This window comes from Tunturiibacter gelidiferens (assembly GCF_013410115.1).
GTDB lineage: Bacteria > Acidobacteriota > Terriglobia > Terriglobales > Acidobacteriaceae > Edaphobacter > Edaphobacter gelidiferens.
Genome location: NZ_JACCCV010000002.1, coordinates 1,958,547 through 2,016,217, shown reverse-complemented (window position 1 = coordinate 2,016,217; position 57,671 = coordinate 1,958,547). Strand labels below are relative to the sequence as shown.

The window sequence follows — 57,671 nt, the reverse complement described above, 5'->3', positions numbered from 1 at the left end:
CAAACGTCAATCCCGGCTTCCGGGGAAACATCTATACTCACGGCAGCACAGCCACCCGCGTCGGCCAATTCTTCTCACCCGCAGCTTTCACCCCCCCCGCATACGGCACCATAGGCAACCTCGGTCGAGACACCCTTACCGGTCCCGGGTACGCCGACTGGGATCTTTCTCTGCTCAAGTCGACCGTACTGACCGAGAAAACCCGTCTCCAGTTTCGCGCCGAATTCTTCAACGTGCTCAACCACACCAACCTGCAGACGCCCAACGAGGTTGTTTACACAAGCGGGCCCACACAGGGCACAGTCGCCAACCAGACCACAGCCGTCGTTCAGAGCCCTACAGCCGGAGTTGTGACCGCAGCCTCCACTAGTCGTCAGATCCAACTCGCGCTCAAGGTCATCTTCTAACACAACAACGATAGATCTCTCGCATACTCTCCGAATGTAGGGGAGGCAGGACGGCAATCCTGAACCGTTACCGCGTGGTCCGCAGCAGCGGAACTCCCGTGAAGCGTCTATAGATATACTTCTCAGGGGAAATAAAACTAGTTATTTCCATCCTCTAGAAATGTAAAAGTTTCTACCGGAATCCAATTCACTCAGGCCGGAGCTCCTCGAAATGTTCATGCGCAACCGCCCGCTCTTCACATGCCACGCCATCGCAGTCAGCGCTCTCTTTCTGACGAGTCTTTCCAGCTCTGCACAATTCGTTGGCAGCGATCCACAAGCTGTCGACAAGCGCGTCAACGATCTCCTTGCCAACATGACGCTCGACGAAAAGATCGATCTCATCGGTGGCGATACACCTTTTAGAACCCACTCCATTCCGCGGTTGAACATTCCCTACTTCCAAATGGCGGACGGTCCTGTGGGTGCGCACATTCCCGCGCCCACCATTGCGTATGCCGCAGGCATTGGTCTCGCGGCTTCGTGGGATAGGGCGCTCGCTCTAAGCATCGGGCAGCAACTGGGGCGCGATTCTCGCTCTCGCGGCGCGGCTTTTCTCCTTGGCCCAGGGGTAAACATTTATCGCGCGCCCATGAATGGTCGTAACTTCGAATACTTCGGCGAGGATCCTTTCCTGGCAAGTGCGATTGCCGTCGGCTATATACAAGGCGTCCAGCAAGAGGGAGTTTCGGCGACTGTCAAGCACTACCTGGGTAACAACTCCGAGTATCTTCGCCACGATTCAGACTCGGTCATCGATGAACGGACACTTCGCGAGATCTACATGCCCGTCTTTGAGGCCGCCGTGAAGACTGCCAGAGTAGGCGCGATCATGGACTCCTACAACATCACCAATGGTGAGCACATGACGCAAAACGGGCGTCTTAACATCACCGTCGCAAAGGATCAATGGCACTTTCCAGGCGTCATTATGTCGGATTGGGTCGCAACCTACGATACCGCTGCAGCCGTAAAAGGCGGCCTTGATCTTGAGATGCCCTTTGGCGTCTACCTCTCCAAAGAAAAGATACTTCCACTACTGAAGAATGGCACCATCACTCAGGCCGAGATCGATGAGAAGGTGCGCCGAATCCTCCGCGTGGCAGTCGACTTCGGCTGGCTCGACAGACCACAGTTGGACACCACTATCCCTCGTTACAACCTCGACGGCCGCGCAGCATCTCTGCATGCCGCGCTGGAAGGGGCAGTCCTGCTTAAGAATGACAACAACGCGCTTCCTCTTAACAAAACTCAACTTAAGACGATCGCAGTTCTCGGACCCACGGCAACCCAGACCGTGACTACTGGTGGCGGCAGCGGCGAGGTAGTCAGCTTTGCCAATACCAACCTCCTGGTAGGCGTCAGCAATTTCGTTGGCCCGCAGACAAAAGTTCTCTACGCTCGCGGCCTCCGTAGCGTCAACCAGATGTCACGTTTGACACGTTTCACAACCGATTCACAAGCCACGACTCCGGGAGTTACACACACAACCTTCGCAAAGGCGAACCTCGAAGGAGATATCACTGGCACCGTCAACGAGACGGCGATGCTGACTGCTGGATCCACCCGCCGCGAGCCTGAAGAGCAGGAACTCAATGCGCTTACCTCCCACAAGAGCGCATCTCCCTACGTGCGCACCACTACCAGCAGCCGTTGGACCGGTTATTACACTCCAGCCGACGCAGGCAAGTTCGCAATCTTCGTCCAGACCGATGGGAAGTATCGGCTTTTAGTGGACGACGCGGTCGTCTTCGACAGCTCCGTAGTCCCCAAATACATCCTCAACCAAACAACTTTGGACCTCACCCAGGCGCCGCATAAAGTGGTTTTGGAGCAACTCTCCCAGCAGCTCGGTTCTGTCTCCGGCATGCGAGTCGGCATTGCTCCTCTCAGTACGATCGTAGAGAAAGATGCACTCGAAATGGCTTCGCACGCCGATACGGTAATTCTTGCAGTGGGTTTCAATGCATCATCAGAGTCTGAAGGCGGAGACCGCACCTTCGAGCTTCCTGTCGGCCAGGAGCAGCTTATCCAGCAAATTGCCGCCCTCGGAAAGAAGACAATCGTGTTCATCACCTCCGGTGGCAGTGTCGATATTTCAAACTGGAAAGATAAGGTTCAGGGAATCTTCGAGACTTGGTATGCAGGGGAGGAGGGTGGCACCGCAGCGGCTCGCCTCCTTTTCGGCGAAGATAATCCGTCTGGTCATTTGCCTATCAGCTGGGAAAAGAAGATCACGGATAATCCCAGTTATCGCAACTATTATCCGGACGCCGGCACCAACAAAATCGTTTATCGAGAGGGTATCTTCGTGGGCTACCGTGGATACGAGCACAATCACGTAGAGCCGCAGTATCCGTTTGGATTCGGGCTCTCCTATACGACCTTCTCGTTCAGCAAGCTAAAGAGCACTCCGTCGGTCGACGGCCATATTACTGTAACGTGCGATGTCACAAATACAGGCGGTCGTTTAGGGGCAACTGTTGCCCAACTGTATGTTGGTCAGGCTTCAACCACGGTAGAGCGCCCCGCAAAAGAACTAAAAGGTTTTGAACGGATCGTTCTGCAACCGGGCGAGACAGGGCACATCTCGTTTAGCCTTAACTCTCGCAGCTTTAGTTACTTCGATGTCAAGTCTTCAAGCTGGCGGGCCGACGCTGGAGCATACGATTTAACACTGGGCGATTCCTCACAAGACAGTCAGCAGAAGATTACGGTCCAACTTGAAAAGTCTCTGACCTCGTCTGTTAGTGACTAGCCGACTATCAAGGACTTCAAGACGTTGGCTTGAACGCGGTCGGAAAGCAAGCCTGCAATCGTTCGTCGCGAGGGTGGCCGGTTGTGGTCTGCGCAGGGTCGGCAGCACCATGATTGCGCGAGATCGAATTGGATTTCGGGCGGGGAATCAGACCGAAGATCCAATTTCCCAGACATGAGATAGGCTTTTCCTCCCTCATGCCGGTGTAGTCCTAACAAGAGGCACAGAATGTGCGGCTGAATCTGCTTGAACGGTTAGGACCGGTTAAAGAGCAAGCCCCAATACATAAGTAAGAGATAAGAGTCTTTGATACTGAGGTAAAGCTCCGTCGCTTCCTACGGTGATTCTGGGAACGGACGACGGTGAGCTTTGCGAGGTATCTATAACATAATAAAATGTTTATTATCTAATTTGACGTTCCGGGACTCCATTTTGAGTCAGGACATGTCGTTGCACGGGCTTATCCTCCAGACTGACATATGAACTTGGAATAAGTCGCGGTAAACGACAGTCGCTGTTGGATTCCGTGATGCACCACCAACGTCGATGAAAAAGAACGCGATGCCAGCGACCGGGGGATGCGCGGAACGAAGTCCCTCTCTGAAGGTTTTTAGGATTTTGTGTGTTCTGCGCTGGCAAATGGCGGCACAGTGGTAGTAGAGTACCCTCCAACACTGCATGCCGTAAATCTTCTTGATCAGAGGTGTTTAGTCATAAACCGGTTAGGGCACGCCTACCTGTCGAAGGGAACAGCCGATAGATTGCGTATCTGTGAAATAACCCGAGTTCGCGGTAGAATTCCGGTTCTTAGTTTTCGACCCATATAGACTTCGTTCTTTATTGGGTTGTCACACCCGTTGTCGTCGGCGCTATAAGTCTTCGCGGTTCTTAGAAGGTGTCCAGCGATGAAGTCTCCTTTCCGTCTATCGCCCATTCCCACAGCAGTATGGCTATGTTTTAGTGTTTATTGCCTGATTCACCCTTGCGGCGCGAGTCAGGCAGCATCCCTATCGGCTTCATCGGACTCCCAGTCGCTCGCGACAAACACGCCAGCCCCTCAAAGGGATAATGTCATCATCCCCGGTCCTCTTCGATCTTTTCTCCGTATGGCTGGCATTAGTCAAAAGGCCTCCGAAGCCGATGTGTTGGCCCTACTAGCACGAAACATCTACCTTCGTGGCTATCAGCAGAGCACTCCGACCGAATTCCTTATCTTGATTGATCGATATGTTAGTCAGGCGAGAGAGCTTCAAGTTCTGGCAGGAGCGAGCAGCACCATCCGGGTTGCCGGTTGTGACGACGCTGGCACGCTGGTTCAGATCCTGGGTTACCGGCTGCGGGAAGGGTGTGGTCAGAAAAACTTTACCTTAGAGACGGCAAACCCCGAGAGAGCTTTTCTTACGATCGATTCAGGCTTTCCTCTGGTTGAACTCGAAGAAGCTCTCCAGAAGGGGATACCGTTTACGTATTCCTATCCGGCTTCTCGGGTTCCAGTGCTGTTCCACGAAAGCGACTGGATGGGGCTAAGCCAAAGTGCGAAGTCAAGGTCGGGTAGCCTGATAGACGCGCTGCTCAGCGACGCTTCCGTGGCTCGCCTTTATTGGGCCCTAGCTAAAATAGACGACGAAACCACCCTAGCATTGCGGAATTCGCCAGGTCTAAGGAAACTGCTCCCGTTTGGAAGCATCCTGGATTTTTATGGAAGCCAAGTATGTATTCGCTCTGGGCGAGTGATTGTACCCGGGGGAGAGAGTGCTGCCGGGGATTGGAAGGAACTGGTTGGCGCGAGTCCAGAGTCGTCCGGGGACTTCATCGCCGCCTTGCTTGCGAAAGACAGCGGCTGGCTGGCTGCCTACTATGACACCTTGTCGCGTGTCAGTCGGACGCAGCAAATGCACCTTACGGAAGCTCCGCGCCTCAAACAACTTTACGACGTATTTCGCAAAGGCGCCAACGGAAGCAATGCCGTTAGAGGAGTATTTCCGAGAGCACCCGATCTTTTGGTGCTGTTTACTCGCATTCAATGGGAGTCTAACGGCGATCCCCACGTGCCAGGAAATCTCGACGTTTGGAAAGAGATTCTTCTCCAAAAGTCTGACTCTAAAACCGTTCGCAGTTGGGTCAAACGAGCCCGGAACTGGGATCGTCCAGAACAGTTGCTCGAAACATTGACCGCACTTTCCTCGATAGACAGTAATAGCGGACCGCTTCAAATTTATCTCACGTTGAGTGAATTAGACCGCGTGCGCCAGCCAGGGAATCACTTATCCGCAGAGACAGTGCGTCAACTGGCTGATCGATTTTCAGAGCTGAACAATTGGTATTTGGTGTTCGCTGAGTTCCCAGAATTGAACGAAGCAGGCATCACAAGCTTCATGAAATCGACGGACGCAATCGACAAAATCTCCAACCAGACAATGCGTGGGAATGCCCTGGGAGCTTTTCAGGCGACTGTCGGGCTCTGGCAGATCCTCGCCCGACAAGGACAAATTCCAGAGCGCGAACTGAATACGTCATGGCAGAAAGTGATTGAACCATTCACCACGATCTCCTCCTCCACACAACTCTTCGACAGTGCCCAGAAATCTCTCCAGGAACTTCTGCTTGCGGCAGGCGCTAAGGCGGACTCCTCTCAAGAAGAACTCGTTGAGTTGCTTGCAGGCCCACGTCAGGTAACTCCAGACGGACTACGCGAGCATATCGCATTAGCCGCCAGAATCAATTCGGTTTTGGAAGACCAGCGGCTCGTTTCCCTTGACACGTTATTCGCCCTCAGTGATGGCCTTAAGGAGATGGCTCAGGGGAAAGGCAAGAGCGACGCACTGCTTCCACTTGCGGCAGAACTCCGCGAATTTGACCTGCCACGCCCTATCTTCACCAACAGTGAGAAGATCAGCTGGGCGCCTCCGAACTACACCGCACATCACGCGGAACTGCAGGTGCGTACGGATTTGACGAAGGTTATTAAAGAGCAAGGTTCGCACGTGCAGCTTGAAACAGCTCGTGGCCAGCTCACGCCTTTTCTGCGCGATACTCTGGTTGGTTTGAACTACGCGTACTATGAACCTCCCGGGGCTCAGATGCTTCACCATAATCCGCTCTTCGTTCGCTCGCACGACTTTCTTGGAGTTTCGATACAGAGCCCGGATCGACTCTGGAGCGCTCCCATGCTGTTGGGCGCAGGATCACCTGCTGGCGGCGGAGCATATCTGGTTGGATCTTTAGTCGATCTGTCTTATGCGTTAGCGACAACGGAGCAGGACTTTATCTCTCCGGAAAACATACAAGCACTAATCTGGAAAGATTTAGTGCCGGAACTTCTAGTTAGCGCCACCCTCCCGCGCTGGTGGAGCGTGACCCCGGTTGAACTTCATGCCGTCACCCTTTATCAGAAATCTGGAGAAGAGTTGTTGATGGCGTCTGTAGGAAATGCCCAGATCAGGGAGAGGATAATCGGCATCCTCTCTGATCGCTTGACGTCGCAACGATTGGAACGAGTTCAACAGTCACTGTTTCGTACCGAAGACGTGGCTGCGATGCTTCGGCGGATGACCCCGGCCGAGACCTCTTACCTTGCTGCCGAGTATGGTAGTAGATTTCCCGAAGAAAAGGGTTCCTGGGGACCGGCAAGTCAACAACTGCAGGAGCTACAACAACAGTTTCCAGTTGAAGTAAGCTGGGAGCATCTATCGAGAGACTTCGGTGTGCCCCATCCGACGCTGGCCCGAACCAACGCTTGTCAGTTGCTGAATGTAAAACCCTTCCCCTTCTTTGGCTCTTATTCCAGCCGCCTCTTTGGAGAGTCATGGGAGTCCAGTAACTTATATTGGGCTCGCCTCGCAGATGAGATGGGTTATTCACCTGTGGCGCTAAACAGCCTTGTTCCAGAACTGAGCCGACGTGCCATCAGTAAGATCTTTGCGACGGAGCCCGATGATTGGCCGGCAATTCTTCGTGCCATTCAAGAAACAGGAGAGGAGTTTCGACAGGGCAAAACTGCCGGTTTCCCTGGCAGCAATATCACTTCTACGATGTCTGGGCGGGCGGGAAACGATGCGAACACACATTAGGAAAAGTATGGCAAAGCGAAATTTTCTATTTCTCTGGTTACTTTCATTCCCCTTCTACGGTGGTGGCTCCGGCGCTGCCCAAGATGATTCTTCGCGCATTCGCGTGAGCGTCGTGCTTGTACAACTGAATATCGCCGTAACTGACGGGAAGGGGAACTACGTTAGTGGTCTTAATCCAGAAGACTTCTCGATTACCGAGGACAAAATTCCCGAAAAAACCGCCACCTTCGAGGAGGGGAACGAACCACCGAGGCGATTGATTGACGTTTCTCCGTCGGGCGGCCACCTTCCGCAGGAGACAGGCAAAGGTGCGGTGACGATCGTGCAGAAATCCGCTGCCGGGGATCCGGTGAAAACTCCAGACTTATGGGCGGCAGGGGCCAACGTTTTTATTCTCTTCGACACCAGCAACTACATGTACCGGGGATTTGTATTCGCGCAGGACTCTATCGCCGATTTCATCCGGTCTCTAGAAGGTGTTAGCAAGGTAGCACTTTATTCTTACAGTCGGGATCTTTCCCGCGTATCTGCGCTTACGTCCGACCGGACGCAAGCCTTGCGTGGCGTGCGCAATACAGTTGCCGGTGATGACGCTGCACTCTATAACTCCCTCTTGCTGACGGTAAAGGATGCCGCCCGTCTCACCGGTAAAAAAGCTATCGTCGTCTTTTCTAATGGTCCTGACAATGCAAGCCTGGTGCCCCCTGAGGATGTGGCGGAGTTGGCCCAATCCACCGGAACAATCATTTATATGATCAGTACTCAGCAAGCCGAAGATGAGCCGGTTTCTACCGCGGTCTTTGAGCGAATGAGCAAGGTCACAGGTGGTAAAGCCTATTTTTCGAAGAGTTGGAGAGATGAGAAACAGGCGTTTGCCTCCATTCGAGATGACCTGGCTCATCTGTACACTCTGAGCTACTATCCACAACCCAATCCAAATCGGGGGTGGCGCACCATAACGGTAAAGCTCGTTGGCAAAAACCTGCAGAAATATCATATTCGGACTCGAGATGGATATCGCCTTCTTCAGCAGACGCAGTCGGCCGATAATTTACCGTTGCCTGGTCCAGATCCTGTTTCGCAGTGATCCAGTGGGCGCCGAAACAGCAATCGCCACGTAAATTCCAGTTCTAGTGGTACCTCCGCACCCAAGGAGATAGTCCTGGTACGCGACGCGTAGCCATCGTCATCAAGACCTTCACTCGCAAATTGTTCCGCGGGGAAGTTAGTATTCGTATGTAGGTGAAGATGACAAATACCAATCAACGCCCGGTCGAACCAAACATCGTAAGCGACTTTTCTGACAGACTAAGCTACTCAGGCTACCTTTCTCTTGACGGCCTACTTGCGCAACAACGACCGCTATCTCAACCGCCACATCACGATGAAATGTTGTTTATCATCCAGCACCAGGTTTCGGAGCTATGGATTAAGCTGGTGATCCACGAGCTTACGGCTGCGATCGACCACATACGCCGTGACAGACTTCCACCCACCCTCAAAATTCTGTCGCGCGTAAAACTCATCCAGATGCAACTCTTCGAGCAGTGGTCTGTTCTCGAAACGCTCACGCCGTCGGAGTATATGGAGTTTCGATCGGTCCTTGGAAGCGCCTCGGGATTTCAGTCGTTCCAGTATCGCAAACTCGAATTTCTCCTTGGCAATAAAAACCTCGACAACCTCAAAGTCTTTGCGCACGATGCGGCGATCTACAACGATCTCAATCGCACCCTCGAATCTCCCAGCCTTTATGACGAGTTCCTGCGATATCTTGCTCGGCACGGTTATAGCATCCCCGACGAATGCCGCGACCGCGACTGGTCTACGCCTCACACCAGGAATGAAGCTCTCGTGGAAGTCTTTCGCGATATATATCGCGACCCAAAACAACATTGGGTGGCGTATGAGATGTGCGAGAAGCTGGTGGACGTGGAGGAATACTTCCAACTCTGGCGCTTCCGTCATCTCAAAACGGTCGAGCGCATCATCGGCTTCCGGCACGGCACCGGCGGTTCCTCGGGCGTTGCCTTTTTGCGACAAGCATTGGAGCTTACTTTTTTTCCTGAGCTTCTGGCTTCGCGAACGGAGGCACCAAGGGAATGAGTCTCGCAGATGCTCTCGCAGCGATAGGCCCAGGTGAGCTCACAGAAGATACTCTCCACCTTCACGTTTTTCCACTCTTCTCCAAAACGCTCGCGGCGCCGGGTATTTATCTGGCGAATCACTCGTTGGGCCGTCCACTCAATCAGACAGAAGAGGATCTTCGCGAAGGCTTTCACCTCTGGCAAACCAGCCTCGGAGCTGCTTGGGGCCCATGGCTTGAAGAAGAGCACGCGCACCGCGCCCGACTTGCGCAACTCATTGGCGCTTCCAGATCCGACTGCATCGTGCCAAAAACCTCAGCAGGACAAGGGCTACGCACTGTTCTCAATGCGCTTCCAGGTATTCCACGCGTCGTCTCGACGACTGGAGAGTTTGACTCGATCGATGTGATCCTAAAGCAATACGCAGCACTCGGCAGAATCGCCCTCCAGTTCGTCTCCTGCGAGGTGGCTGAGGGTGGTATCAATCTCTCACAACTGATGCAGAAGATCCATGATGGCGTCGATCTTGTCGTGATCTCTCAGGTGATGTTTATCACCGGGCAGGTCGTGCCTGATCTTGATCTTCTTGCGGAGCACTGCCATAAGGCGGGCGCTCGTCTCCTCGTGGATGCGTATCATGCTGTCGGAGTCTTCTCAATCGATGTCGCCAGGATGAAAGCTGATTTTATGATCGGAGGAAGTTACAAATACCTGCGTGGCGGTCCTGGAGCAGCCTTTCTTTATATATCTCCGGACGCCCTTTCCAGTGGCCTGAAGCCAATCGACATCGGGTGGTTCGCCAAAGACCAACCGTTTCTCTACAATCGACCTGACCCACCACGCTTCGCGCACGGTGGAGACGCATTCCTCGAATCCACTCCTCCAATTTTGACCTACTACCAGGCTCGAGCTGGTCAGCAGTTCGCTCTTCATTTGGGGGTGACCCGAATTCGGGCGTATTGCATCGACCGTCTCAGTCGCCTCAAACGATATCTAGCGGACGTTGGAATCGCAGCGGAGGGCGCGGACGATTCACACGGCGGATTCCTGACGATCGAAAACACTGCGGCAGTATCGCTTGCAGAAACGCTCGAACGGAGCGGTATTACCACCGATGCACGCGGCAATCGGCTTAGGCTTTCACCCGACTACCTCACGTCAGATAGTGCGTTGCGCGAAGTTGCAACCACCCTGGCATCTATTAGTGCCGCAGTCTAGACAACATTCAGAAACCTGGTCTCGACCCGTGCCCCCGGGTTCATTTTTTTTGCGCTGGATTTGGTGTTTTTTGCTGGGGATTTTGGCGAAAACCGGTGTTTGGACGTGGTGTTTTGATGGTGTGTTTGTGGTGGAATGCGTGGTGGGGGTGGTGTTTAAGCAGTCAGCTTTCAGGGGTCGAAAGATACGCCATCGATTTCGTATTTATTTTTCAGGTTCCGCCATTCGGCCGCGGAAGCTGCGCCAGAACGGACCCAGAAGGAAGAGACAGCGCAACGGTCATGGCCGTTGCAGCCAGAGCGGCTCGAAACATGATGACCTCGATTTTGGAGCTTGATAGAGATTACGCTGCACAAGGGGAAACCTATAAACTTCACCTTACCTCTGACGATGCACGGCATAGTCTCGGATCAACACGCTCAACCTGAATGCGAAGATCGAGGCCGGCGAGTTTAACGATGTTCTCTTTACGCCGGATCAGACAGGCGATTTCAAGGCGAACTGTGGCGTCTACTGCGGTGGGACACAGAGCGATGGCGATGACGGTGCATGTGATTCAATAGTGAGATGAGATCGGTTCGTTTCCTTTCCCTGAGTCTGCTCTCGATTTTGTCGATTGGTCTTTCGGGATGCCGCGTCAGCGCACCGTCAGCAACGGAGACCCATGTCGTCAACTGGACGAAGCACCACATCACGATTGGCGGTAAAAAAGACGTCAACCCAGTGGCCGCAAGCGCAGAGAATATTGAGGATGGCAAACAAAACTTTACCTCGTACTGCATGGTCTGCCACGGACTGGATGGCCAGAACACGGGTGTGCCTTTCGCCACGTCGATCGCTCCGCCCATCCCCTCGCTTTCCAGCGCCGAAGTCCAGGCCTATACGGATGGGCAACTCAAGTGGATTATCAAGAACGGTATCTCTCCTTCCGGTATGCCTGCCTCTGCCACGGAATTTTCCGACGACGATATTTGGCACATAGTGCTTTACATTCGGCACCTTCCGCCAGCCGGCAGTCTCGGTGAGCCTACCGTATACGGCGGTTCGGCGAAGTAGCGTCGAAGATTACGCATTGCGCCCTGGACAACGGACCTCATGCTCAACCAAGCCGCCCTGCACCACCCAAGCAAGATGAGTTCGACCGAGTATGGTTATAAGAAAATGGTCAAGCGTTACGTAGGCTGCCGTCTCGACCATAGCCCGTAACAAACACTAACCTCCACTGGGTTCGAGCACTAGGATCGAGCCGATTCGGCTCGCGCTGGGGGTGGGTTCATCTTTCAATGTGGCTCGCTTCTGGATCAGAGAACGAATTGCCACCTTCGAATGATGTGCAAATGAGGTACACGTATGAACTTCGAGAAGCGTTCCGATCTTGTCCTCGCCTTTGCTCGAGTCCTGTTCGTGAATGGTCAATCCACGCAACAGACGTTGGACGCGGCCGACCGGGTGGGCGACATAGTTGGGCAGCACGGCAAGATCTTCGCGCGATGGGGAGAACTGCAACTCCAGGCCAAGGCTGGGGACGTCGGGCTTCTCGCCGCCGTGGCGGCCGATCCTACCGGTGTAGACATGGATCGCGTGGTATCCACGATGCGGGCAATAGAAGATCTCAGCGCTGGCCGGCTCGCGCTCGACGATGCAACGGAGGCCATCAGGACGATTTCACAGGCCCCCCCGGCACCTACATGGCTATTCACGCTTGCCGCGGCGGCGGGTGCAGTTGCACTAGCGGTGATCTTCGGTGTCGAACATCTAACCGCGGCAGCTCTTATATTCGTGAGCGCTGGGGCCGGTGCCATCTTGCGTCGCAAATTAGCGCGCCACAAAACAAACGTTTTCCTGCAACCATTCTTCGCCTCGTTGCTCTCTGGCGTTATAGGCGCGCTGGCGGTTCGGTACCAGTTGAGCTCGACCCTGCGCCTTATCGCAGTTTGCCCATGCATGATCCTGGTGCCAGGGCCGCATGTGCTCAACGGCGCATTGGATCTGGTCAGGGGCCGCGTTGATTTGGGCGCCGCCCGCTTGATCTATGCGGGGCTCGTGGTCTTAGCGATCTCCACAGGACTCCTGCTTGGACTCGCCCTTATTGGCACGTCCTTTCCTATAGACCCACCCGCCCGGGAGGTACCTCTGTGGCTCGATACGATCGCGGCCGGCGTCGCTGTCTTCGCGTACAGCGTCTTCTTCTCCACACCGCTACGCATGCTGGCGTGGCCAGTCGTCGTTGGAATGCTTGCTCACGCTATCAGGTGGTGGTCCATTGTTGTATTTGGTTCCAACGCCGCAACCGGCGCCATGGCCGCATGTCTTGTCGTGGGGCTAATTCTCACTGCAGTTTCGCGCCGCTGGCAGATGCCGTTTGCAGCCATCGGCTTCGCTTCGGTGGTATCGATGATACCGGGCGTCTACTTATTCAGGACGGCTAGCGGCCTTGTGCAATTTGCTGGCGGCTCCCATGCGACATCGGAGCTCATAAGCGCGACAGTTGCTGACGGTATGACCGCCGTCACGATCATTTTAGCGATGAGCTTAGGTCTCATCGTTCCGAAGACGTTAATTGATCGCCTAAGTGAGAGTGCTCGATCTTTTCGTTTGAAGTGAAGTCACGCCACCGGAATGATCAAGGCGACTCGACGCGATTTACAACCGTTATGGCAGCTCGCGGTAATTCAGCAGAACAATGCCGACCAGTGCCAGGCACACCGGCCAGAGGTAACTGGCAATGCTGGCCATGCGGCTTCTGGGTAAACGCAGGTCTAGCCATCGGCTACAACCCGCGGTGATGCCAAGCAGGGCAACCGGGGTGTGGCTCAACTCTGCAAGCATTGATTCCTTCACGTCCTTGGCCGAATGTTCGTGTGTCAACAACAGCGCGGCACCGAGAGCACACATTGCCGGAAAGACGTAACTGGCCCATCGCGCTTTTAACTTGCCTGCCTGTACCGCGCATTCGAATGCCGCGAAGACCACGATCAGGAGCGCCCCGACACGATGTTGCAGCACGTCGGGGGCGGCAAAACTCTGCCAGAAGGGACGTGGCCCAAGAGGCCAATTCTCCGGGTCAGCGCGCAACAGGATGAAGACTGCCAAACCGGCAAAGGTCAGCGGCCAAAAGCGGGCCCAGCGCATCGTGCGATAACGGCTGAGAAGCGCCAGCAACCCGGCGATGAGCACAATCAGCCCTGCCCAATGATGGTTGTACTCCGACCATGCTCTGTCGATGTCGTCGCTCCCGACAGTTGCGACGAACTGACTGTCCTGCACGGCCTCTGCAAGTGAACTCGGAGCAGCAAGCGCAGTCAAGGGGGGACTGCTCATGCGCGGCGTCTCTGGATGCAAGCGGACGTAGATCTCGTGGGACGTCAGCCGGTCCTGAGCGTTCACATCGATCGCGGGCGCCTGTGCGGTCAGCGAAGCCGCCGTCAACACTGCGAGAAATCCGAGACAGACCTCCGCCTCGACAACCCGGCGCAACCGCACCAGCAAAGGCTCAGGATCGCTGGCCAGACGCCGAACCAAAAACCAATTTCCGGCGCCGAGCGTAATCATCGCCAGCAAGAGAAAGATCTTGGCAACCAGCATGATGCCGTAGGCCGTGGTGTACATTCCGCTCCACGATCCCACGTAGAACCAGGCCATACCCACTCCGGCCAATACAAGCGTCGCCGCGCCTATCAGCGCCATCCTGGAGTAACGCTGAGTCAACTGCCGGGCTTCGTTGGTGTCTTCGACGCGGCCCAGGGAGATCAACAGATACGCCATTGCGCCGATCCAGACAGCTGTGCCGAGATGATGAGCGGCAGTGAGAATCGCCAACAAAACGCGATGGTCGATGCGGGCTGCCGCGTGGCTGGTAGAGACCGTAGCCGCCAGCAACAGCAGGCTTAAGGGAAATAGCGCAACCGTAGCCTTATTGCTTTTGAATCGCGCACAGCTCCAGAGTCCAATCGCGAACAGGATCGCGAAGAAGTCGGCACGGAAGAAGCCGGTAGTCGTTACATCCTTGAACGTCAAATCAGAGCCGCTCATCAGGATGGCGCCGGAGAAGGCGATAAGGGCAAGTTGGCCAACGACAAACGCGAGTGCCGCCATTCTGATACCGCGGCGGCAAAGATCCTCGACGGTCCCGCTCGCCCTCGCCGGGCGCACCACAGCCAGGAGAAAGGCAACGCCTCCGAGCAGCAGCGCCTCGAAGGCCAGCGTCGCCGCGCGTGCTAAAACACTCAGCAGATCAATATCGCGCAGGAACCAGATCAAGAGGGAGGCCTCTATTCTACTTGGAACGGAACTTTACCACGCGTGATGTGTCCATCCGTTGCCAGTACCTGCCAGCGCAACACATAGGCCCCTTTAACCAGTCCGGTCAACTTGGCAGACAGCACCCCGGGTTCGGGCTCGCTCTCGATGGCGACCTTCTCTACTTTTCCGTCAGGCTCGAGCAGCGTCAGAGTCGAGTGCTCCATGTCGACTCGTGAATTGTATTTCAGGAGGACAGCGACCTCCGTTCCTGAGACGGTACTGTTCACCGCTGGCTGAGAGCTAACCAACACTGCGTGCGCCAACGCCACTCTGGGAATAGACAGCATAATACCGAAAGCAACAACGACCGCTGCTACCGACCATGTCGTAAACATCCGACTCTTTCTGCGCATAATGTCCCTTCCTCCCGCTTCGGTCGATTACCTCTATTCCTGAACGACTGCATGACGGTCGCGTGCGGTTGCCTGGGTGAAGGTCATGCGAATCCCGTGCTTCGGTCGCAAGATCACCATCGGACGCGCTTCGATCATCTGGCCCGGAATCAGCTGAAAATCGTATTTTCTAAGCAGATCGCTCAGAATCATCAGGATTTGCAGCATCGCGTAGTGACCGCCGATGCAGCCCCGCGGTCCGCCGCCGAAGGGCAGATGGGTGAAGGGCGTTTGCAACTTCTCGTTCGCTTTGGCAAAACGTTCCGGGTCAAAACTCTCCGGGCTCTCCCAGTAGCGCGGCGCATGGTGCGCGCCATACACGAACACAATGACCGTCGATCCTCGCGGTATGTCGACATCGCCAACGCGGTCGTCCGCGACAGCCATGCGGTCGACCATCCAAAACGGCGGGTAGAGGCGCAGCGCCTCCAGGATGACCTGAGTGGTAAACGGCAACCTGGAAACATCGCCGAAGCTCAGTGGCGCGTCGCCGAGTACCGAATGGAACTCCTCCCGTACTCTTTCGAGGCAATCCGGACGCGAGCTTAGGAGATAGAGAAGCCATGACAGAGCGTTCGACGATGTTTCATGGCCGGCGACCAGGAGTTGCATGCTCTCGCTCAGGACCAGTTCATCGCTCATGCCCTCGCCGTCACTATAACGGGCGTCCATCAAGGTTTGCAGCAGATCGTTGCCGGGCGCCTGATGGCGGCGCGTCTTGATGTACTCCATAAGAACGCTGTCCGCGCGAGCCCGCATCTCTTCGTGTCTCCGCAGTTCGCCCGAGACCTCGAACCACGGATTCAGGTAGGGCTGAAGGGTTTGCCGAACGATGAATTCCTGGACAGTGCAGATCGTATTGCTGACGACGTCGATGTCTTCGTCCTTCAGTTTGGCGCCAAAGAGCGAACGAGCGACCATCGCGAAGGTCATCTTCATCAGTTGGGGATAGATATCGACGGGCCCGACGCGCACTTGTCTATCGAAATCCCGTAGCGACTCGGCGAGCGAATCCTGCATGATCGCCGACAGAGCCTCAAGTTGTTTTCGGTCAAAACCCTTCTGGATCAGACGTCGCTGTGTTTTCCAGGGTTCCCCGTGGGTAGTAAGAAGACCTTTGCCCAGGAAGTGGCCCATCCGCTTCACTTGAATTTCGGACTTCTGGTAATTGTCCGCATTCGTCTTCAGCACGTGCTGAATGACCGCGGGATTGGTAGTAACGATGGCCTCTTTAATGCCACCCAGATAGAACCGGAATGTGTCGCCGAAGAGTTCGGTGTACTTGGACAATACCTGCACGGGATTGGCGGCCATGGCGCGCGAATCCGCAAAAGAACGTGATCGTGAGACGGAGGGTATCTGTGCGGGCAACGTTACACCTCGCCGCCCGGACGGCTGTCCGGACACCTGCGTAGAACGGTGGGGAGTTTCATGTAGTTTGCCTGAAGCGATTGGGTTAGCCATAGCTAAAAGACTAAACGCTCAAAATTAGTTTTCGTTTCCCAGTTGCTTCAAAAGTATCAGATGATGCCAGATTGCCCGAGTCATTGTCGGATGTTGGCGATAGGGGACGCCGAACTCTTCGGCGGTCTCCTTCACAATCCGGGTCAATGGAGCATAGTGGGTATGGCATACGAAAGGGCACAGATGATGCGCGATGTGATGGTTGAGGCCGCCCGTAAGCCAACCTACGACCGGATTGCTCGTTGCATAATCAGCCGTCGTCGCGAAGATGTGATAGACGCCGTTGTCGAACTCGCTGCGGTTCGAGGGGAAGTACGTTGTGTCGACAGTATGCGTCGTTTGGAATACCAGCGATACGGTCAAACCGATGATCAAGTGAACCAGCACGAATGCCCCAGCAACCAGCAGAGGCGATCTCCCCAACACCACAACCGGCAAAATCAGCATGTACGTCAGGTAGAACGCCTTCCCCGCGAAGAGGATGAAGTACTCCCGCAGCGGATGCCTGTCGCGTTTCAGATAGTCGTGGGACGGGAAGAAGAAGCTCTCAAAGTCCCTGACGAAAACATAGTCCAGAGAGAACATCGCGTAAAAGAACAGCGCATAGATGTGCTGGAACCGATGCAGGGCCGAGCGGGGTTCATGCGGCGTAAATCGAAAGATGCTCCGCCCCGTAAGCGCGTCGTCTTCGCCGTGGACGTTGATGCAGGAGTGGTGGCCTCGGTGATGGAGGATGCGCCACATGTACGAGTTGATTCCGCAAACATCGAAGACATAGTTCAGGATCTTGTTTACCGATGGCACAGACGAGATGGCGTTGTGGTTGCTGTCATGGGCAATGTTCAGCAAGAGGAATGTCTGGGCGAGACCGCTCAAAACGTAGAGCGCAACGAACTTCCATGAACCCGGCATCCACGCGTACAACGCGATCCAACTGCCTGCCAGCACCGCGAGACCCGCGGCGATCTTGACCCACATCGTTCGGTCGGCTTTGGGGGAGAGCTTCTGGTCGGCAAAGAATCTGTCGAGGCGGCGGCGTAAGACCTTCGGGAAGGAAGACGAACCGGTCGGGTCACCCACCGACTGCCGTGGCCAGGCCTCAGGTGCTACCAGATCCTCTATCTCCGGCTTCAGGGTGATCACCGCTTCTTCGTTCCCAGACGTCACCCGGAGCCTCCACAATCCTGTTTAGTCTGCCCGGCGCATCCCGGTCGGTAGCTTCGGCGGCCCTGGACCAGCAGGGTATCTGTGGCCCACACCGACAACGTCGAACCTTCATACTAGCGTGAAGATCCGGGGACAATCAAGCAAATTTGGGTTAGGGGTAGCAGGTTTGGGGCGCCCCCCCTTCCTGGAATCAGAGACTTGCCGCATTGCTTTGTAGCTCTGCTAACATAAGGCAACTGGATCAAACGATGCCAAGGCAGAGAATGTTTAATGCCTTTGTTCTTACATTCGGCCGTACTGTAATTCCGCACTCCGAGACTCAGTCATCTTTCACCTGACCAGGACACTGGGGAGCAGCGATAAGTTTAGTGTTTTGCGTACTGAGTTTTGCTATTTAACCTCGGGGGTATTGCTGATCTCTTATGGCGTCGATCTTAGATCAACTGGATAGGCTGGCAGAGGAACACCCACACAAACTCCTTTATTCGTACCTTGACCTGAACGGCAGCCCAATCGAATGCTACTCGTACGGGTCGTTTATCGAGCGGACAAAGGCAATCGCCGGCCACTTGCTAAGGGAAGGTCGTTTCGCGGCGCAGGACCGGCTCCTGCTCGCCTACCCGCCGGGGCTCGAGATGATCTGCGCGTTCTTCGGTTGCGTGCGCGCCGGACTGATCCCCGTGCCGGTCTATCCTCCAAGCTCTCGTGGCTTCCAGAGCGCACTGTACAAGATGGTCCACATCGCCAAGGATTGCCAGGCGTCCGGGATCTTGACCAGCGCAGACTACCACGCGTCTCTGAAGACAAATCTCACCCGCAGTGGGGTCTCGGCATCCGGCGTCGACGTCGACTACATCTCCGGTCTCCCGTGGATTGTCACCGAAGAGTTCGTGGATAGAATTCCGAACGAACCTTTCTTCGAGACTTCGCAGGTACTGTTTCTCCAGTACACGTCGGGGTCGACGATGGAGCCCAAGGGTGTGATGGTGACGCACGAAAACATCCTCGACACCTGTCCCCTTGTGATCGACCATGATGACCCGGTCGTCGTATCCTGGCTCCCGCAGTATCACGATATGGGTCTGATCGGGTGCTATCTCTATCCTGCGCTGAGAGGCGGCACCACCTACGGCTTCTCTTCCATGGACTTCATTCAGCGGCCGATCCTGTGGTTCGACACGATCACAGCGTATCGGGCGACGGCGACGGCGGCTCCCAACTTCGCTTATGACTATTGCCTTCGCGCCGGGAGACTCTCCAAGGAGAGCCTGAAAGAGTGCGATCTCAGCTCCCTCCGAGTGTTGATGTGCGCTGCTGAACCCGTAAAAGCGGATACCTTCACACGCTTTCTAGAGACGTTTGAGACCTACGGGCTGAAGTCAGAGAGCTTTTATGCCGCCTTCGGGCTGGCTGAGAACACTCTTGCGGTTTCGCTCGGCGGCCGCACAATCGTTTCCGTCAACAAGCGTGCCCTCGCACTGGGCAAGGCGCGCATGACGACAGAGGTTTCGGAGATCGACGGAGCAACGCAGATCGTTAGCTGCGGAACTCCGCTCGCGGGTATGGACGTCAAGATCGTCGATCCGGAACAACACGTCGCTCTGAAGCCCGGTCACATCGGTGAGATTTGGATCGCAGGACGCGGCAAGTGCCTCGGTTACTGGAACAATCCAGAGCTGACGCTGAAGCAGTTTCGCGCGCGGCTCGTGGATGATAGCCCCTATGACGACGGCTACCTCAGGACCGGCGACATGGGATTCTTCCATGACGGCGAACTCTTCGTCTGCGGCCGCATCAAGGACATGATCATCCTTCGCGGACAGAACCATTACCCGCAGGATATCGAGAACGTCGTCGAGAGAGCGTCGGGCCTGATCCGGAACAACTGCATCGCCGCCTTCCAGATTCACGAAGACAGCGAGCCAGCGCTGGCAATCGTGGCCGAAGTGAAGAATCCTAAGTCTCTTCCAGATGCGCGAAAGATCGCCGCTGCGGTCCGCAACTATCTCAACGTGGAAGTCGCGTTGATCTCCTTCATCGCGCCTCGCGCGATCCCGAGAACGAGTTCAGGCAAGATCATGCGCCACAAGACCAAACACATGTGGCTGCAAGGTGAGTTCAGCGTTCTCTCCGAGTTTTCGCGGGAGAAGGACGCCGGGTCGTGCGAGTCCGGCTCCGGCGTGCAGTCTTCGTTTGACGAACTGAAGGCCCGCTACAACCTGACAGGCATGGAGTCGTACAACCTGGTAGAAGCGGGGCTCGACTCCCTGGATCTCGTGGTATTCATGCATGAGCTCAAGGAGCTTCTGAAGGAAAAGGGCGCAGACATGCTGGCCCGGCAGGTCGATATCGGAGTCATTCAACAGGTCAGCGTCGCTGATCTGTTTCGACTGGCGGCACAGTTGGAGAGTGCGCCCGAAGAGGCACTCGTTCATCTGCGTCATTCCCTGGCAGCCTTCCGTGATGGCCAGCGTGCGGCGGAAAAAGAGATGATGAGCAACGATAGGAATCTCATCTTCACCCCTCCGGTGCCTGAACCTTTGCCCGAGATACCGGTTCCGAATCATGTGCTCCTGACCGGGGGGACCGGTTTCATTGGACCATTCCTCATGAAGAGCCTGCTGGAACAGACGCGCGCGAAGATCTATGTTCTGGTCAGGTCCTCCGACGAAGTCCAGGGCAGGCAACGTCTGCGTGCGGCGATGGAAACGATGGGACCCTGCCCCGCCAGGCTGATGCAGACGTTTGAGGCTCGCGTCATTCCCATCTGCGGCGATCTCGGGCTGCCAATGCTCGGCCTGACGCAGGATGTCTGGGATTTCCTCGCCAGTGAAATCGACACTGTCTTCCACAACGGTGCGACCGTGAACTACCTGTTCAACTACGACCGCATGCGTGACGCGAACGTGATGGGAACCAACGAGGTCTTGAGACTTGCGTTTGAAGGACGGTCTAAAGAATTCAACTACGTCTCGACAACCTTCGTGTTTGGATGGGCTGTCAAATCGGTCCTGTATGAGACCGACTTCAACAAAAATATGGAGCTTCTCGACTTTGGATACAGCCAGTCCAAATGGGTAGCAGAGCAAGTTGTTGCGGACGCGCGCAGCCGCGGGCTCTCCACTCGCATCTTCCGGCCCGCTCTCGTCAGTCCCTCGGTTTCGGGCGGAGGCAACAACTTCGACATCGCCGTTCGCCTGGTAGCATTCATGGTCAATCACGGCATTGGAGTCGATGCTCTCAACCAGGTGAGTTTCGTTCCTGCGGATATTGTCGCGAACAATATCGTTGCGATCTCCACGACTCCCGGCACGGCGAATAAAACCTACCACGTGGTGCGGGACGACTATGCGAACATGCTCGACATTACCGGGCTCATTACCAAGTCGACCGGGCGGCAGTTCGAAATATTCAGCATCTCGGAGTTCGTTCCCGAGCTGATCCGGAGATGCCGGAAGGAAGATCTACTCTTTCCCCTGCTGGATTTTCTCGTTGGCTCTGTGGACAACATCTCCGCGATGGAGTTCAAGCGCTATGAAAGTTCCTCCTACCAGGAGGCGCGCGATGCCTCTACGTGGGGCATTGCGGATCCGTCGCTTGAGGACACGGTCGCTGGCATTCTGAAATTCATGAACCGCAAGGGGATCATTTCGGTTGCCGCTCGCGAACTCAGCACAGCCTCATCGCTCGCTGAACCCCTCGCCTTCACGGACGCATAACCCGCTATTGCTTTTTGAACACTAGCCTCTCGGTCAGCTGCTGGCCGGTCTCCAACGTGCCCGTGGTGGACAGCGTCATCTGCTGTCCATCCGCAGAGACCGCCCACCGATCCTTTTGCGTCACTTGATTGTCTCGCCGGTAAATCGAATCCACCGTGTGAGCATCGACAAGTCCAAGCGTCACGGTATCGTTGCGCGAGTTTTTCAGGTCGTACTGCTTCCCATCAAAACGCGCCGTGTAGCTGAACTCACCCAGAAAACGAACCCCGCCACCTCCCTCCGGCTCAATCCTAAGCGCCAGACCTTGTCGCAAGCGAGTCTTGCCGAGATCCTGCGTCCACTCGCCCGCCAGTAAGTCGCGCCCGGTCTTCGCGCCTCCGGTCCGATTCCATACTGTGATTTGGTCAGCATGGCCCGGACTCGCGGTCGTGACTGTAAGCTCGTTCCCATCCTTCGAGAGCCTCTCGCGAACCGTCGCCACGAGGGCTCCGTCCTTCTTCTCCTTCACCTCGGCCTGCCTCTTATCGATCCTGCGCAGCTCGACCTGATTGAACCCCGGGTTGCCTGGGACGGGCGCGCCGTGTCCGCCTGCTTTCGCCGTGAAATCGAGATGGGTCTCGCCGGACATCACCACGTGCACTGCATCACGGACATCTGTCACAGAGAGCCTGTTGGGAGGATTCAGGCTGGACTGCGCGGAGATCAGCGTCCAGGAGCCAATGCGGGGATCGGCGGCTCCCGATGGAAAGGCGGCAAGCAGTACGAGCAATGCGAATTTAAGAATTGATCCTCCTAGTCAGACGGAACCAATTTAGCAGATTGAGAAACCCGGGTTCGATTCAAATCCGGGCACTTCAATGAGAGCTCCGAAGTATTTTGATGCCATCGGAGTATCCCACATCATCTACCTGCCGGCTATTTTGTATGACATCATGGGTCTCATGCATGTGCGCCGTCTCTGGGTGGCCGGGGTAGTTCTTGTCACCGCCATTGCGCTTCTTCCATTCTCTTTTCACGCCGAGCGCCATCTGGAGACGGCAACCCGCGTCGAAGGCAGCGAGGCGGAGAGTGTCCGGCAGGAGTTGGCCAGTCGTTTTCGTTCGCCATTCGTTGACCGTGTGGTCCTTGTCATCCAGGGACTTCCACCCGCCGACTCCGACGAGGGCGAGCAAGCCTTAGCAACCATTGTGGCGGCATTGAGACAGGAACCAGGCGTCTCCGGAGTCGTCTCCCACCTCGAGCTGCGTGATCCCATCTTTCTCGGTCGGGGAGGCGGAACGTTTGTTCTAGTCGGACTCGCGTCAACCGAGGGGCCCGTCGAGTCGCTCGTTCCTAAGCTCCATGTCCTTGCAACCTCTCTTGAAAATCAGTTGCGGCCCCGTTATCCAGCCGTGAAGCTCGAACTGACCGGCGAGATCCCACTCAACTTCGACATTCGCAAAGCAAGCGCCGACGATGTGCGCCGCGGCGAGAGCCTCGTCATTCCCGCAACCCTCGCCCTTCTGCTGGTTGCATTCGGCAGCCTCGTCGCCGCCCTGATTCCTTTAGCCGTCGGCCAGCTTGCCATCGCGGTCACTCTGGCGATCACCGGCTTACTGGCCCACCGCTGGCACCTGTCCATTCTGGTTCAGAATCTGGCCACTATGCTCGGGCTTGGCTTGGGAATCGACTACGCACTCCTCATGGTCAGCCGCTTCCGGGAAGCCATCTCCGCCGGGCACGATGGACCCGCAGCCTCGGTCATCGCAGCGCGCCAGGCAGGTCGTACGCTTTTGATCTCGGCTTCGACCGTAGCCATCGGATTCCTGGCCCTCCTGACGGTCCCCATCAGCGAAATCCGTTCCATCGGTATCGCGGGATTCCTCGTAGCGGGGTTGAGTGTGTTGCTTACAAATACCCTCGTTCCGGCGGTGCTGGCATTGCTCGGTTCGCGAATTGACCTTGGACGGATGCCCTTTACTCCAAAGTTGGATTCGACTCGGGCCGCACGTACGGGAATTCGCTGGCGGAGATGGGGAAGGGTGATCGTCGCCCATCCCTGGCTTGCACTTGTCCTCGCAGGGACCCCCTTGCTTCTGCTCGCGTGGCAGGCTACACACCTCGATACCAGTGTTCCCAGGGGAGACTGGCTTCCGCCCGCGGCAGAGTCTGTCCACGCGCTCCACACCCTGGAACAAATGGATCGAGCCGGCGTTGTTCAATCCTTGCGCGTCGTTCTCGAACTCCCAACTGACTCCATTGCGCAGACCGACGCAGGGTGGAATGTGCTCGATCGTCTCACGAAGCAGCTCGCAAGCGACCCGCGTTGCGCCCGCGTTATCTCAATCACGTCCATTGCGGAGAGCAACCGGTCGTCCCTCAGTAGTCTTTCGCGAGAGACGCGTCGAACGTTTCTGAGTGCTGACGGACGTGCCGCGCTGCTTGAGGTTTTACCCGCGGCCTCGGTCTCCCTGCGCGATCAGGTCAACTGGGTGCGCGAGCTCCGCAAGACCGGTGCCGCAACCCTTACCGGAGTGCCCGGTGCCTCGCTAACCATTGGTGGCATCCCGGCACTCAACGCCGACTATCAGACGATCGTCGGGGACCGCTTTTCGTCAGTAGCAGCTCTGGTAGTGGTGGGAACTCTCCTGGCGCTTCTGGGCGGGTTCCGGTCACTCTTCGCCGCCGTCAAGGCCATCGTACTCAACCTCCTCTCCGTTGCAGCCTCCTTCGGAGCATTGGTCTTAGTCTTCCAGGACGGACGCGGAAGTAGCTTGCTGGGAGTTCCTGGCGGAACCGGTAGTATCTTCCCCCTTGTGCCTATCGTCGCCTTTGCCATCGTTTTCGGACTAAGTATGGACTACGAAGTGTTTTTAGTCGCACGGGTTCTCGAAGCCAGGAGGAGCGGGCTGAGTGAAGCGGACGCAATTCCGGAAGGGATGGCTCGAACCGCTGGCCTGATTACGAGCGCTGCCGCAATCATGATCGTGGTATTCGCGGCATTCACCTTCGGAAACTTCCTGGTAGTCAAGATGATCGGATTTACCCTGGCGGTCGCCGTATTTATCGACGCGACACTGGTTCGTATCGTGATCGGTCCCGCGCTCCTTCGCGTTGCAGGCGATTGGAATTGGTGGCCCGGCGGACTCGACACGACCAGCAGGGAGCCCACCACCACGGCAGCGAGCCGCGAATAAAGCTACCTTATTCGCGGCTCAACTCCGTCGTCTCGATCCAGAGCCAACCTACAGCCTAGATATCCAGGTTCTTCACGTCCAGGGCATTCTCTTCGATGAACTTGCGCCTGCTCTCTACGTCCTCACCCATCAGGGTCGTAAAGATCTCTTCACAGGCCGCAATGTCTTCGAGCTTCACCTGCAGCAGCGTACGTCGCTCGGGATCCATCGTCGTCTCCCATAGCTGCGGAGCCGTCATCTCACCCAGTCCCTTATACCGCTGAACCTGATACTCCTTCTTGCCTTGTTCGATCACATACTCGAACACTTCGCGCGCCGTCTTCTTCTCGACCGGATCTTGAGACGCCTTGCTCGCTCTCTTGCTTGGCTTTACCTCTGCCACCGTTCCTGGAGCCGCGGCGAGCTCCGAGACACCTTCTTCCGAAGCAATCTCCTCAGCCTCTTCTGCAGCAGTCTCCGCTTTGGTCTTTGTCGCATACTCGATAAAGAACGGAGCCACTAACTGCTCCTTGATCTGTGCATGCTTGGCCAGCATCTGCCGGCTCTCCGGGGCTGAAGCCAGCGCCCAGTCAATCGTTCTCACTGCGCCCTGCGCATCGGTATAGCTAACCGAGTAGCTCCTGTGCTCCTCGTCCATCACGACGTCGCCAACATTCTTGAACTGGTAGGTCTTCTGCATTCCCACTAGCCGCTCGCGCATGGCTTCCACCTTGGCCGGTGTTTCGAAGTCCACGCGTCGCACAGAATCCTTACCCTCATGAGCAAACAACTCAGCGAACGCCTGCGTCACGTCATCATTCCGCAACCGCTTCTGCACCTTATCGAAGAAGCTAAGATAGTCGTTCAACTGGCCCATGTACTTCGTCAGTGCAGCGCCTTCGAGCCTGCCGCCGTCTTTGCCGTAACGAATCACCATGCCATCCGACGCACGCTTCACCATCACGCTCACATACTCGCGATCGTCTTTGATGTACTGCTCGAACTTGCCCTTTTTGATGCGATACAGCGGCGGCTGAGCGATATAAACATGTCCCCGCTTGATCAGCTCCGTCATATGGCGGAAGAAGAACGTCAACAACAGCGTGCGGATGTGCGATCCGTCGACGTCAGCATCGGTCATCAGAATCAACTTGCCATACCGCAGCTTGCTCGCATCGAAGTCGTCTTTGCCGATGCCGCAGCCAAGCGCCGTAATCATGGCGCGAATCTCTTCGTGCCCCAGCATCTTGTCGTAGCGGGCCTTCTCCACGTTGAGAATCTTTCCCTTCAACGGCAGAATCGCCTGGAACTTCCGGTCGCGCCCCTGCTTGGCCGTTCCACCCGCGCTCTCTCCCTCGACCAGATAAAGCTCACACCGATCCGGCTGCCGCTCCGAGCAGTCTGCCAGCTTCCCAGGCAGTCCGCCGCCATCAAGAGCACCCTTGCGCCGAGTCAAATCCCTTGCCTTACGAGCAGCCTCACGCGCTCGCGCTGCATCGATCGCCTTATTGATAATCTTCTTCGCAACCGAAGGGTTCTGCTCGAGAAACGCACCCAGCCGCTCATTCACAAACGCCTGCACCGTTCCTGCGATATCCGAGTTCAGCTTGCCCTTCGTCTGTCCTTCAAACTGCGGCTGGCTAAGCTTCACGCTGATCACAACAACCAGTCCTTCGCGCACATCGTCCCCGCTCAGGTTCTCCTTCACGTCCTTGAACAGACCCAGAGACTGCCCCGCCGCGTTGATCGTCCTGGTCAGCGCTGTCTTGAAGCCCGAGAGGTGCGTGCCCCCATCAACCGTGTTGATGTTGTTCGCGAAGGTAAACACGGTCTCGGAGTAGGCATCGTTATACTGCAGCGCAATCTCCATGGCCACGTTGTCCCGCTCGGCCTCCATGTAGATCGGCTTGTCATGCAGCACCGCCTTGCCCTTGTTCAGGTGCTTGATAAACTCCGCGATCCCGCCGATGTACTTGAACTCCTGGTGCTTGTACTCCCCGGTCTTCGAGTCCGTCGTGCGCTGGTCCGTCAGATGGATCTCCAGCCCCTTATTCAAAAAGGCGAGCTCCCTCAACCGTTGCGCCAGCGTGTCGTAGTTGAACTCCGTCACCGTAAAGATCGACTTGTCCGGCAGAAAATGCACCTTCGTGCCCTTGCGCGTCGACGAGCCCATCTTACGCAGCTTGCTGATCGGCGCACCCTTCGAGTAGTCCTGCTCCCACGCATGACCATCGCGCCAGATCTCGACGTCAAACTCTTCGCTCAACGCATTGACGCAGCTCACGCCGACGCCATGCAAACCACCCGAAACCTTGTAGTTCGACGCATCGAACTTACCGCCCGCATGCAGCATCGTGAGAACAACCTGCACCGCCGGCATCTTCTCGCCGTTGATCACCTTGTCGTCGACCGGAATTCCACGCCCATCGTCGACCACCGTAATCGAATTATCGACATGGATCGTCACATCGATCTTTGTCGCATGCCCACCCAGGGCCTCGTCGACCGAGTTATCGACCACCTCATACACCAGGTGATGCAGCCCCTGCTCGCCGGTCGAACCGATATACATCGCCGGCCTCAGCCGAACCGCCGCCAGGCCTTCCAGAACGGTGATGTTCTCGGCCGAATAGCCGCCGCCTTCTTTTCCTTTTGCAGGAGCGTCCTTGATTTTGCCAGCTTCAAGCTCTAAAAGAGCACCTTCGGTGGGGATTGCAGTCGATGCCATGTATCTCCGTTCAGCGGTTGCTGAAGTTGCAGGATTTTCAGCCCGTCCCGTGTCCGCGCAATCCGCGAAAACCCGCGCCGTTACAGCGCTTTACACACGTTCTAGCCTGACTCTCAGTGTCTTAAGTATAGCACGCGGAAGGGGTGTTGTACCCCTCCCCGCACCTGCCCTGATCCGTCCCGCACTGCAATCCCTGGCCCATCGGTAACCAGCGCCGCTGCTCCGAAAGTTGTACTCCCCTAACCCATGCGGCTTGTTATGCTTCGGCTCGTAACTCCCCGAGGTGAACCAATGAAATTGAACCGTTTGATCGCTGTCTCGATCGTTGGATTCTCACTGCTCACAACCTCCAGCTCAGCCTTCGCCTGTGATCATGATCACGATAGCGGCAGCTCGTGGTCCTGGTTCGGCTGGTGCCATCATGATCACGACCATGACCACGACGGTGGTGGTAACGGCGGCAACGGCGGTAACTGCCCCGGCCACGGCGGCAGCAGCACTGGTGGTGGCGGCAGCAGCACTGGTGGCGGCACTGGTGGTGGCAGCAGCACTGGTGGTGGTGGTTCCTCCGTTGGTCCAAAGGGATAACGGAACACGTAATCCTAACTACCCGACAAACGCTCGCGAGAGCCCAACGATGACCCTCTTCGGAGGGTCATTTTTATTGTTCGGGACGAGATAGGTTTTCAACCAGAGCTTTCTTTTCCAGCCAGAAAGGGAGAAGGCATAATTATTGAAGATGATCTTTGTTCCCGCTACTTATGCTGACGTCGACGAGCTCGCCACCTTTGTTAACAATGCCTACAGAGGCAAAAGCGCTGAAGCTGGATGGGCAAGCGAAGCGAAGGTGATAGGCGGGCAGAGGATCGACTCGGCCATCCTTGCCGACACCTTCGCAAACGGTAAAGCCACCATTCTCTTGATGCGTGACGCCAACAACGCCCCTCTCGCAGGCTGTGTGTCGCTTGAGTCCACTGACGAGCCGGCGGTGTGGTATCTCTCGATGCTTGCCATAGACCCTCAGCGCCAGGCCGAGCGGCTTGGACGCACGCTCCTGTCTTATGCCGAAGATTACATGAAAGCCCGTGGAGCGCAACGAGTTAGGATTACCGTGATCTGGCTTCGTCATACGCTCGTCGAGTGGTATGAGCGTCGCGGATATCGTCGCACGGGCAAGACAGAGCCATTCCCCTACGGCGATCAACGCTTTGGAATGCCGCTTCGTGACGACCTCTACTTTGAGGTCTTCGAGAAAGCCCTCAATTAGCATCTCCCCCTATGACCACTAACATCAAGTCTCTTATTTACATGGGTTTGCGGCGATGGTTCGAGCGCTTCCCAATGCCGCCTAAATAAGATCGGTCCGCAGTCACAACCCTCGTATATACTTAGAAAGTTGTCCAGAACACAGTTTTCGTCAGGAACACCATGCCAAAGTTGAAGACACACAGCGGCGCAGCCAAGCGCTTTCATAAGACCGGCACCGGCAAGTTCAAGCGCGGCCAGTCCAAGATGCGCCACATCCTCACCTCGAAGGCCACCAAGACCAAGCGCAAGCTCGGCGGGTCGGCGCTTATTTCGGATGCGGATCATCACAAGGTTGCCCGGATGCTTCCTTACGCCTGATAGAAAGACCAAAGAAGGTCTTTCGTTTTTAGGAATAAGGGAAGCATAAGTTTTTCAAGTCGAGCCGCTCAAAAGCAAAGGGCCAGCAAAGCGTTCCGGCCCCTGGAAGCGCGTTAGCGATTCCACCGAGACTTGAAGTTGCATAGCGAGTGAAGAGGCCACCATCGTCGTTCTCACGAAGCTCTTTCAGGGCACCAACTAGTTCTGATTGAGACGAGAATGCGACCCTTACCTCCAGCCGCTTAAACGAAGTACGCAAAAGGAGAAGCAAGATGCCCCGTGTAAAACGGAGTACAAAACGCAACGATCGCCGCAAAAAGATCCTCAAGCGTGCGAGTGGTTACTTCCTCACAAAGTCCAAGCTCTACCAGGCCGCTCAGGAAGCCGTCGAGCGCGGACTCAAGTTCGCCTACACCGGCCGCAAACAGAAGAAGCGCCAGTTCCGCGCCCTCTGGATCGTCCGCATCAACGCAGCCTGCCGCATCAATGGCATGAGCTACTCGACCTTCATCAACGGCCTCAAGCTCGCCGGCAATCAGCTCGACCGCAAGGTCCTCGCTGACATCGCCGCCAACGACGCAGCTGGTTTTGCCGCTCTTACCGAGCAGGCAAAGTCAGCCCTGAAGATTGCAGCAGACAAGCACGCCGCAAATCGCACCTCTGCTGCCGCCTAACCGCACAGCAGTTTCAGTAGGAGGCACGGCACACGCTGTGCCTCTTCGTTTTTAATCCCGCCACCGCAATGAACCAGTATCCTGTCCCTATGCCAGATCCAACCGCAACAGAGGAAGCGACCCCCCCAGTGCAATCTCCCTTCGAATCCTGGGGCCGCTACCCTACCTACGGCGCAAAACTCCTTCCGCTCCACTGGCAGAGCGACTTTCCCGCACTTACCGCCAACCTCCACAACGGTGCACTCCCCGTCGGCATGGGACGCAGCTACGGCGACGTCTGCCTCCTCAAGGATGGCAACCTCCTCGTCACCACCGCAATGAATCGCCTCATCGACTTCGAACCCGAGACCGGCCTCCTAACTGCCGAAGCCGGTGTCACCCTCGCCCAGATCCTGGACTTCGCCGTTCCCCGTGGCTTCTTCCTTCCCGTCACGCCCGGCACAAAATATGTAACCCTCGGCGGAGCAATCGCCAACGACATCCACGGCAAAAACCACCACACCGCCGGAACCTTCGGACGCCACATCACCCAGTTCGAGCTCGTCCGCTCCGACGGCTCCCGCATGCTCTGCTCCCCGACAGAAAACCCCGAGTTCTACGCCGCAACCATCGGCGGCCTCGGACTCACCGGCGTCATCACCTGGGCCACCCTTCGCCTCAAGCCCATCGTCTCCCGAAAGATCGACTACGAAGGCATCCAGTTCCACGGCATCGACGAGTTCCTCGACCTCACCAATCAGGCCAGCGACGTCGAGTACACCGTCAGTTGGGTCGACGTCACCTCCACCGGCCGCAACTTCGCCCGCGGAGTCTTCATGCAGGGCGATCACTCCGCCCGTAGAGACGACCTCAAACCCTCCCCCAAGCCAAAACTCATCTTCCCCTTCGAAGCCCCTGGCTTTGCCCTCAACGCTGTCTCCGTCAGCCTTTTCAATACAGCCTTCTTCCACAAGCAGATTCACAAGCGTGTCGTCGCCCTCCAGGACTACGAGCCCTTCTTCTACCCGCTCGACAAGGTCCTCCGCTGGAACCGCATGTACGGCAAGCGCGGCCTCCTCCAGTTCCAGTACGTCATCCCCTGGGAGCACGCCAAAGAGGGAACCATCGCCATCCTCCGCGAAGTCGCCAAATCAGGCCTCGCCAGCTTTCTCGCCGTACTCAAAGCCTTCGGCGACGTCCCCTCGCCCGGCATGATGAGCTTCCCCAAACCCGGCATCACCCTCGCCCTCGACTTTCCCATCAAGCCCGACAAGAGCTTCCCACTCTTTCAGCGCCTCGCCGACATGACCCTCGAGTTTGGCGGCCGCCTCTATCCGGCCAAAGATGCCGCCATGACCGCCTCTCAGTTCCAGGCCTTCTACCCTCAATGGCAGCACTTCGCCCAATACCGTGACCCCCTGCTCACCTCGAGCTTCTGGGAACGCGTCACTCCAAATTCATAAGACCGGACACCGCCAGCTATGAGCACGACCCCGCAATCGACCTCCACGACTCCCCGCAAGATCCTCGTCCTCGGCGCAACCTCCGGCATCGCCGAAGCAACCTGTCGCATCTGGGCGGCTCAAGGAGCAAGCCTCTTCCTCGTCGCGCGCAACGCCGAAAAGCTCGCAGCCGTTGCCGCCGATCTCAAAACTCGCGGTGCCAGCTATATCGACACCGCAGTTGCCGATCTCGACGACACCGACCAACACCCCTCGCTCCTGGCTCACGCCGTCAACTCCCTCACCGGGATGGACATTGCCTATCTGGCCCACGGCATCCTCGGCGACCAGACCGAAGCAGAGCGTGACTTCAACACCGCTGCCCAGATCCTCCACACCAACTTCGTCGCTCCCGTCTCCCTCCTCACCTGGCTCGCGAACTTCTGCGTCCAGCGTCGCTCCGGCACCCTTGCCGTACTCTCTTCAGTAGCTGGCGACCGGGGCCGCAAGTCCAACTACGTCTACGGCTCCTCAAAGGCCGGCCTCTCCGCATTCCTCGGCGGCCTCAGAAATCGCATCGACCGCGAGGGTGTCACTGTCCTGACCATCAAACCCGGCCCCATCAAGACCGCAATGACTGCTGGCATGCCCAAAAGCGAGAAGTTTGCGGACGTCGACTCAGTCGCGGAATCTATCGTCAGCGCTATCGACAAGCGCAGGGACATCCTCTATGTCCCCTTCCAGTGGCAGCCCATTATGTTCATCATCCGCAACATCCCTGAGATGGTCTTCAAGAAGCTCAACCTCTGAAAGCGCTGTCTTGCCGGAAGGGCCTCCTGCGCGGAGGGCGGTCACTTCGTGACGCGTATACCTTGGTTTAGGCGCAACAGGCAGCATTCCTCCTCCCGTTGGTCGGAAGGGAAGATCCTGCCGACCAACGGGAGGCCCCAAGGATTCCATACCCCCCAGACCGGTATACCCGTCACGAAGTGACCGCCCCACGCGCAGTGGGCCCGTCCGGCAGGACATCGCGTCTCCCAAAAACCTGTCAAGCCCCAAATTCACCAAACCCCGCGCCAATCCAGCGGATTCGCGTGGCGTATTAGTTACGCCCAAATCGCTATAATGGAGACAGGAAGAAAAAGGAGCCCCGGCAAATACCGGGGCTCCCTGCTTTAATCCCATAACCCTTTTGTTTGGAGGAATCTGCACGCAACCCATTTACCATGAATAATTTGACGGCCAACACTTCGCGTAAGTCTATGATAAAAAGCAGCTTACGCGCAGGTAATATGGGGGGGACGGTACTCCTCTAGGAGTTCTCCTGCTGCTGCTGCGCCATCTGCTGCTGGCGAGTCGGCGGCGGTGGCTGCTCCGGCAGCTGCGTCGCCTTCTCAACCAGAATCGACCAATCCTCTGGGACAGGGAGCTCCTGATCCAGAGACGGAGTCCCCAGACTAGGAGTCACCCGCACCGCCACGGTCAGCTCGCTCGCCGCCCGACCCCGAAAGATCCCATGCGTCGGCGGAACATCGGAATAATCCCTCCCGATCGCCGTACGAATATGACGGTCGCCAGCCACCAGCCAGTTCGTAGGGTCGAAACCCACCCATCCCAGGTGCGGAATCAACACTTCAATCCACGCATGCGTCGCCGAACTTACCGACCGGTCCATGTCACTCTCGCCGTGAAAGAGATACCCGCTCACATACCGGCAGGGAATCCGCAGCTTCGACCGCACCAGCGTAATCATGATGTGCGCAAAATCCTGGCAAACCCCGGCCCTGGTGCCCAACGCCAGATCGATCGGAGAGTCCACGTTGGTCGACTTCGGTTTGTAGTCGAAGTACTCATAGATCTGCTGATTCAAGTGATGCAGCACCATCAGCGGATCGTCTCTGCGCCGCACATCCAGCTCCAAAGCCAGCGCGTCCAACGCTGGCGTCGGCACGGTGAACTCACTCGGCAGCAACATCTCCCAGTAGTCTCCCTGCTCCACCATCGCGTCCAGGTCCGTCCACGCATCCGGCGCCAGAAACGCCGGAACCTGAGCCGCCGGTTGCACCTCTACCAGCGACTCGGCAACAATCACCAACTGCCCATGCATCCCAGGAATATCGAAGTGGTGAACATGATTCGACAGATGATCGCGATAGCTGAACACTCTGCATCGAGGACTCACCGAAAGATGAAACGTCAGGCAGCGCTGGTTCTGATCGCTCCGCGGATGCATCCGCGTCTCCATCATGCTCTCGCTGACCTGATTGCTGTACAGGAACTTCGTCAGATGGCGAATCGAATAATACATAGCCTGTCCCTTTCGGTCTCGCGGGATATGCTGCATCTGCTAAAACGGCCAGTGAAAGAGCCAGCCAAGCCGCCATTGGTCCTGCTGATACCAAACAATAGCAGGTAGAACTGCCGCGAACGCCGTCGGCAATAACAATTGAAGCCACAGATTGTTCGTATGGAACACGTTGGACAACACAACTCGCGTCGCTCCCTGCGCAAACGCGCTCAACAGAAAGGTCGCCAGCGACGCCCGTCCCAGCCACCCCAGCGCGTCGCCCACCCTGTGCTTCTCAAGCAACCGCGCCAGCAGGAAGAGCGCGGCCGTTCCCGTCAGACCCATCAAGATATAGTTCCATCGCCCTGCGTAGCCATAGAAGTAAATCGTCACCACCTGAAACCCACCCAGTAGCACCAGTCCAAGCGCGGCCTTCGTCTTCTCAAGCCGTTCCAGCATAAAAATATGATTCCCAACCCACATCCCGGCAGCGACAAAACAAAACTCACGCAACACACGGTCAATGATGTACGAACCATAGACCGGCGATATTCCCGCCACCACCGCGAGCAAAAACCGCAGCCAGTTCGGAAGGCGAGCCGTCAGCAACGCCAGCAGCAGACAAAAAAACAACGTGAACAGAAACCAGCTAACGCTCCCGTCCGCGACGTTCAGCAGAAACGCCTTCCAGTGAAACGGCGAGTACGTCACTTGAAACCTTCGTGTCAAAGGGCCGAGCGCTGCCGTGATGACTGCGAATAGCAGATACGGATACAGGATGGTCTTCAATTTTTCGAGCGTGTAGTTGCTGGCCCCTCGCCGACGAATGCTGCCCAGCACAAACAGCCCGGAAACAAAGAAAAACGCGGGCATGTGGAAGCTGTAAATAAAGTCTTCAGAGAATGCCATCCCCGGTCCGGTCCACCAGCCCCGATGTGCTACCCCCTGGGCCGTATGGCCATAGACCACCAAAAGGATTGCAAGACCTTTCACAAGGTCCACAAGGTGTGACCGCTTTCCACTGGTAATAGGCTCCGCTGTGTCGGCTGCCGTCTGTCCCCGCTCGATCATCTACCCTGCCAGCGCCGCCTGAATGGAATAGTCGACGTACAACTCGTAGATCGTCTCATGAATCGCTCGGCATTGTGCCTGAATGCTGCTCAGATACGCCAGCACATCCAGGCTCAAAATCTCATCCACGCTGCTGTAGCTCAGAGAAGACTGCAGTCGCCCACTCAACCGCCGCAAGCCCTCGGCGCGACTCTTCCCGCTGTCTCCCTGTATCTTTTCGAGCGCGCACAGCAGGCTGTCGATCGAAAACCGCACCGAGTGCGGGAACTCCTCATCGAGTAGAAGAAACTCGAAGATTTGATCCGGTGTCAGATCCGCCGTATACACCTTGCAGTAGGCTTCAAACGCTGTCGCCGAGCGCAACAGTCCCATCCAGTCCAGGTACTCATTGCCGTCGGCCACTCTCTCAGGGTGTCCCCAAAGGTCGATGTGGTACGCCTGGAGCAACAACGCCGTTGCGCATGCCCGTTCGATATACCGCCCGACCTGAATGAACTGCCAGCCTTCGCCGTGGTTCATCGTCGAATCTGTCACCCCTTGGAACTGATGCACCGCCTCCATCACAGACTGCAGGAACTCGCTAGGCTGCGTCATCCCCGCCCCCAAGGCCTCAGACTGAGTCCGATGTTGCATCTCTGGCCGGGTCACCTGCAAATAAAGGCTGTTAAGCCGATGCCACTGCTCCGTAGAAATCTGCTCCCGCACATGCCGTGAGTTCTCACGCGCCGCAATGATGCACGACAGGATGGAAGCCTTGTTCTCCGTGTCGAAGGTTAACGCCTGTGTCAGCGCATACGGCTCACCTGTCCACTCGATATTCTTCGGCTTGCCCAGCGCTTGCAGCACCCGCTGCCATCGCCGCTCTGCGCTGATCGGGCTCTCATCGAGCATCAGATTCAAATTCACATCCAGCAGCCGCGTTGTATGCTCAGCGCGTTCGAGATACCGACTCATCCAGTACAAACTATCCGCAACACGTGACAGCATCCGCCACTCCCTTTACTGACTCAGCACCCACGTATCTTTACTCCCGCCACCCTGCGACGAGTTCACCACTAACGATCCTTGATTCAGCGCCACACGCGTCAATCCACCTGGCACAATCGTCACCTTATCCCCATACAACACATATGGCCGTAGATCCACATGCCGCGGCTGCAACTCGTCTCCGATTAGACAAGGTGCTCGCGAAAACGAGATCGTAGGCTGAGCAATATAGTTCCTTGGGTCAGCCTCGATCTTCCGCGCAAAATCCTCCTGCTCTGCCTTGGTCGACTGCGGCCCGATTAGCATCCCATACCCGCCGCTCTCGCCGACCGCTTTTACCACCAGCTTGTCAAGATTTTGCAACACATGTTGCCGCTCTTTAGGTCTGGTCAACAGATAGGTCTCGACATTCTTCAGCACCGGCTCTTCACTCAGGTAATACTTGATAATCTCCGGAACGTACGCATAGAGCGCCTTGTCATCGGCCACACCGGTACCAAACGCATTTGCCAGTGTCACATTCCCAGCACGGTAAGCATTGAACAGACCAGCCACTCCAAGAATTGAATCTCCGCGAAACGCCAGGGGGTCAATGAAGTCATCATCCACGCGCCGATAGATCACATCCACCCGCCGCAGCCCTATCGTCGTCCGCATGTACACAACGTTGTCGTGCGTTACCAGATCGCGTCCTTCAACCAGTTCGATCCCCATCTGACGCGCAAGATACGCATGCTCAAAGTAAGCCGAGTTAAACACTCCTGGCGACAGCAGCACGATATTCGGCTCCGGTCGCCCCTCGGGCGCCAATGATCGCAACGTTCCCAACAGCAATTGTGTGTACTGTTCAATCGGTCGCACGTTGTAGCTTCGAAAGAGCTGCGGAAAGATCCGCTTCATCACCCTGCGATTGGTCAGCATATAGCTGACCCCGCTAGGTACGCGCAGATTATCCTCCAGCACCACAAACTCGCCGTTCTCCAATCGGATCAGGTCGGTCCCGCAGACAGCAATGTAGACATTCCGGGGAACCTGCAAACCCATCATCTGCCGCCTGTAGTGTTTGCAGCTATAAACCACCTCACGCGGCACGATTCCGTCATCCAGAATTCGTCCCTCGTTATAGATGTCCTTGAGAAAAAGATTCAGTGCCGTAATCCGTTGCGTCAGCCCGTGCTCCACCGTCGCCCACTCGGCTGCAGTAATAATTCGTGGAATCAGGTCATACGGAAAGATCTTCTCCGTTCCTTCTTCGCGGCCGTACACCGTAAAAGTAATGCCTTGATTCAGGAAGCTCAGGTCCGCCGCCTGTTTTCTCCGTTGTAACTCTTCCGAAGGCAGCGCCGAAAAGTGCTCCAGCAGCGGTTCGCAGTGCTGGTGCAGGTCGCCGAGCCCAGTGAACATCTCGTCATAGGCATGGTCCAGCAGATAGTTTTTCAGGGCCGCATGCTCGAACTGGGATGACTGGGTTGGATGCATTAGGAGCCTTGAGTATAGCGGGACAGCCTCAAGCATCCAAACCCAATCTGGCCGAGTCTTCGAAAATCCAAAAAGAGTAGGGCAGCCCCAGGGCGGCTCTACTCTACACGACCTGGCCAACTTACATCCGTTTGCCACCGGCCAACATCAGCGTCTGGCCCGTGACCCAGCCCGCATCGTCGGAAGCAAAGAACACAGCCGCCGTCGCGATGTCCTCGGGCTGCGCAATACGTCCAAGCGGTGTCGTCGCCTCCGTATGCTTCTGGAAGTCGCTACCTGCGAAACCAACGGCATGCAGTCCCTCCGTCTCCACCATGCCCGGATTCAGCGAGTTCACGCGAATCTTCTTCGGCCCCAGTTCCTGCGAAAGCGAAACAGCCAAGGAGTCCACAGCGGCCTTCGTCGCGCTGTAGACGGACCCGGTGGGCGCGGGCATCTGACCGACAAGCGAGCTGATATTGATGATTGAACCACCCTCCGGACCAATCAACTTCACCGCCTCCTGAGTCGTTAGCAACAGGCCGAGAACATTCAGGTTGAACTGCTTATGAAAATGCTCCGACGTAATCTCGCCAAGTGGTTTAAAGTCATAGATTCCGGCGTTATTCACCAAGATATCCAGCTTTCCGTAGGCCTTCTTGGTCTCTGCGAACAGCCGCGCAATGTCTTCCGGCTTCGAGACATCTCCCTGCACAGCGATCGCCTTGCCGCCCTTTGCGGTAATCTTCGCAACCACAGCATCCGCACCGGCCTTGCTGCTGCTGTAGTTCACAACAACGGACGCCCCAGCTGCGCCAAAATGTTCCGCGATCGACGCTCCAATGCCTTTGGATGCACCTGTTACCACTGCCACTTTTCCTGTGAGCTTGCTCATGACTGACGTTCTCCTGTGTCCCATCAATTCGATAACCATCTAATGGATGAGGGCGAATCACAGAAGGGTTCACGTCTTCTCTAAACATTTACGAATCGTCGACGAGCTTCCTCCACAATGGAGCTTCCTCGAATCAGCGTCTTACGCTCCACCATTCACCGTATCTTCTTGCCATTCCGTACATTTTAGAGGCCAGTATGTGCCCAACTAGGCTAAACTAGTAAGGACGCGCACTTTCCCCAAAACACCACCCCTAAGCGCACAGACAGGACATAAACGCAGTGAGCAACTCAACCGCAGTAGCCGTTAAGCCTATCTTCAATATCGCGATCATCGCCCACGTTGACCATGGCAAGACCACGCTCGTCGACGCCATGCTTCGCCAGTCCGGGACTTTTCGGTCCAACGAAGCCGTCACCGACCGCGTCATGGACTCCAACGATCTTGAAAAAGAGCGCGGCATCACCATTCTTGCGAAGAACACCGCCCTCTACTATCACGACAATAAGATCAACATCGTCGACACACCAGGCCACGCCGACTTCGGCGGAGAAGTAGAGCGCGCCCTTAAGATGGTCGACGGCGTAGTCCTCCTCGTCGACGCTTCAGAAGGTCCCCTGCCCCAGACCCGCTACGTTCTCTCGAAGGCCCTCGAAGCCGGCCTGACGCCGATGGTCGTCATCAACAAGATCGACCGTCCCGACGCGCGTCCTCAGGAGGTATTGAACGAAGTCTACGACCTCTTCATCGACCTCGACGCAGACGAGTCCGTCCTCGACTTCCCAGTGCTCTACACCAACGGAAAGCTCGGCACCGCGACGAACGATCTCGCGACCCCCGGCACGGATCTCCAGCCCCTTTTCGAGCAGATCGTCCAGACCATTCCTGTCTCCAAGGGCGATCCCGAAGGCACCCTCCAGATCCTGGTCACCAACCTCGACTACTCCGACTACCTTGGTCGTCTCGCCATCGGCCGCGTCTTCAACGGCACTATGCGCACCGGCCAGGAGTACAACGTCGCCAAGATCGACGGCACCTTCACCAAGCACAAAATCACCAAGCTCTTCAGCTTCTCCGGGCTCAAGCGCACCGACATTGAAGAGACACAGGTAGGCGACATTGTCGCTATCGCCGGCATCCCTGGCATCTTTATCGGAGAGAGCTTCTGCGACATCGAGAATCCGCAGCCTCTTCCCCAGATCACCATCGATGAGCCTACGATTGCTATTCAGTTCAACGTCAACAACTCCCCATTCGCTGGCCGCGAAGGCAAGTTTGTTACCTCGCGAAACCTCCGCGATCGCCTGGACAAAGAGCTCCTTACCAATGTCTCGCTCAAGATGCAGGACACCGGTTCTCCGGACTCCTTCAAGGTGCTGGGCCGCGGCGAACTTCAGCTGGGCATCCTCATCGAGATGATGCGTCGCGAGGGCTTCGAGCTCATGGCGAGCCGTCCCGAAATCGTTACCAAGAAGATCGATGATGCTGTGATGGAGCCGGTTGAGCACCTGTCGATTGACGTTCCTGAAAACTTCGTTGGTACCGTTATTGAGCGCCTTGGGCCGAGAAAAGGCGAGATGGTCAAGATGATCAATCACGGCTCAGGCCGCGTCCGTATGGAGTTTCGTATCCCCTCGCGTGGTCTGATTGGCCTGCGTTCTGAGATGCTTACCGAGACGCGTGGAACGATCATCATGAATTCGATTCTTGATGGCTATATCGCTTATCAGGGTGAGATTCCGCAGCGTTTGTCGGGTGCTTTGATCTCTGACCGTCAGGGGACTACGACTGCTTATGCGCTGGAAGGTCTGCAGGACCGCGGCGTTCTGTTTGTTTCGGATTGCGTGGAAGTGTATGAAGGCATGGTGGTTGGCGAGCATTCGCGAGACAACGATCTCGACGTCAACTGCGTTCGCGAGAAGAAGCTCTCGAATATGCGTGCTTCAGGTTCGGATGATGCTGTGCGGCTAGTTCCCTACAAGCAGCTGACGCTGGAGCAGTGTATTGAGTTCATTGCGGATGATGAGCTGGTTGAGGTTACACCTAAGTCGTTGCGTATGCGGAAGAAGGTGCTTCAGGCGAACCGTCGTCCCCGCAAGGGCGGCAGCGAATAACTACGGGCGAAATTTGGTTTCTTCGACGGCCGGACCTTCTAGGTTCGGCCGTCATTTTTTGTGGGAGGGAGGAAAAAGTTGTTTGTGGCTGGAGTGTGGTTTTGCGGGGGTTTTTGAGAAAAATGGGTGTTTGAATGTGGTTTTTTGATGGTGATAACGTGGTGTTTTGCGTGGTGGACGTGGAGTTTAAACATCCACTCTTCGGGAGCCTAAAAAAGTGACACGGTTTTGAACTTTATTTTCTGGCTGGGCAATGTCGACCCTCAGAGCGCGTGAGGGCTGGACAGGTGGGGCTGAAAAGAAGGTGAAGATCCTCGCGTTAGGGGGAGCAGGATGTCCTTCGATTGCGGCTCCCGCGATGAAACTGTGAGGGCGACAGACAACGACGTGAAGAGGGTGGGTGGAAAGGGACGAGCGGTTTGAGCAGGACGGAGTTCCTTGGGATCCTTCGCTGCGCTCAGGATGACAGCAAAAGCCTAATACGTTCAGGATGACAGCCAAGGCTTAATGCGCTCAGGATGACAGCAAAGGCCTAGTGTGCTCAGGATGACAGCAAAGCATAATGCGTTCAGCATGACAGCAAAGGCCTCGTGCGCTCAGGATGACGGCAAAGGCTTAGTGGCGCTGAGGATGACAGCAAAGGCTTAGTACATTCAGCATGACAGCAAAGGCCTAATGCGCCAGCCTAATATAAGCTTCGCCAGCTCAAGGCTTTGCCGGTTCAAGGCTGCGCCAGCTTGATGCAGGGCGAGAGGCAGGGTCGACAGAGGAGCACTTTGTGCGGCGTTCGGTAGCCGCTTAGTTGTGACCGTCTTGTTCGGGGGGAACGTAGCTGAAGAGCCGTAGGCGCTCGCTTTCACGTTCGAGCGATCGTTCTCTGCCGCGAAGCAGATCCCTGAGTGAAAGCTCGCCGCATACCTGCCCGTTGGAACGGTCTACGACCGCCAATGTTTCTAAACCTTCCATCGCCATCAGCTCTGCGGCTCCGCGGGTGGTCGAGTCGGAGTAAGAGTAAGCGGCCGGGAGTGGAGCGGTTGGGGTGTCCTTTGTGAGGGGCGACATGACTTCGCGAACAAGGACAAGCTCGAGCGGGTCGACGCCGTACTCGCGAGTCAGATGATAGCCTCGCCGGCTGAGCTTTTCGGTCAGAATCGATCGAGGCATGATGAGGGCGGTGATGAGGTAGGATGCGATGCAGGCCGTGGCAAGCGGGAGCAGGGCGGGGAGACAGTGAGTGACCTCGAGGCTGAACAGGATGGCGGTGAGAGGGACACCAAGCGATCCTGCGAGCATCGCTCCCATGCCGATCAGGGCCCAGAGCGCTTGAGTTTCGGCGGGAGCATGAGTAAGGTGCCCGGCCAGTGCGCCTACGGCTCCGCCGATCATGAGTAGGGGAGCGAGCACGCCGCCGGAGGTTCCCGATCCCAGGGAGAAGGCCCACATGAGCGACTTTGCGAGCAGAATTCCTACGATGAGGCCAATCGTGGGAGTCCCGTGAAGCAGTTCGGCGATGTTGTCGTACCCGACTCCAAGGCCCCGGGGGAAGAAGAGGCCACCGACTCCAATGCCAATGCCGCCGATTGCGGGCCACCACATCCAGTGGAGATGCAGGTGCTCGAATAGATCCTCGAAGGCATACATCATGCGGCTCATGCCGGCAGCGATGAGGCCGAGGAGAGCACCCAGGAAGAGAGCGCCGATCACGAAGGGAGCACCATGAGTTCCGGTTATGACCGGCATAGGAAAGATCGGCCCCGCGCCAAGCCAGTAGACCCGGAAGAGTGATGCTGTGACGCTGGCAATCGCTACCGGGACCAGGCTTCGCGGGCGCCATTCGAAGAGAAGGAGTTCGACGGCAAGAAGAATGGCAGCCACGGGCGTGGCAAAGGTTGCCGACATGCCCGCTGCCGCACCGGCGACGAGGAGCGTGGTTCTCTCTGCATCGGTGACGTGCATCCACTGACCAATGAGCGATCCCACGGCTCCGCCGGTCATGATGATGGGGCCTTCGGCGCCGAATGGGCCGCCTGAGCCGATCGCAATGGCGGCGGAGATGGGTTTCAGGAGGGCAATCTTCGGAGCAACTTTAGCGCGATGCAGGAGGATGGCTTCGATAGCTTCCGGGATACCGTGCCCGCGGATCTTATCCGAGCCGAAGCGCGCCATAAGGCCAACGAGCAGGCCTCCCAGGACTGGGACGACGACCATCCAATGTCCCAGGTGGCTTCCTGCGGGAGAGACCGGGGCGAGGCTGAAGCGGTGGTAGTAGAAGATGTTGGTTGAGAATGCGATAGCACGCAGGAGTAGAACGGCGAGCAGGGTGGCGCATAGACCGATGCCGATGGAGACGCCGGAGAGCAGCCAGACCCGTCGATCAACCGTGAAATCCTTGAGAATGGATGGTTCTGACTTCAAGTTTGTCTTTCCCTCTGCTGAGTTTGTGTTTCGGTTTTGTGATTCCGAGGTTGTGTTCTGAGGTTGTGTTTCATGCGGCGCAGCGATCATTTTGTGTTGCGGATGCGGGTGAGGGCCTGGATAAGGCTGGGGGCCAGTTCGCGTAGTTGTTGGGCATGGGCCTCAGAGAGCTGACGAAGCGCCTCCTGACCCTGCGCGGTGAGTTCGAGCACCACCCACCTGCGGTCGTTCTGATCGTGGGTTCGTCGCACCAGACCTGCCAGCTCGCACCGTTTGCTGAGCTCGACGACGGTGTGGTGTCGCAGGCCCATCACCTCGGCGATGTGGGAGATGGTGACGAGGGTGTCGTCGGGAGCTCCGGCGATCTGCAACATGAGCTGGTGCTGTTGCGGCTGGAGGCCGGCTGCGGTGGCGGCTTGTTCGCTGAACTGGAGGAAGTGTCGAATTTCGGATCGAAACTTGGCCAGCAGCTGAATCTCGTTGCGATCGGTTTTTCTGGACAACGGTTTGGCCATAAGAGTATCGTAACACGATATGATCTACGGCAGAGTCCGGCGGTCTTGTTGAGCAGTTCCGCGGGGCTCTGGCTGTTGGGTCGAAGAGGTGTCAAATGATGAACATCTATGTGTTTATCTTTCTCCTGCTGCCGTTTCTTGGAATGATCGGCGCTTTGGTGGTGCTGGCACGAGATAGAAGAGTTCACCCTGGCGAACGCCGCTCTGGATTGCGGTAGGGATTGGTTTTCGGGTTGGTCGGCAACTGTGGGGATACGGACGAAATGCGGGGGTCTCTCCACTGCGTCGCGCGATGGGACCGCGCGACTTCGGTCGAGATGACGCTTGCGGGGCGCCACTTGTCGGAGACGCCAACTTGAACCAGCAGTCCGCACGATGGGGAAAAAGGTCGGGGCGGTGGGGAACAGGTCGGGCGTTGAAGAAACAGGTCGGCCGATGAGAGCGCCGGCGATGGTTCCGGGCGGGTTGAAGGACTGGGCGAAGTTGAGTCTTCGCTCGGAGGTCTCGGGTTCGCCCAGCTGGGTGACGAATGAGGCTGCGCCGGTTTCGAGAAAAGCCAGACCGGCGGCGATGACGAAGAGAGCTAAGAGAAAAAAGCTGTAGCGGTTGATCTCGGCTGCGGGCCAGAACAAAAAGCAACCGAAGGAGTAGAGCATCAGGCCGGAGACGAGTCCGATGTGATAACCGAAGCGGCGGAGGACGAAGGCTGCAGGCATGGAGACGCAGAAGTAGCCGAAGTAGAAGGCCGATTGAATGAGGCCTGCCTGCAGGCGGGAGATCTGGAACGACTTCATGAACTGCCGGATCAGGACATCGTTGAGGTTGTTCGGCATCGCCCATAGGAAGAACAGAGCGGTGACCATGACGAACGGTGCACGCTAGCGCGCATCGAAGAGCGGCACGTCTGCGCGATGGGTAGATTGTGTGCCGGTGTCCTGCTTTGGGATCGAAGGCGGGGTGTGCATGGGCGAATCCTGATTCGCGGGATTGACGGTTGTTGAGTGTCCGGAAGATGCGTGCACGAATGGTACAGGAAGAGGCGATTCGGTTATTTGAGGTCGAAGCGGTTTGATTAGGGCGGCTGAGGGTGAACCGATGCGCCGTTGGTATCTGGCTTCTCTACAGGGATTTTGTCCTCGTCGGACAATTATGACGGGTGGGTAAGGGAGCAGCCTCACTGGTTAGTAATCACCATAAAGTTGTAGTGCAGTTACTACTGGGTGACTGCATAGTTGGACGTGTCTTCTGTCGCATTGAAAAGTTTAGGACTTGAGAATAAGCCACGCTGTACCTGTTAAGAGGCTCTCGAGGCCAGCCTCCCTGAAGTGAAGTTCGTGAAGCCAGTCAAGAGAGGGCGTGATTATGTTTCAGAGATTTCGAACTGCATTCGGCACAACTTTGGGTCTCATTCTTTTATGTGCGACTCCCGTTTTAGCGAATCACGTAGACACTGCTAACGTAACGGTCACCTGCAACGCCTTCAGCTTTTCTGTTGCGGCTTCGGAGTTGTCACCGGGAACGAAGTATCAGATCAGCTACACGATCGAGACGTCGCCCTACTCCGGCGCTCCGATTACCGGGACTATTCCGTTGACTGCATCTTCGACTACCACCTTCGAGGCGACTGTGTGGGGTTCGTTCCCGGCTTTGATCGGAACTTACAACTTCACCGGCACTGCGAGCCTGGTGGGGCACAATACGGTACCGATTCTGTTTTCGCCGACGAGCATCTCCTGCGGAGCTCCGCCGCCGCCGCCCAACTCGGGCAAGGGGATCGACACGGCGAGCTTTAATGGAAACCGGCTCTTGCCGGGCGATTCGGTGTGGTTCAACGCGAACTTCACAGTGAAGAATATCCCCAGCACTGGGGGCGTCATCACCTTTACCAATTCCAGAATTGTCGATGTAGAGACTGGGGCGCTGTTTACGAGCTCGGCCCCGAATGCTCAGATAACCTTCTCGCCGACCGCGACCTGCAGTTCGACGACATTCAGTACGATGACCAATACGTGGATCACTACGGTTCCGCTCAAGGGAGATGATGAGATTTTTCTTACCGGAGTGGCGATTCCAGTACCGTCGGGCGGGATACCTGCGGGGATTAACGTCACGTGGAGCGGAACGTTCAATACAACGGGTGCTCCGGGGATGTCGATAGATTGGAAGTGGGGTGCTGCGGTCTACTCCAGCATTGCGACCGATTCGAATCTTCTAGAGGTGAAGGCTGGGCACCACACGGCATGCCGGGAGAGCAACGGGGACCATGCGGCAACGCCTGAGGGCGTCAACAACAGGAATCAGCCGTGGAAGGGGTTTGTGATCAGCGGCGCGACGGGCGGCGGAGATGCGAACTGGACGGGGTCGTGGAGCGGCACCGAGACGGTCACTCCGACGGCCGTAACCGATCCTGGTCCTGGGCCGAAGGGGTAGCACGTCGTAGTTGAAGACGGGCTTTTAGATCTCCGGTGCAACGCGAAAACTGCGTTGCACCGGTTCTTTTGTGTGGGAGAGACGTCCTGCCGGACGGGCCCACTTCGCGTGGGGCGGTCACTTCGTGACTTGTATACCTTGTCTCGGCTCGACTGGCGTTGGCGGCCCTCCCGTTGGTCGGGAGGAGACTACTTGTGGGCCTTGGCGGTTGCGAAGCGCTTGTTGATCTCGTCCCAGTTGACGGTGTTCCACCAGGCGGCGAGATAGTCGGGGCGCTTGTTCTGATATTTGAGGTAGTAGGCGTGCTCCCAGACGTCGTTGCCTAGGATGGGGTAGTGGCCCTGGGAGAGGGGGTTGTCCTGGTTCGCAGTGGTGACAATGCTGAGCTTTCCGCCGATGATGATGATCCAACCCCAACCTGAGCCGAACTGCTTGGCGGTGGTCTCGTTGAACTGCTTCTTGAAGTCTTCGAACGATCCGAAGTCCTTCTTGATCTGGTCGGCGATCTCGCCGGTGGGTTCGCCGCCGCCCTTGGGCTTCATGATCTGCCAGAACATGGTGTGGTTGACGTGACCGCCGCCGTTGTTCTGGACAACCTTGCGAACGTCCTCGGGGATGCTGGCGAGGTCTTTGAGGAGTTCCTCGGGAGACTTCTTGCCGATCTCTGGATGTTTCTCTACCGCGCCGTTCAGATTGGTGACGTAGGTCTGGTGGTGCTTGTCGTGGTGGAGCTTCATCGTAGCTTCGTCGATGAAGGGCTCAAGCGCCGCGTAATCGTAGGGCAAAGGTGGTAGTTCGTAGGCCACAGTAGTTCTCCTGTCGTCGTTCGTTTTGTCAGTCAGGAGGATCCTGACTGCCTGAGTGAGTTCGATGCTGTCCGGGCGGTGCGCGATGCACCTGGGCGAGTCGTCCCAACCTCAGGAATCATAACTTACCTGCGGATTCATCGCTCTTTGACGGAGGGATGTAACCGAGTGCGGAGTTTTGCGCTCTAATAAGAACCAATGAACGACCTCACTGCTTCTTACCGCTGGCTTGACGATGATGGAGCTGCCTTTGGCGCTCCTGGGCTGGAACCGCGCTGGACCTCGAGCGAAAAAGACGCTGTTTCGACAGCGTATGCGGCTTCGAGCCGAGTGTGGTTTACGGTCTCGCATGGGACGTTGAACGAGATTTACTACCCGACGATCGATCGCCCGCAGACCCGCGATATGGAGTTGCTGTTCAGCGATGGCGAGACCTTTGTGCATGAGGAGAAGCGCAGTTTTGAGTACGACTTTCATTACATCGATGCGGCTGCTCCCGCGGTCCGGGTGGTGGCCAGCGATCTGGATGGACGTTATACGGTGACCAAGGAGTTCATCTGTGATCCGCATCATCCTGTGGTGTTGATGAACGTGAAGATAACCGGGGATGAGGACGTTCTGTCGCGGCTGAAGTGCTATGCGCTGCTGGCGCCGCATTTGAACGGCGGTGGAGCGGGGAACTCGGCGCGGTCGATCGATGTGGCGGGTCAGCGCTGTTTGTTGGCTTGGAAGGGCGAGACTTCGCTGGCGTTTGGCGCGGACTGCGGGTTTGTACGGTCTTCGTGCGGCTATGTCGGGACCAGTGATGGGTACCAGAATCTGGTTCAGGATATGCGGATGAGCTGGCAGTTTGGGCAGGCTCTGGATGGCAATCTTGCGTTGATGGGAGAGATCGATATTTCGCAGAATCGTGAGTTCACGGTAGCGATTTCGTTTGGGGATGGGCATCATGCGGCGATCGCGCAGATGATGCAGACGCTGGCTTCGCCTTATGAGTTGCACCAGAAACGGTTCGTGGATCAGTGGCAGAGGGTGAACCCGCCGATTGGTTTGGCGGCGGTCTCGACGGACGGTGGGAGGCTGATGCGGATCAGCCAGAATGTGCTGTTGACGCATGAGGACAAGACATACTCGGGCGCGTTTATTGCGTCCGCTTCGGTGCCGTGGGGAGCGTCGAAGGGTGACTCGGATTTAGGTGGGTATCACCTGGTGTGGACTCGGGATATGGTGCAGACTGCGAGCGCGCTGTTGGCGTGTGGAAGGACAGATACGGCTCTCCGGGCGCTGGTTTATCTGGCTTGCACGCAGAAGCCGGATGGGAGCTTTGCGCAGAACTTCTGGATCGACGGGACTCCTTACTGGACGGGGATTCAGCTGGATGAGGTGGCGTTTCCGATCATTCTGGCGTGGCGGCTTTGGAAGCAGGATGGGCTGGGGAGCTTCGATGTGTTTCCGTTCGTGGAGCGGGCGGCGGCGTTTCTGGTGCGGTATGCTCCGGTGACGCAGCAGGAGCGGTGGGAAGAGGCGGCCGGGTATTCGCCGTCGACGCTGGCGGCGGTGATCTCGGGGTTGATCTGCGCGGCGGATATTGCTCGTTCGCGGGAGTCAGTGGAACTGGCGAACTATCTGGAGACGTATGCGGACTGGATTGAGTCGCACCTGGATGAGTGGACGACTACGACTGAAGGCGTGTTGCACCCGGATGTGAAGTATCACTACATGCGGATTCGTCCGCCAGCCAAAGGTGAGCCGTTTCATGACGACAGTCTGCCGCCCGGGATGATTCGAATTAATAATCGCGAGCCGGGGGAGAGGAATGTGTTCGAGGCTCGCGAGGTGATCGATGGAGGATTTCTGGAGCTGGTGCGCTATGGGATTCGACGTGCTGATGATCCTTTGATCGTCGATTCGCTGAAGGTTGTCGATCACTGTTTGAAGATCGAGACGCCGTTTGGGGATTCGTGGCGGCGATACAACCATGACGGGTATGGACAAAAGAAGGATGGGGGGCCGTATGACGGCTCGGGGCAGGGTCGCGCATGGCCGATTCTGACGGGCGAAAGAGGCCACTACGAGCTCTGCGCGGGGAACGACTTCAGCAAGTACGTCAAGGCGATTGAACAGTTTAGTTCCGTTGGAGGGATGCTTCCGGAGCAGGTCTGGGACTATGACGATATTCCTTCGCGTGGGATGTATCGCGGGCGGTCGGCGGGCTCGGCGCAGCCGCTGGTTTGGGCGCATGCGGAGTACCTGAAGCTGCTGCGCTCGGCGGCTGATGGCCGGGTGTTTGACCGGATTCAGGCGGTAGAAGATCGTTATGCTGTCGTGAAGGAGAAGCGCTCGTTTACGAACCATATCGAGATCTTTGAGCCGGGGCGGCCGATTCGCTCGCTCTACTCGGGACATACGCTTCGCATTGTCGATCGGGAGCATTTTCGTGTCGTCTATACCTATGACAACTGGGCTACGACGCTTAGTCTTGAGTCGCGGTCGGTTGGATATTCGGGATCGTTTGTGGATATTCCGACGGGCGCGGGTCAGGTAGGCAAGATTACGTTTACCCTCGCATGGCCGGTGGAGGGACAGCAGGATCGCTGGCTGGGGCGAAATATTGATGTCTCCATCGATCCGGTTCCGGCATCTACCAAGGTGTGAGGATGCAGCGAGCCGGGTCCCGCTAGTACACTGTTAGAGTTTGACCAAATCTTCCAGATTCAGCGTCGGCAAACGGCGCGCGAGTCTCCTGAAAGAGCAAAGGAATAGCATGAGCGAACAGCAGGATTCGAAGCAGCAAGAAATTGACCAGATCTCCATCAACGCCCTCCGCTTTCTCGCCGTCGATGCCGTGGAGAAGGCGAAGTCCGGACATCCCGGAGCTCCGCTGGGATGCGCTCCGATAGCTTATTTGCTCTATCACAAGCTGATGAAGCACGATCCTTCGGATCCGAAGTGGATTGATCGGGATCGTTTCGTACTTTCGAATGGGCACGCATCGGCGCTGCTGTATGGTGCGCTGCATCTGTCAGGGTACGACTTGCCGATTTCGCAGCTGGAGCAGTTCCGGCAGTGGGGCTCGCATACGCCCGGCCACCCCGAGTATGGCGAGGCTCCAGGTGTTGAGGTGACGACGGGTCCGCTGGGGCAGGGTCTTGCGATGGCTGTGGGTATGGCGACGGCGGAGCGGCACCAGGCTGCGGTCTACAACCGCGATACGTACAACATCGTCGACCACCACACCTATGTACTCTGCGGCGATGGCGACCTGATGGAAGGCATCTCGCATGAGGCGTGCTCGCTGGCGGGAACGTTGGCGCTGGGCAAGCTGATCGTGCTTTATGACGACAACCTGATCTCGCTCGATGGGCCGACGGAGCTCTCTTTCACGGAAGATGTGACGAAGCGGTTCGAGGCTTACCACTGGCATGTGCAGCATGTAGCCGATGGCAACGACCTGGTGGCGATTGAGGCGGCGATTCTTGCAGCCAAGGCGGAGACGTCGAAGCCCTCGTTGATTCGCGTGCGCACCGTGATCGGTTATGGAAGCCCGAAGGCTGGCACGAATAAGGTGCATGGCGAGGCGCTTGGACCGGAGGCGACCAAGGAGACGAAGAAGAACCTGGGCTGGCCTGAGGATAAGAGCTTCTACGTTCCCGATGAGGCTCGCAAGAACTGGGACACGATCAAGCTGCGGGGCAAGGATCTGCATGCTTCGTGGACGGCGGAGTTTGAAGAGTACGCCAAGGCTTATCCCGAGCCGGCGGCACAGTTCGACCGTACGATCAAGGCAAAGCTCGCCGATGGTTGGGAGAAAAAGATCCCAACCTTCCCGACTGAGAAGCCGATGGCAACTCGAAACGCCGGGCAGGCGGTGATGCAGGCGATTGAGAACGTGGTTCCGGAGTTGTTTGGCGGCGCGGCGGACCTGACTGCTTCGACCAAGACGATCTTCAAAGATTCACCGAGCTTTCACGTGGACCCGGCTGGACGCAATGTGTTCTTCGGCGTGCGCGAGTTTGGCATGTGCGCGATGGTGAATGGCATGGCGGCGCACGGCGGGCTGATTCCGTTTGGGTCGACGTTCTTTACGTTCTCGGACTACTGCCGTAATGCGCTGCGTCTGGCTGCCCTGATGGGCCTTCACTCGCTGTTCATCTTCACGCACGATTCGATTGGACTGGGCGAAGATGGACCGACGCACCAGCCGGTTGAGCAGCTGATGAGTCTTCGTGCTATCCCGCACCTCACCGACTTCCGCCCGGCGGATGCGAATGAGACGGCGGCGTGCTGGCAGCTTGCGCTGGAGCGAAAGAGTCCGTGCTTTATGGCGCTGTCGCGTCAGGATCTGCCGACGATCGATGCGACGATCGCTCGCGCGGGTGCGCGATTTGGAGCGTATGAGGTGGTTTCGCACGGCAAGGATTTGATTCTGATTGCGACCGGCTCAGAGGTTGGACTTATCACGAAGGCTGCTGAGGAACTGAAGGGGATTGGGATCAACGCGACCGTTGTTTCGATGCCAAGCTTCCACGTCTATGACGAGCAGAGCGACGAGTACAAAGCGAAGCTGATGCCGGAGAGCACGCCGAAGCTGGCGGTTGAAGCCGGTGCGACGCTGGGTTGGTACAAGTACGTCGGCCACAACGGAGGAGTGATTGGGTTGGACCGCTTCGGTGGTTCGGCTCCGGGAGCGGTCGCTTTCGAGAAGCTGGGCTTCACCGTTGCGAACGTGGTCGATCATGCCAAGAAGCTGGTAAAGAAGTAAATGGAGAGGCGGGGTCGATCACCCCGCCTTTTCATGGTCTGGCAATAAACTCTGTGTCTACTCAAGCCTGACTACTACTCATTTGCGCCTTGTGACACCGCCCGAGCATCTTAACCTGAACGCTATGAAGGGGGCAGAGTCTTGGGTGGGTTGGTTGCAGGCGATTCGCGCATCATGTATCGCCTGGGCGGCGTCGGGATGATCGGGGCTGCTGCAACGCTCGAACGGGCTCTTCCATTGATTCAGCACAAGAACGTAGCCTTTTGGAGTACTGGAGATCATGACTGAATCGATTCAACGTGTCTGGTTTATCACGGGAGCATCGACCGGTTTTGGCCGTCTGCTTGCGGAAGAGGTTCTGAAGTCAGGCGGCAAGGTGATTGCGACTGCTCGCAAGCTGGACAAGGTTGCAGATCTTGAAAGACAGTATCCGCGAAGTGCAAAGGCTTTGGCCTTGGATGTCACGGATGCCGGCCAAGTGGATTCGGCTGTGACGCAGGCCTTTGCGCAGTTCGGACAAGTGGATGTGCTGGTCAACAACGCAGGTTACGGAGTTGCTGGCGCGATTGAAGAGGTCTCGGAGGCGGAGTTTATGCCGATGTTTGAGACCAATGTCTTCGGTCTGCTGAAGGTGACACGGGCGTTTCTTCCTCATCTGCGCAAGCAACGCAGCGGACATATTCTCAATCTTTCTTCGATCGGCGGGCTGGTTGGCGGGCCGGGGATCGGGATGTACAACGCGACGAAGTTTGCTGTTGAAGGGCTGTCCGAGGCTTTAGCGGCAGAGCTTGCGCCGTTGGGTATTCGAGTCACCGTGATTGAGCCTGGTCCGTTCCGCACTGACTTTCTGGGTCGCTCCGGCGTGATCGCGAAGACTAAAATTGCTGACTACGACAAGACGGCCGCGAATATGCGGAAGTATTTTGTGGAGAACGACGGCAAGCAGGCAGGTGATCCGCTGAAGGCTGTACAGGCTATGATCCGGGTCGTCGAATCTCAGGATCCACCGCTTCATCTTTTGTTGGGCCGTAGCGCCCTGCAACGATTCAAGGGCAAGCTCGATGGCTGGCAGAAAGAGATTGCCGCCTGGGAGCAGGTGACTGTCGGAGCAGATTTTGCGGAGGGTGAGTGAGTTCTTCCTCGTACATCAAGACGATCTTCTGGGACATCGGCGGAGTCCTGCTCACGAATGGGTGGGACAAAGACGAACGTACGGAGGTTCTGTCTCGGCTCGGTGTTGATCTGGTCGATTACGAGTCGCGTCATGAAGAAGCGAACCAGTACTGGGAGCGGGGACTGTCGACGGCAGAGCACTTCTTCAACGTAACGGTGCTGAATCAGAATCCGAATCTGACCTTTGCTGAGCTTTGGCCGCAGGTTTGTGCGGAGAGCAAGATTCTTCATCCGGGGAGCTTCGATATTCTTGGAGAGCTTGCTACGTCGGGAAGGTATGCGCTGGCCACGCTCAACAATGAGAGCCGTGAGTTGAACGAACATCGTCTGGATGCGTTTCGGCTGCGGCCCTTTTTCGACTACTTTATCTGCTCCGGCTACGTGCATGAGATGAAGCCGCATCCCGGCATCTATCGGGCTGCGATCGAGATCTCGGGCCATCTTGCGGAGACCGCGTTATTTATCGACGACAAGCTTGAAAACTGCAATACCGCGGAAGCTCTCGGCATGCAGGCGATTTGTTTTGAGTCACCAGCTCAGCTGAGAGATGAGCTTGCACAACTTGGCTTACGAGCCGCATAAGGAAGGAAGATAGATGGAAGTGGGACCTTCGGTGGTCACGGCTTCAAGAAGTCGTAGTTTTGCCGGATGTGCGAGGCGGTGTAATCGACGCCGCGCATATACCTTGAATTTCATTAGCCAGACAGGGTTTTATCGTCGGCACAGCATGGAAGGTTTGTGAGGAGAGGATTATGAGCACGAGCACAGTACCAGTTGGCGTTTCGGCAGCGGCGGCGGATGCCACCAAGAAGGGCGAGCGCATTCCTGAGCCCTGCATTGTTGTTATTTTTGGAGCTTCGGGCGATCTTACCAAACGGAAGCTTCTGCCGGCGCTTTATCACCTGGACCAGTCGGGTCTTTTGCCGAAAGACTTCGCCGTGGTTGGAGTGGCGCGTCGCGATCTCAGCGCAACGTTTGGCCCGGACATGAAGGACGGGATCATGAAGGGCGGTGGTGTTGAGGAGAATGATCCAAAGCTGAAGCCGTTTATGGATCGTATCTCGTACTTTGCGACAGAGTTCGATGACGATGCGGGCTTCGATAAGTTGAAGGCGCATCTGGCGGAGTTGGATGACAAGTTTCACACCAGGGGCAATCGCCTGTTCTACCTCGCGGTCGCGCCGGAGTTTTTTGCGGACATCACGCGCCGGTTGGGCAAGCACGGCATGGCGAGACCCGAAGCTGGAGATAAGCACTGGGTACGGGTGATCATCGAGAAGCCTTTCGGCACTGATTTGGAGTCCGCGCGCCAGCTGAACGACGAGATCAACGACGTGCTGGCCGAAGATCAGATCTTCCGCATCGATCACTACCTGGGTAAGGAGACGGTTCAGAATATTCTTGTCTTTCGCTTTGGCAATGGGATCTTTGAGCCGGTGTGGAATCGCAACTTCATCGATCACGTCGAGATTACGGCTGCTGAGTCGATTGGTATCGAAGGTCGTGGGCCGTTTTACGAGAAGGCGGGTGCGGTTCGCGATGTGCTGCAGAACCATGTGATGGAGGTTCTCTCGTTTGTGGCGATGGAACCACCAGACTCGTTTGAGGCTGAGGCGGTGCGTACCGAGAAGCTTAAGGTCTGGCGCGCGATTGAGGGCATTCCTGTCAACAACACAGTGCGCGGGCAGTATGGTCCGGGCAAGGTAGATGGCAAGGAGGTTGTTGGCTATCGCCAGGAAGATCGTGTGTCGCCGACTTCGAGCACCGAAACCTTTGCTGCGATCCGCTTGGGGATTGAAAACTGGCGCTGGGCTGGCGTGCCGTTTTACCTGCGTGCTGGGAAGCGGCTGGCAAAGCGTGTGACAGAGGTGACGATCGTCTTCAAGCAGCCACCGCTGCACCTGTTCAAGTCCAACAGCAGTGAAGACAATATTGCTCCGAACATCATCAAGATGCGTATTCAGCCGGATGAGGGGATCTCGCTGCAGTTTGGCGCGAAGGTTCCTGGGCCGACTACCAATCTTGCGCAGGTGAACATGGCGTTCAGCTATGCGGATGCGTTCGGCAAGTCTTCGGCGAACGGGTATGAGCGGTTGTTGCTGGATGCGATGCTGGGCGATGCGACGTTGTTTGCGCACCGCGATGGCGTGGAGGCGACCTGGGCGCTGTTTACGCCGATCCTCGAGGCGTGGGCCAAGGTTGAGGGCAAGCACTTCCCCAACTACGCGGCTGGCTCCGAGGGGCCGGACTGCGCGGATGAGCTTCTGGCGAAGGATGGCCGGAAGTGGGTGGAGCTGTAGGGAACAGCAGTACGGCACGCTGTGGAGGAGGTCTCTACGGCGTTGCCGGTTCATCGGTCATGCATCAAATGTTCGGCTGGACTCCGGAGCGTGTGAAACTTGTTCCGGAGTTCGTCCGTTTCAGGGTTGTTGGTACCTCCACTTCATCGTTGCGAGAGTCTTATGCCCCGTCCAGTTTCGGTTACGTATCGCGTATCGCCAACACCAGCAGCCACGGCTCGGGCCGGTGCGCAGCTCTTTACCGAGGCGGCGGGGAAGGCCGCTGCGTCGCGTGGAATGGCTCGCATCGCCATCTCCGGCGGCACGACGCCCAAAACCATGTTCGGTCTGCTGGCGGACCCGGCGGAGCCGTTTCTCAAGCAGGTTCCGTGGGACAAGCTCGATCTCTACTGGGTCGATGAGCGCTGCGTGCCACCTGACAATGCGGAGTCGAACTACCGCATGACCAAGGAAGCGCTGCTCTCGAAGGTTCCACTGCCGGCGGAGCGCGTTCATCGGATGGAGGGGGAGCTTCCGCCCGATGTTGCTGCGGCCCGGTACGAGTCGACGATTCGAAATACGTTCAAGCTCGAGGGCGCAGAGACACCTACGTTCGACCTGGTGCTGCTGGGTATGGGCGACGACGGGCATACGGCCTCGCTGTTTCCACATACGGACGCGCTGAACGAGATGAGCCACATCGTGGTGCCAAACCATGTTCCACAAAAGGATACGTGGCGTATCACCCTGACGTGGCCGGTCATCAATCAAGGCCGGGAGGTGGCGTTTTTGATCGAGGGCACGGGGAAGGCGCAGGTTCTGCACGATGTTTTCCTGGGGCCATACCAGCCGGAGGTTCATCCCTCGCAGCTGATTCGACCGGCCAGCGGACAATTGACCCTCTTGCTCGACTCGGCTGCAGCGGCTAAGCTGCCTGCACCGGCGAATTCTGATTCGACCGGAACTTTGGAGCTCAAATAGATGATTCTCGCTGGGGACGTTGGCGGAACAAAGGTTCACCTTGCACTGTACGACTTCGCCAATGGGCGTCTGCACCCGATCCGCGACCAGAAGTTTCCGGCGCATGAGTTCGCGAGCCTGGATGACGTGGTTCACAAGTTTCTGGCCGGAGACGGGACCAATGCGACGCAGGGAGGGGATATTTTTGGGGCTTGTTTCGGTTGTCCGGGGCCGGTCCGCGATGGGCGACTGAAGCTGACGAACCTGCCGTGGACGCTGGATACGCGCGATCTGGTGAAGTCTCTTTCGATTCCTCATATATCTCTGATCAATGACCTTGAAGCGAACGGTTATGGTATCCCGGAGCTTGCGCCCGAGAGCATCTTTACGCTGCACGAGGGCGACCCCGAGGCTACCGGACATGCGGGCCTGATGGCTGCGGGGACAGGGCTGGGCCAGGCGCTGCTGATCTGGGATGGTCAGAAGCACCGCCCGATCGCGTCTGAGGGTGGCCACGCCGACTTTGCGGCGCGGAGTAATCGCGAGATTGCGCTGCTGGAGTACTTGCGCTCTATGCTGAAGGGACGGGTGAGCTGGGAGCGGGTGGTTTCCGGCCTTGGCATCAAGAACATCTACTCTTTTCTGCGCGATGTTGAAAAGATCGCCGAGCCGGGGTGGCTGCACGACCGGATGCAGTGTGAGGACCCGAACGCGGTGATCGGGGAGTGTGCCGAGGACGGTTCGAGCTCGCTGTGCTTTGAGACGATGAAGATCTTCACTGGAGCGTATGGCGCTGAGGCGGGCAACATCGCGCTGCAGGTGCTTGCGACCGGCGGGATGTACCTTGGCGGGGGGATCGCTCCGAAGATTTTGAAGACGTTGAAGAACGGGACCTTTACCCAGGCGTTCATCGACAAGGGGCGGTTGTCGCCACTGGTTGAGTCGGTTCCGGTTCGCGTGATCCTAGATGATACCTGCGCCCTGCTGGGGGCGGCGGCTTATGCTGAGGCTCGCGCGTCGGAAAACTCGGGTTATTCCGAACGTGCTGCTTCTGTTAAGGCCCACTGAAGGCTCTCGTGAGGAACCACCGGAGGCCGCTCAAATTTGCTTTTATTTTAAGGAGGATCTTTCGCGTCCGGGGGATTGACAGAATTCGCGCGGGATGAAATTTCTGGAATATGCTTCCTTTGCAAAGAAGATCGAGTCAGAGGAGAGAGCCAGATCCTGGAGATATTCTGGCTCTTCGACTTCTTTTATAGGGCAGGTTTCCCTCAAGTCTTTTTCTCTCAAGCCGTTATACTGATCGCGGACCATCTTGCCCACCACTTCTATCACTTCCCCCGAAATCTCGCCCCAAGAAATCCTCGATGCCCTTTCTTCCGAAGACATTGCAGTAGCTTCGCTACCAGCGTTTCCCTCGCCGGCGTTTGCGGACGGGCTCGATTTTTCGCAGCGCGCCAATCTGATCGAATGGATGGATCTGCCGTGTCCTTATGAGGAGCTTCGCGCGTGCCTGCATGATATTGCCCGCGTCAATCGGCTCACGTTCGCGCAGCGGCCTACGCTTAGGTGGCTGGAGGGGTTGGTGGCTGCGTATCCTTCGGCGGCTCCGCTGCGCGTGGTGGATGTTGGGTGCGGCTATGGCGATACGCTGCGGACGATCGATCGATGGGCGGCCAGGCGTGGAGTTCGCGTAAGGCTGACGGGTATCGATCTCAATCCGGATGCGATTCGCGCCGCGCGGGAGGCGACTCCGTCGAGCCAGCAGATTGAGTGGCTGGTTGGGGATGCGCTGGCCGATCACACCCAAGGACCTATCGATGTCGTCCTCTGTTCCTTGTTAACGCACCACCTGACCAATTCGCAGATCGTGCTGTTTTTGCGTTGGATGGAGCAGACGGCGCGGAGGGGATGGTTTATCGACGATCTTCATCGCAAGCCGGTGCCATACCACCTGTTTCGGCTGTGGGCGCGGTTTGCGAGCTGGCACCCGTTTGTGAAGAACGATGGGCCGGTGTCGATCCGGCGCAGCTTTGTCGTGGAGGACTGGCAGAGGCTGTGCGCTGCTGCAGAGGTTGCCGCGGAGACTGTCTCAATCACGGAGCACCGTCCGGCGCGGCTTTGCGTGGGACGTGTTAAGTAAGTTGCCAGCGAAGCCGCTCTTTAGAAAAACACTTCCATCGTTTCGAGGCCCTCTTTGATGCTCGTTCGTGACTCTGCTTCTATCCTTTCTGCTTTTGCTCTCTTTGTTTTCACAACCGTTGGAGTGCAAGCGCAGCGGCTACCCGTCGACGT

Annotated in this window: 43 protein-coding genes and 1 pseudogene (2 of these 44 cut by a window edge); 29 read left to right on the top strand and 15 right to left on the bottom strand. The window is 56.9% G+C overall.

Annotated features, from left to right (window positions below; all coding sequences use genetic code 11):
- From HDF12_RS20495 to HDF12_RS20460, 8 genes are all read left to right on the top strand, one after another.
- A protein-coding gene (locus HDF12_RS20495) for a TonB-dependent receptor (protein WP_179586466.1) crosses the window boundary here: on the top strand, positions 1–407 show its 3' end. The gene continues 2,845 nt to the left of window position 1, outside the view; only the last 407 of its 3,252 coding nucleotides appear in the window; its start codon lies beyond the left edge, outside the window; the stop codon is at positions 405–407.
- Positions 408–624: 217 nt separating this feature from the next.
- A complete protein-coding gene (locus HDF12_RS20490) occupies positions 625–3,204 on the top strand; it encodes a beta-glucosidase (protein WP_218892515.1) in 2,580 nt (859 codons plus the stop codon).
- 1,106 nt (positions 3,205–4,310) lie between these two features.
- On the top strand, positions 4,311–7,274 hold the full coding sequence (locus tag HDF12_RS20485; RefSeq protein ID WP_179586462.1) for a hypothetical protein: 2,964 nt from the start codon (positions 4,311–4,313) through the stop codon (positions 7,272–7,274).
- Between the two features lie 7 nt (positions 7,275–7,281).
- Positions 7,282–8,361, top strand: coding sequence for a VWA domain-containing protein (locus HDF12_RS20480; protein ID WP_179586460.1), 1,080 nt, complete (start codon positions 7,282–7,284; stop codon positions 8,359–8,361).
- Positions 8,362–8,522: 161 nt separating this feature from the next.
- Positions 8,523–9,377 (top strand): tryptophan 2,3-dioxygenase, encoded by an 855-nt coding sequence (locus HDF12_RS20475; RefSeq protein WP_179586458.1) that lies wholly within the window; start codon positions 8,523–8,525, stop codon positions 9,375–9,377.
- Positions 9,374–10,576: an aminotransferase class V-fold PLP-dependent enzyme gene (locus HDF12_RS20470; RefSeq protein ID WP_179586457.1), complete on the top strand. Its 1,203-nt coding sequence runs from the start codon at positions 9,374–9,376 to the stop codon at positions 10,574–10,576. Before HDF12_RS20475 ends, HDF12_RS20470 begins: the two co-directional genes overlap by 4 nt.
- A gap of 567 nt (positions 10,577–11,143) precedes the next feature.
- Complete coding sequence (locus tag HDF12_RS20465; protein WP_179586455.1) at positions 11,144–11,632, top strand: c-type cytochrome; 489 nt, start codon at positions 11,144–11,146, stop codon at positions 11,630–11,632.
- Positions 11,633–11,926: 294 nt separating this feature from the next.
- Positions 11,927–13,180 (top strand): threonine/serine exporter family protein, encoded by a 1,254-nt coding sequence (locus HDF12_RS20460; protein WP_179586453.1) that lies wholly within the window; start codon positions 11,927–11,929, stop codon positions 13,178–13,180.
- A gap of 48 nt (positions 13,181–13,228) precedes the next feature.
- Here the strand turns inward: HDF12_RS20460 and HDF12_RS20455 are convergent, their stop codons facing one another.
- The 4 genes from HDF12_RS20455 to HDF12_RS20440 form a co-directional block, all read right to left on the bottom strand.
- Positions 13,229–14,836: a copper resistance D family protein gene (locus tag HDF12_RS20455; RefSeq protein WP_179586451.1), complete on the bottom strand. Its 1,608-nt coding sequence runs from the start codon at positions 14,834–14,836 to the stop codon at positions 13,229–13,231.
- Between the two features lie 11 nt (positions 14,837–14,847).
- On the bottom strand, positions 14,848–15,231 hold the full coding sequence (locus HDF12_RS20450) for a copper resistance CopC family protein (RefSeq protein WP_218892514.1): 384 nt from the start codon (positions 15,229–15,231) through the stop codon (positions 14,848–14,850).
- Between the two features lie 33 nt (positions 15,232–15,264).
- Positions 15,265–16,584: a cytochrome P450 gene (locus HDF12_RS20445; protein WP_179586449.1), complete on the bottom strand. Its 1,320-nt coding sequence runs from the start codon at positions 16,582–16,584 to the stop codon at positions 15,265–15,267.
- A gap of 174 nt (positions 16,585–16,758) precedes the next feature.
- Positions 16,759–17,901 (bottom strand): fatty acid desaturase family protein, encoded by a 1,143-nt coding sequence (locus HDF12_RS20440; RefSeq protein ID WP_179586447.1) that lies wholly within the window; start codon positions 17,899–17,901, stop codon positions 16,759–16,761.
- A 422-nt stretch (positions 17,902–18,323) separates the two neighbouring features.
- On the opposite strand from HDF12_RS20440, the gene HDF12_RS20435 reads away from it, so the two are divergent.
- Positions 18,324–21,620, top strand: a complete 3,297-nt coding sequence (locus tag HDF12_RS20435; RefSeq protein ID WP_179586445.1) for a thioester reductase domain-containing protein — start codon at positions 18,324–18,326, stop codon at positions 21,618–21,620.
- Positions 21,621–21,624: 4 nt separating this feature from the next.
- On the opposite strand, the gene HDF12_RS20430 is transcribed toward HDF12_RS20435, so the two are convergent.
- The gene (locus HDF12_RS20430) at positions 21,625–22,389 is read right to left on the bottom strand and encodes a hypothetical protein (RefSeq protein WP_179586443.1); all 765 of its coding nucleotides are present in this window, start codon (positions 22,387–22,389) and stop codon (positions 21,625–21,627) included.
- Positions 22,390–22,477: 88 nt separating this feature from the next.
- On the opposite strand from HDF12_RS20430, the gene HDF12_RS20425 reads away from it, so the two are divergent.
- Positions 22,478–24,796 (top strand): MMPL family transporter, encoded by a 2,319-nt coding sequence (locus HDF12_RS20425; protein ID WP_179586441.1) that lies wholly within the window; start codon positions 22,478–22,480, stop codon positions 24,794–24,796.
- Between the two features lie 55 nt (positions 24,797–24,851).
- Here HDF12_RS20425 and gyrB read toward each other — a convergent pair whose 3' ends face one another.
- A complete protein-coding gene (gene gyrB / locus HDF12_RS20420) occupies positions 24,852–27,503 on the bottom strand; it encodes a DNA topoisomerase (ATP-hydrolyzing) subunit B (RefSeq protein WP_179586439.1) in 2,652 nt (883 codons plus the stop codon).
- Between the two features lie 421 nt (positions 27,504–27,924).
- Between gyrB and HDF12_RS20415 the strand changes: the two genes are divergently transcribed.
- The 6 genes from HDF12_RS20415 (at position 27,925) to HDF12_RS20390 (ending at position 32,034) form a co-directional block, all read left to right on the top strand.
- Complete coding sequence (locus HDF12_RS20415; protein ID WP_179586437.1) at positions 27,925–28,185, top strand: hypothetical protein; 261 nt, start codon at positions 27,925–27,927, stop codon at positions 28,183–28,185.
- Positions 28,186–28,242: 57 nt separating this feature from the next.
- Positions 28,243–28,770 carry a GNAT family N-acetyltransferase gene (locus HDF12_RS20410; RefSeq protein ID WP_179586435.1) on the top strand — a complete coding sequence of 176 codons (528 nt, stop codon included), beginning with the start codon at positions 28,243–28,245 and terminating at the stop codon, positions 28,768–28,770.
- Positions 28,771–28,931: 161 nt separating this feature from the next.
- Positions 28,932–29,129 (top strand): 50S ribosomal protein L35, encoded by a 198-nt coding sequence (gene rpmI / locus HDF12_RS20405; RefSeq protein WP_158790949.1) that lies wholly within the window; start codon positions 28,932–28,934, stop codon positions 29,127–29,129.
- Positions 29,130–29,401: 272 nt separating this feature from the next.
- The gene (rplT, locus tag HDF12_RS20400; RefSeq protein ID WP_179586433.1) at positions 29,402–29,803 is read left to right on the top strand and encodes a 50S ribosomal protein L20; all 402 of its coding nucleotides are present in this window, start codon (positions 29,402–29,404) and stop codon (positions 29,801–29,803) included.
- Between the two features lie 89 nt (positions 29,804–29,892).
- Complete coding sequence (locus HDF12_RS20395) at positions 29,893–31,245, top strand: FAD-binding oxidoreductase (protein WP_179586431.1); 1,353 nt, start codon at positions 29,893–29,895, stop codon at positions 31,243–31,245.
- 18 nt (positions 31,246–31,263) lie between these two features.
- Positions 31,264–32,034 carry an SDR family oxidoreductase gene (locus tag HDF12_RS20390; protein ID WP_179586429.1) on the top strand — a complete coding sequence of 257 codons (771 nt, stop codon included), beginning with the start codon at positions 31,264–31,266 and terminating at the stop codon, positions 32,032–32,034.
- A 502-nt stretch (positions 32,035–32,536) separates the two neighbouring features.
- Here HDF12_RS20390 and HDF12_RS20385 read toward each other — a convergent pair.
- The 5 genes from HDF12_RS20385 to HDF12_RS20365 form a co-directional block, all read right to left on the bottom strand.
- The gene (locus tag HDF12_RS20385; protein ID WP_179586428.1) at positions 32,537–33,532 is read right to left on the bottom strand and encodes a transglutaminase family protein; all 996 of its coding nucleotides are present in this window, start codon (positions 33,530–33,532) and stop codon (positions 32,537–32,539) included.
- 39 nt (positions 33,533–33,571) lie between these two features.
- The gene (locus HDF12_RS20380) at positions 33,572–34,582 is read right to left on the bottom strand and encodes an acyltransferase family protein (RefSeq protein WP_257025751.1); all 1,011 of its coding nucleotides are present in this window, start codon (positions 34,580–34,582) and stop codon (positions 33,572–33,574) included.
- The gene (locus HDF12_RS20375) at positions 34,583–35,569 is read right to left on the bottom strand and encodes an alpha-E domain-containing protein (protein ID WP_179586424.1); all 987 of its coding nucleotides are present in this window, start codon (positions 35,567–35,569) and stop codon (positions 34,583–34,585) included.
- A gap of 12 nt (positions 35,570–35,581) precedes the next feature.
- A complete protein-coding gene (locus HDF12_RS20370) occupies positions 35,582–37,048 on the bottom strand; it encodes a circularly permuted type 2 ATP-grasp protein (protein WP_179586422.1) in 1,467 nt (488 codons plus the stop codon).
- Between the two features lie 121 nt (positions 37,049–37,169).
- On the bottom strand, positions 37,170–37,922 hold the full coding sequence (locus tag HDF12_RS20365) for an SDR family NAD(P)-dependent oxidoreductase (RefSeq protein WP_179586420.1): 753 nt from the start codon (positions 37,920–37,922) through the stop codon (positions 37,170–37,172).
- Between the two features lie 281 nt (positions 37,923–38,203).
- Here HDF12_RS20365 and typA point away from each other — a divergent pair, with 281 nt between their 5' ends.
- Positions 38,204–40,036 carry a translational GTPase TypA gene (typA, locus tag HDF12_RS20360; protein WP_179586418.1) on the top strand — a complete coding sequence of 611 codons (1,833 nt, stop codon included), beginning with the start codon at positions 38,204–38,206 and terminating at the stop codon, positions 40,034–40,036.
- Positions 40,037–40,834: 798 nt separating this feature from the next.
- On the opposite strand, the gene HDF12_RS20355 is transcribed toward typA, so the two are convergent.
- Positions 40,835–42,451 (bottom strand): chloride channel protein, encoded by a 1,617-nt coding sequence (locus tag HDF12_RS20355; protein WP_179586416.1) that lies wholly within the window; start codon positions 42,449–42,451, stop codon positions 40,835–40,837.
- A gap of 86 nt (positions 42,452–42,537) precedes the next feature.
- Positions 42,538–42,966, bottom strand: a complete 429-nt coding sequence (locus tag HDF12_RS20350) for a MarR family winged helix-turn-helix transcriptional regulator (RefSeq protein ID WP_246373769.1) — start codon at positions 42,964–42,966, stop codon at positions 42,538–42,540.
- Positions 42,967–43,061: 95 nt separating this feature from the next.
- Here HDF12_RS20350 and HDF12_RS22560 point away from each other — a divergent pair, with 95 nt between their 5' ends.
- Positions 43,062–43,184, top strand: a complete 123-nt coding sequence (locus tag HDF12_RS22560) for a hypothetical protein (protein WP_257025840.1) — start codon at positions 43,062–43,064, stop codon at positions 43,182–43,184.
- 157 nt (positions 43,185–43,341) lie between these two features.
- Positions 43,342–43,569, top strand: a complete 228-nt coding sequence (locus tag HDF12_RS22555) for a hypothetical protein (RefSeq protein WP_246374123.1) — start codon at positions 43,342–43,344, stop codon at positions 43,567–43,569.
- On the opposite strand, the pseudogene HDF12_RS20345 reads toward HDF12_RS22555, so the two are convergent.
- Positions 43,458–43,760 (bottom strand): annotated as a pseudogene (locus tag HDF12_RS20345) (MFS transporter); the annotation flags it as partial. The gene HDF12_RS22555 and the pseudogene HDF12_RS20345 sit on opposite strands and share 112 nt — an antisense overlap.
- Before the next feature lie 568 nt (positions 43,761–44,328).
- On the opposite strand from HDF12_RS20345, the gene HDF12_RS20340 reads away from it, so the two are divergent.
- Positions 44,329–45,396, top strand: coding sequence for a hypothetical protein (locus tag HDF12_RS20340; protein ID WP_179586412.1), 1,068 nt, complete (start codon positions 44,329–44,331; stop codon positions 45,394–45,396).
- Positions 45,397–45,584: 188 nt separating this feature from the next.
- Here the strand turns inward: HDF12_RS20340 and HDF12_RS20335 are convergent, their stop codons facing one another.
- Positions 45,585–46,202: a Fe-Mn family superoxide dismutase gene (locus tag HDF12_RS20335; RefSeq protein ID WP_179586410.1), complete on the bottom strand. Its 618-nt coding sequence runs from the start codon at positions 46,200–46,202 to the stop codon at positions 45,585–45,587.
- 198 nt (positions 46,203–46,400) lie between these two features.
- Between HDF12_RS20335 and HDF12_RS20330 the strand changes: the two genes are divergently transcribed.
- The 9 genes from HDF12_RS20330 to HDF12_RS20285 all read left to right on the top strand — a co-directional run.
- Positions 46,401–48,857: a glycoside hydrolase family 15 protein gene (locus tag HDF12_RS20330; RefSeq protein WP_179586408.1), complete on the top strand. Its 2,457-nt coding sequence runs from the start codon at positions 46,401–46,403 to the stop codon at positions 48,855–48,857.
- A gap of 109 nt (positions 48,858–48,966) precedes the next feature.
- Entirely contained in the window at positions 48,967–50,964 is a 1,998-nt protein-coding gene (gene tkt / locus HDF12_RS20325) for a transketolase (RefSeq protein ID WP_179586406.1), read from the top strand.
- 280 nt (positions 50,965–51,244) lie between these two features.
- Positions 51,245–52,096 carry an oxidoreductase gene (locus tag HDF12_RS20320; protein WP_179586404.1) on the top strand — a complete coding sequence of 284 codons (852 nt, stop codon included), beginning with the start codon at positions 51,245–51,247 and terminating at the stop codon, positions 52,094–52,096.
- Positions 52,093–52,719, top strand: a complete 627-nt coding sequence (locus tag HDF12_RS20315) for an HAD family hydrolase (RefSeq protein ID WP_348641630.1) — start codon at positions 52,093–52,095, stop codon at positions 52,717–52,719. The genes HDF12_RS20320 and HDF12_RS20315 overlap by 4 nt, the downstream gene beginning before the upstream one ends.
- Positions 52,720–52,889: 170 nt before the next feature.
- Positions 52,890–54,437, top strand: coding sequence for a glucose-6-phosphate dehydrogenase (zwf, locus tag HDF12_RS20310; protein WP_179586402.1), 1,548 nt, complete (start codon positions 52,890–52,892; stop codon positions 54,435–54,437).
- A gap of 162 nt (positions 54,438–54,599) precedes the next feature.
- Positions 54,600–55,397, top strand: a complete 798-nt coding sequence (pgl, locus tag HDF12_RS20305; RefSeq protein WP_179586400.1) for a 6-phosphogluconolactonase — start codon at positions 54,600–54,602, stop codon at positions 55,395–55,397.
- Positions 55,398–56,444, top strand: coding sequence for a glucokinase (gene glk, locus HDF12_RS20300; protein ID WP_179586398.1), 1,047 nt, complete (start codon positions 55,398–55,400; stop codon positions 56,442–56,444).
- A 247-nt stretch (positions 56,445–56,691) separates the two neighbouring features.
- Positions 56,692–57,519, top strand: a complete 828-nt coding sequence (locus HDF12_RS20290) for a methyltransferase domain-containing protein (protein ID WP_257025750.1) — start codon at positions 56,692–56,694, stop codon at positions 57,517–57,519.
- A 57-nt stretch (positions 57,520–57,576) separates the two neighbouring features.
- Positions 57,577–57,671, top strand: partial view of a M1 family metallopeptidase gene (locus HDF12_RS20285; protein WP_179587155.1) — the beginning only. 2,599 nt of this gene lie beyond the right edge of the window; 95 of the gene's 2,694 nt are visible here — the first part of the coding sequence; the start codon lies at positions 57,577–57,579; its stop codon lies off the right edge, out of view.

Excerpts from the sequence above, each read along its gene's own strand:
- HDF12_RS20410 (WP_179586435.1), top strand. The coding sequence starts at position 28,243 with ATGATCTTTGTTCCCGCTACTTATGCTGACGTCGACGAGCTCGCCACC.
- HDF12_RS22555 (WP_246374123.1), top strand. The coding sequence starts at position 43,342 with ATGGGGAAAAAGGTCGGGGCGGTGGGGAACAGGTCGGGCGTTGAAGAA.
- HDF12_RS20370 (WP_179586422.1), bottom strand. The coding sequence starts at position 37,048 with ATGCATCCAACCCAGTCATCCCAGTTCGAGCATGCGGCCCTGAAAAAC.
- HDF12_RS22560 (WP_257025840.1), top strand. The coding sequence starts at position 43,062 with ATGATGAACATCTATGTGTTTATCTTTCTCCTGCTGCCGTTTCTTGGA.
- HDF12_RS20330 (WP_179586408.1), top strand. The coding sequence starts at position 46,401 with ATGAACGACCTCACTGCTTCTTACCGCTGGCTTGACGATGATGGAGCT.
- HDF12_RS20340 (WP_179586412.1), top strand. The coding sequence starts at position 44,329 with ATGTTTCAGAGATTTCGAACTGCATTCGGCACAACTTTGGGTCTCATT.
- zwf (WP_179586402.1), top strand. The coding sequence starts at position 52,890 with ATGAGCACGAGCACAGTACCAGTTGGCGTTTCGGCAGCGGCGGCGGAT.
- HDF12_RS20385 (WP_179586428.1), bottom strand. The coding sequence starts at position 33,532 with ATGTATTATTCGATTCGCCATCTGACGAAGTTCCTGTACAGCAATCAG.
- HDF12_RS20450 (WP_218892514.1), bottom strand. The coding sequence starts at position 15,231 with ATGCGCAGAAAGAGTCGGATGTTTACGACATGGTCGGTAGCAGCGGTC.
- HDF12_RS20470 (WP_179586457.1), top strand. The coding sequence starts at position 9,374 with ATGAGTCTCGCAGATGCTCTCGCAGCGATAGGCCCAGGTGAGCTCACA.
- HDF12_RS20395 (WP_179586431.1), top strand. The coding sequence starts at position 29,893 with ATGCCAGATCCAACCGCAACAGAGGAAGCGACCCCCCCAGTGCAATCT.
- HDF12_RS20415 (WP_179586437.1), top strand. The coding sequence starts at position 27,925 with ATGATCACGACCATGACCACGACGGTGGTGGTAACGGCGGCAACGGCG.
- gyrB (WP_179586439.1), bottom strand. The coding sequence starts at position 27,503 with ATGGCATCGACTGCAATCCCCACCGAAGGTGCTCTTTTAGAGCTTGAA.
- HDF12_RS20350 (WP_246373769.1), bottom strand. The coding sequence starts at position 42,966 with ATGGCCAAACCGTTGTCCAGAAAAACCGATCGCAACGAGATTCAGCTG.
- HDF12_RS20490 (WP_218892515.1), top strand. The coding sequence starts at position 625 with ATGCGCAACCGCCCGCTCTTCACATGCCACGCCATCGCAGTCAGCGCT.
- HDF12_RS20425 (WP_179586441.1), top strand. The coding sequence starts at position 22,478 with ATGAGAGCTCCGAAGTATTTTGATGCCATCGGAGTATCCCACATCATC.
- HDF12_RS20445 (WP_179586449.1), bottom strand. The coding sequence starts at position 16,584 with ATGGCCGCCAATCCCGTGCAGGTATTGTCCAAGTACACCGAACTCTTC.
- HDF12_RS20460 (WP_179586453.1), top strand. The coding sequence starts at position 11,927 with ATGAACTTCGAGAAGCGTTCCGATCTTGTCCTCGCCTTTGCTCGAGTC.
- glk (WP_179586398.1), top strand. The coding sequence starts at position 55,398 with ATGATTCTCGCTGGGGACGTTGGCGGAACAAAGGTTCACCTTGCACTG.
- HDF12_RS20380 (WP_257025751.1), bottom strand. The coding sequence starts at position 34,582 with ATGATCGAGCGGGGACAGACGGCAGCCGACACAGCGGAGCCTATTACC.
- HDF12_RS20485 (WP_179586462.1), top strand. The coding sequence starts at position 4,311 with ATGGCTGGCATTAGTCAAAAGGCCTCCGAAGCCGATGTGTTGGCCCTA.
- HDF12_RS20375 (WP_179586424.1), bottom strand. The coding sequence starts at position 35,569 with ATGCTGTCACGTGTTGCGGATAGTTTGTACTGGATGAGTCGGTATCTC.
- HDF12_RS20480 (WP_179586460.1), top strand. The coding sequence starts at position 7,282 with ATGGCAAAGCGAAATTTTCTATTTCTCTGGTTACTTTCATTCCCCTTC.
- HDF12_RS20320 (WP_179586404.1), top strand. The coding sequence starts at position 51,245 with ATGACTGAATCGATTCAACGTGTCTGGTTTATCACGGGAGCATCGACC.
- rpmI (WP_158790949.1), top strand. The coding sequence starts at position 28,932 with ATGCCAAAGTTGAAGACACACAGCGGCGCAGCCAAGCGCTTTCATAAG.
- HDF12_RS20475 (WP_179586458.1), top strand. The coding sequence starts at position 8,523 with ATGACAAATACCAATCAACGCCCGGTCGAACCAAACATCGTAAGCGAC.
- HDF12_RS20435 (WP_179586445.1), top strand. The coding sequence starts at position 18,324 with ATGGCGTCGATCTTAGATCAACTGGATAGGCTGGCAGAGGAACACCCA.
- HDF12_RS20465 (WP_179586455.1), top strand. The coding sequence starts at position 11,144 with ATGAGATCGGTTCGTTTCCTTTCCCTGAGTCTGCTCTCGATTTTGTCG.
- HDF12_RS20365 (WP_179586420.1), bottom strand. The coding sequence starts at position 37,922 with ATGAGCAAGCTCACAGGAAAAGTGGCAGTGGTAACAGGTGCATCCAAA.
- pgl (WP_179586400.1), top strand. The coding sequence starts at position 54,600 with ATGCCCCGTCCAGTTTCGGTTACGTATCGCGTATCGCCAACACCAGCA.
- tkt (WP_179586406.1), top strand. The coding sequence starts at position 48,967 with ATGAGCGAACAGCAGGATTCGAAGCAGCAAGAAATTGACCAGATCTCC.
- HDF12_RS20390 (WP_179586429.1), top strand. The coding sequence starts at position 31,264 with ATGAGCACGACCCCGCAATCGACCTCCACGACTCCCCGCAAGATCCTC.
- rplT (WP_179586433.1), top strand. The coding sequence starts at position 29,402 with ATGCCCCGTGTAAAACGGAGTACAAAACGCAACGATCGCCGCAAAAAG.